The following is a 57671-nucleotide window of genomic DNA, read 5'->3' as shown; positions in this document are numbered from 1 at the left end:
GACATTATTCATGGCGGACCCGAAGTTGGGGTAGCAATGAATGGAACCAGGTTACCCGCTGTTCAGAATGTTGGTTTAGCTGATGGAATTATTTATTTATCGGGTGCTCGGTTACTCTATAATCAGTTTGATTTTCAGGCGATTGCGCGTAGTGCACTAAGTTATCGTGTCTATGGATCAGCAGGTATATCCTTCATTCAAGTGTTGTTGGGTCGAGCGGTAGGCTACGCGAGTCGTATGAAACCGTGGGACTTTGCTGCTGGTGTGGCGCTGGGCGCTGGTCAAGGATTAACAGCGCGACTTATTGACGGCAGTAATATAAATATGTTATCATCAGGGACAGTTTTATTAGCAACTACACAAGCATTTGCTGACATTCAGTTGATCAGAAATTAGTTGAGCGAAAAGAAACGGGTCGATATTTCGGCTCGTTTTTGTGCGGAAGCGACAAATGAAATCGTTTACAAAGGGCGGACGCCCCAAAAAAGGAGAAATTATTTTGGCAAAGCGGGAAGATATTCGAAACATTGCGATCATTGCCCACGTCGATCACGGTAAGACGACGTTGGTTAACGAATTGTTAAAGCAGTCAGATACTCTTGATCTACGGACCGAGTTGGATGACCGTGCCATGGATACAAATGACTTGGAAAAGGAACGTGGAATCACGATCTTGGCCAAGAACACTGCCGTTAAGGTTGGGGATAAGCAAATTAACATTTTGGATACCCCTGGTCACGCGGACTTTGGTGGTGAAGTTGAGCGAATCATGAACATGGTTGATGGTGTGCTTTTGGTTGTGGATGCCTTTGAAGGTACTATGCCACAAACTCGATTTGTTTTGAAGAAAGCCTTTGAGCAAAATCTTGTACCAATCGTTGTTGTTAACAAGGTTGACCGTCCTGGTGCGCGTCCTTCAGAAGTTGTTGATGAAGTGCTTGACTTGTTTATCGAGTTGGGTGCAGATGAGGAACAACTTGATTTTCCTGTAATCTTTGCTTCAGCAATGAACGGGACATCATCATTGGATCCAGATCTTGCAACACAAGAACACACAATGAAGCCTGTCTTCGATAAGGTTTTTGAAACAATTCCAGCACCAGAAGACAATTCAGATGAGCCATTGCAATTCCAAGTGGCATTGTTGGATTATAACGATTTCGTTGGTCGTATCGGAATCGGACGTGTTTTCCGCGGTAAGATCAAGGTCGGAGACTCAGTTTCAGTGATGAAGGTCGACGGTAAAGCTGAAAACTTCCGTGTAACTAAGTTATTCGGTTACATTGGTTTGGACCGAATTGAGATTAATGAAGCCGTTGCTGGTGACTTGATTGCCTTGGCAGGATTGAACGATTTGTCAGTTGGTGAGACTGTTACAGATGCCGCTCATCCAGATGCCTTGCCAATCTTGCACATTGACGAGCCAACATTGCAAATGACTTTCCGTACGAATGATTCACCTTTCGCTGGTCGCGAAGGTAAGTTCGTTACAAGTCGTCAACTTGAGGATCGTTTGAACCGTGAGCTTCAAACTGATGTCTCATTGCGTGTTCAAAGTACAGATGTAGCTGCTACTTGGCTTGTTTCAGGTCGTGGTGAGTTGCATTTGTCAATCTTGATCGAAACTTTGCGTCGTGAAGGATTCGAGCTACAAGTTTCACGTCCAGAAGTTATCTACAAGGAAATTGATGGCGTATTGTCAGAACCATTTGAAGTAGTTCAAATTGATACTCCTGATGAGTCAACTGGATCAGTAATTGATTCAATTGCTCAACGTAAGGGTGAGATGCGTAACATGGAATCAACTGGTAACGGTACAACTCGTTTGGAGTTCCTTGTACCTTCACGTGGTTTGATTGGTTACTCAACTGAATTCATGTCAATCACACGTGGATATGGTATCTACAACCACACTTATGAGGCATACGGTCCAGTTGTTAAGAACTGGAATCCTGGTCGTCATAATGGAGCGTTGGTTTCAATCAACCAAGGTACGGTTACAACATATGCCATGATGGGTGTCGAAGATCGTGGAACATTGCTTGTGCACCCTGGTGACGAGATTTATGAAGGAATGGTTGTTGGAATCAACAGTCGTGACAACGATATCTCAGTTAACGTTACTAAGGCTAAGAACATGACCAACGTTCGTTCATCAAATAAGGACCAAACTGCGTCTGTTAAGACTCCACGTGACTTTACTTTGGAAGAGTCATTGGAATTCTTGGATGATGATGAATATGCTGAAGTAACGCCAGAAAACGTTCGTATTCGTAAGCAAATTTTGAATACTAGTGAGCGTGAGAAGGCAACTAAGCGTCGTAAGATGTCAACACAAGGTTAATCATTTAATTTGAAACAATCGATGGTATATTTTAAGACGATTGATTGATTTGTTTAAAAAAGCGTTTACTTTCAGTATACTGTGAGTAAACGCTTTTTTGGTGGGATGGAATGATGAATACAAAGACAAAGCAACTATCCTTTTTGGGAATCTTTTTACTGGGAATCAATGCAATTGTTGGTTCTGGAATTTTTTTGCTACCTGGACAGATTTATCACGAGACCGGGATTTTTTCGATTTTAACGATTCTGCTAGCGGGAGTGATGGCGTTTATCATTGCTTTGAATTATGCCGTTATGTCTGCAAAATACTCAGAAGATGGTGGCGCATGGATTTATGCCGACTATGTTTTTGGTCGCTTCGCTGGTTTTGAAGTTGGCTGGTTTGGTTGGTGGCTGGCAGTTATCACACTGAGTGCTGAGATCGTTGCTTTATTAACGGCACTGAGTACCGTCATTCCTGCATTGCACGATAAAGTGATTTTTAACGCCATTGCAGTTGTGATTTTACTGATACTAGGTCTGGTGAATTTCTTTGGCACTGCGTTAATGGAGCGTGTCGATAATATTGCAACAATCGCCAAAATCTTGGTTTTAATTATTTTTATTGGAATTGGTTTCTTTGCTATCAAGGGGAATAACCTGACCTTCAGCGTACCAGCTAACATGCAGACGCCCAGTGGCTTCTCAGGGCAACTCTCAAAGGCGCTCTCAATTATCTTCTATGTTTTCACTGGCTTTAATTTTCTACCAATTGCTGCTCGTGAAATGAAGAATCCGCAGAAGAATCTTCCAAGGGCATTGGTGTTAATCATGCTAACGGTGACATTAATTTATGCGGCAGTTCAAACAGTCGCAATTGGCTTACTAGGTGGAGATTTAGTTAAATCAACGTTGCCGGTTGCCGATGCTTTTGCAATTCTATTTGGTCCAGCTGGAAAATTATTCATCGTTGTTGGAATGAGTATTTCAATCTTGGGAGTCGCGATTGCTGGTTCGTTTAATGCACCAATTGAAATGGCGTCGTTGGCGAATGAAAAGCAGTTGTTGCCGAAAATATTCGGGCGGAAGAATCGCTATGACTCTCCTTGGGTTGCCAATATAGTAACGATAATCATGGCAGCTTTGTTAATTTTAAGTGGTGGTTATATCTTCTTGGTTCAATTAATTGTTTTGGCGTCGTTCGTTCAATATGTTCCGACGATTTTGGCAGTTATTAAAACACGCCATAGTCCATTAGTACCAGGAGCCTTTAAACTACCAGGTGGGATGTTATTACCGATTATTGCATTGTTAGTGATTGGCTATCTATTGACGGCACAATCACCAACCGTGTTATTATGGGGTGTAGGAATTTTCATCATTGGCTTAGTTATCTATATTGTTGATCGAAAGTTTAGTAGATAGCTTGGAGAATCTAAGCAACGAAAATATTTGGGATGTCGAGGGGAAGAAGAGATGCGGAAGTGGTTCAAGCGGTTCAGTTGGTTGCTATTAGTGTTGGTAGGTTTAGCTTTGATTTTTCATAATCAAATCGCCTTTTATACATTGTCAAAGTTTCAGCCAACGGTAACCCAAAAATCCGTAGCAAAAGGTAAGGAAAAGCAAGGTAACTATAAGTGGGAAAAAGTTCAATCACTTTCTGCTCAACAAGTCTTAAAGGCACGGATGGAGGCTGGAAAGATTAACTTTATTGGTTATGTGGCAATCCCAGAAATTGGATTAAATGTGCCAATTTCAAATGGGGTTGATAATATCAATATTGCATTAGGTGCTGGAACACTGAAGGAAAATCAAGTTATGGGGCAGGGAAACTATGCCCTAGCCAGTCATTTCATTCAAGGATCAAGTGGGCGCAACATCTTGTTTTCACCTTTATATTATTCAGGTAAGGTTGGTCAAAAGATTTATTTAACGGACCTGAAGAAAGTTTATGAATACAAGGCAACGGTCTATAAAGTTATCGATCCTCATCAAGTCGAAGTTGTTGATGATGTGCCAGGCAAAAAGATGATTACGCTAGTAACCTGTGATTACACGGCAGAGGCTGGTCGTGTTTTGATGCAAGGGACACTTGAAAAAGAAATGAATTTCAAAGACACACCTAAGTCAGTTTTGGACAAACTGGTGATGGATGACAATCGATGGGTTAAATAATTAAAATGGTTCAGGTAAACAAATGTTGTTGCTTGAACCTTTTTTTGTGCAAATTTAAAAAAGGTATATGTAAGCGCTTACCAAAAGAGTTATAATAAATCTAGAGAGCTCTACAAAGAATAAATAAGGGAGATGGGTATATTTAATTTAAGAAACAGAGAAATGGTTTGAGAAGCTATATGTTGATGATTTAGTAAGGAGAGTACAAAATCATGGATGAGACGATGCAGAACAATCCGAATAAGCGCTGGCTAGTCATTCTTGGGACGGTCTTAGTGCAAATCGGTGTGGGTTCATTTTACGCTTGGTCAGTTTTTAGTGTTGGTATTCAACAAATGACGGGAGCAACTGCTAAGGTTGTTAACGGTGTGCCAACTTTGGTTGGTGGCATTAAGCCCGCTACCATTTCATTTACCTTCACATTGGGTATGTTAAGTTTGGCTTTGGCGACGTTGATTGCGCCGAATCTTATTAAGCGATTTGGCATTCGGAATGTTAATATCGTAATGGGAATTTTATATGGGATAGCAGTTATTGCTCTTACAACAATTCATTCAACGGGACAGTTGGCATTATTATGGTTGTTTGGTGGTGTTCTATTGGGTGCTACAGATGGAATTGCTTATATTACAACTTTATCAAACGCAATTAAGTGGTTCCCTGAGCGGACAGGTTTAATTTCTGGAATCGCAGTTGCCAGTTATGGATTAGGTAGTTTTATTTTTAAGTATATCGATTTGGGTGTTGCAGGATCACTTGGCAAAATCACGGGAACAAACATCACTAAGACTTTAATGGTATGGGGTGTTCTAGCCATGATCATTATCGTAGTTGGTGCATTCTTCCTAAAGGATGCTCCAGAGCATCCGGTTGTTAAGAGCACTGCTAGTGGTTCAAATAACTTCACGACTAAAGAGATGTTGCATACACCACAAGCTTATTTGATTTTCATTTGCTTGACGACTGCTGTTGCGTTTATGGGCTTGTTGGGAGCTGCGGTTACACCGATGGCCTCTAAGTGGCTTGGTGAGCCCGCTACATGGGCTGGAACAGCCGCTGCTGCATCATTCGTGGCGATTGTGGCGATTGCCAATACAATTGGTCGATTTGTCTTAGGCGCCTTGTCAGACGTCATTGGGCGAAAGAGCGTCTTCTTCATTACATTTACGATTCAGTTAATCGCAATCGTAATGCTTTTGCTCAATCAAACGATGAGCGCACTATTGGTTAATTTGGTTATTATTGCAATGGCCTTTAGCTTTGGTGGAAATATTACTGTATTCCCGACTTTTGTGGGAGACTACTTTGGTTTGGAACATCATACACGAAATTACTCATTGATTTATCAAGGGTTTGGTGTAGGTGCAATTTTGGCAGGATTCTTACTTGCCAGTGGTAATCCTTTGAATCCACCTAAGACGATGCCTTTGAATTTCCATCTTACATTGGTAGTGTTGTTAGCAATGGTTATTGTAAGTTTGGTAATCTTGGTATTTATTCGCAAGCCGGTAAAGCATGCTTAATTAGCTTTGATAAATTTGATTTTTAAAAAGACTAGTCGATTATTAATATCGATTAGTCTTTTTTAAATCGGCTACATTTAACAGTGCTATTAGAATTGTTTATTGAAAGCGCTTAAATAAATACTATAATCAAGGTAAACATGGAAGTTAATCGAAGATTGATGGGGGTTAATATGCGATATACAAATGGAAATTATGAAGCTTTTGTTCGACCAGCAAAAAATGCTGGAATTGAAGATAAAACGGCGCATATTGTTGGTGGCGGTTTAGCAGGTTTAGCAACTGCAGTATTTTTGATTCGTGATGCATATATGCCGGCAGATAATATTCACATTTATGAAGAGTTGGATGAATTTGGTGGATCGTTGGATGGTCATTTCATCTCAAATGTCGGTCTTGTAACTCGAGGTGGTCGTGAAATGGAAAACCATTTTGAAACCCTCTGGGATTTATATCGAAGTATTCCATCACTCGAGATACCTGATGCTAGCGTTTTGGACGAATTTTATCGTCTGAATCGAGCCGATCCAAATTCATCCAACTGTCGAATTATTGCCAATCGGGGTGAACGAGTTCCTGATGATGGCGATTTTACACTTAGCAGACAAGCTCAGCAGGAATTATTGGATTTGTTTATGCGTTCTGAAGATCAATTGATTGGCGAGAAAATTGAAGATGTGTTCTCCGACGAATTCTTTGCCTCTAATTTCTGGCTATATTGGAGCACAATGTTTGCTTTTGAAAAATGGCATTCGGCTATTGAAATGCGACGTTATATTCATCGCTTTATTCATCATATTGATGGTCTACCAGATTTTTCAGCATTAAAGTTCACTAAATATAACCAATATGAATCGTTGGTGAAACCGGTACTGGCTTATCTACAGAAGCAGGGTGTGAACTTCCATTATGGGACGCAAGTCGAAAATGTTAGCCTACATGAAGGCACAGAGGAGCTGCAGGCCCAAGCACTTCAAATCAAGGAAGCGGATGGCACGGTAAAGCAGATTACCTTGACGTCAGATGATTTTGTGTTTGTGACAAATGGTTCGATTACAGAAAGCTCAACACAAGGCGACCAGCATACTCCGGCACCGATAACCAAGGAGCCTGGTGGCAGTTGGAAGCTTTGGGAGAAGCTTGCCGCACAATCACCAGCGCTTGGTAATCCAAAGGCCTTTTACCAAAACCTGCCGGCTGAAAGTTGGTATGTTTCAGCGACCTTGACCTTTAAAAATGCGCAGATCGATCCATATATCAAGCGATTGACCAAGCGCGACTTACGGACTGGTAAAGTTGTAACGGGTGGAATCGTTACGGTTAAGGACTCGAATTGGTTAATGAGCTTTGCCATTCATCGGCAACCCCATTTTAAGATGGATCAAAAGACTGACGAAACGGTCATGTGGGTTTATGGACTATTATCAAATACCGCCGGTAATTACATTAATAAGCCAATTGAGCAAGCCAGTGGCGCAGAAATTGCAGAGGAGTTGATGTATCACCTTGGGATGCCTGAGGCTGAGATTCATGACTTTGTTGAAAATGCGGTAAATGCAGTGCCAGTGTACATGCCGTTTATTACCTCTTACTTTATGCTTCGCCAGCCGGGAGATCGGCCAGCGGTGGTGCCAAAGGGCTCAAAGAATTTGGCTTTAATCGGTAATTTTGCTGAGTCGGAACAGCAAGATACAGTCTTTACAACGGAATATTCTGTTAGGACGGCAATGGAGGCGGTTTATACTCTTTTGGATGTTGATCGTGGTGTTCCAGAGGTATTTGATTCAGCATATGACGTCCGTCAATTAGCGAAGGCGATTTATTACTTATCTGATCGTAAGAAACTTGCGGATATGGAATTACCATTTATTGAGAAACGTTTAATTGAGCATGAAATGAAGAAATATACAGGAACATATCTCGGTGAAATTGCCCGAGATGCTAAACTTTTATAGTATATAACATGAAAGCGGATACATGTCTAGATGAGAGAATGTAGATATAGCGCTGTTTGTAAAAAATAATTTATAAATGGTATAGTTGATAAAATGAACATTAAAAAGCGTCTAAGCTGATTCGTTGACTTAGATGTTTTTTATTAGCTAAAATGGTATAGATAATTATTTTTGACAGAAGGTTATACAAAGTGTTTACAATATTTAGAAGAACTTACGGAGAACGTAAGTAAACTGCAAGGTATACTTATTTATAAAATTAAGTATTAAAAAATTTGCAAACAAGTAGGGGAAGTAATTCATGACGAAAGTAAGCATTCAGCATTTAACGAAAATCTTTGGTAAAAAGGTGAAGCCGGCATTAAAGTTGGTGGAATCAGGGGAAGCTAAAGAAGACATCTTAAAGCAAACTGGAGCGACTGTTGGTGTCTATGATGCCAATTTGGATATAGAAGAGGGCGAGATTTTCGTCATTATGGGACTATCCGGCTCGGGTAAATCGACACTGATTCGACTTTTGAATCGGTTAATCGAGCCCACAGCAGGTGAAATCTATCTTGACGGGCAAGATATTTCTAAGCTAAAGAAAGATCAGCTACTTGAAGTTCGTCGTAAGAAAATGAGCATGGTGTTCCAAAGTTTCGGTTTGTTCCCACAGCGGACAATTCTTGAGAATACTGAATACGGCTTGGAAATTCAAGGCGTAGCCAAGGCTGAACGACGTGAACGTGCAGAGAAGGCGCTTGATAATGCCAATCTATTAAGCTTTAAAGATCAATATCCAACACAACTTTCTGGTGGAATGCAACAACGAGTTGGTTTAGCGCGTGCGCTAGCGAATGACCCAGAAATATTATTGATGGATGAAGCCTTCTCGGCTTTGGATCCATTGATTCGGCGTGAGATGCAAGATGAGCTTTTGGACTTACAAGCTAAGTTCCAAAAGACAATCATCTTTATTTCGCACGATCTAAATGAGGCTTTACGGATTGGTGATCGGATTGCCATTATGAAAGATGGTCAAATCATGCAAGTTGGAACTGGTGAGCAGATTTTGACACATCCAGCGAATGATTATGTACGTGCCTTTATTGAGGATGTTGATCGTTCGAAGGTCTTAACGGCTGAGAATATTATGATTCCGCCTTTGACAACTAATATTGATGTTGATGGACCGAATGTTGCATTAAAGAAGATGCACGATGAAGAGGTTTCGGGACTGGTCGCTGTCGATCGCAACCGGCAATTTAAGGGCTTCGTAGCAAGTGAAGACCTTTATGCCGCTCGTCGGGAAAATAAACCACTCGCTGAAGCAGTAACAGAGATGATTACGATTCCTAAGGATACTTTAGTGTCTGAGGTTATGCCATTAATTTATGATTCGCCCACACCTTTGGCAGTTGTAGAAGAAGGTCGTTTATTGGGTGTCATTATTCGTGGTCGCGTGTTGGAAGCCCTAGCTGAGACAGAAATGAATATCAACGAGGGGGAAGCATAATATGATTTTAATGGGGAGTTTAATGAAATTGCCTTTGGCCGATTGGGTCGAAACAATTGTCAATTGGCTGACCAACCACTTAGCTGGTTTTTTTGCTGCCTTGCAATCTGGCGGAACTAGCTTTATGGATGCCATCACGAATGGGTTAACGGCTGTTCCGTTCTGGATATTTGTAATCGTGATGACAATCTTGGCAGCCTTAGTATATGGGAAAAAATGGGGCTTTCCACTCTTTACATTCTTGGGATTGCTATTGATTCAAAACCAAGGTTTGTGGGATGACTTAATGAGCACAGTTACATTGGTGCTAACTGCAAGTTTGATTTCAATCATTATCGGAATTCCACTTGGAATTTGGATGGCGAAGAAAGAAACTGTAGCTAAAATAGTTCAACCAATCTTGGACTTTATGCAGACGATGCCAGGGTTCGTGTATTTAATTCCAGCCGTAGCTTTCTTTGGAATCGGTGTCGTACCAGGGGTCTTTGCATCAATTATCTTTGCATTGCCACCAACAGTTCGATTTACCAATTTGGGAATTCGTCAGGTACCAAAGGATTTGGTTGAAGCGGCTGAGTCATTCGGTTCAACCTCACGACAAAAGCTCTTTAAATTGGAATTGCCTTTAGCTAAGGGAACAATTCTTGCAGGTGTTAATCAGACGATTATGTTGGCCTTGTCAATGGTCGTGATTGCGTCAATGATTGGTGCGCCTGGACTAGGTCGTGGTGTTCTATCAGCTGTCCAAAATGCTGATATTGGTAAGGGATTCGTCAATGGTCTTGCGCTAGTAATCTTGGCAATCATTATTGATCGCTTTACGCAAAAGCTTAACCGACCAATTGAAGAAAAAGTTAACCAGACGAATCGTCCATGGAAAAAGTGGCTTGGTCTGGGATCAGTGATTGTGCTTTTGGCAAGTGGAATCGGCGGCGTGTTGGTTTCTAACCAGGAAAATGCTAAGACTGTTGATTTAGTATACGTTCAGTGGGATTCAGAAGTTGCTTCGACAAATGTATTAGCTGAGGCAATGCGTGAACATGGGTTTAAAGTCAATACGACGCCGCTTGATAATTCAGTCATGTGGCAGTCAGTAGCGACAAATCAAGCTGATGGAATGGTTTCGGCTTGGTTACCGGTAACTCACGCTGCACAATATAAGAAGTACAAGAAGGACCTTGAATTGCTTGGGCCAAATCTTAAGGGTGCTAAGACGGGGCTGGTGGTTCCTGATTATATGAACGTTAATTCAATTGATGAATTAACAAATCAAGCAAATCAGACTGTAACAGGAATTGAACCTGGGGCCGGAGTGATGAACTCAGCTCAAAAGGCACTTGATCAATATGGTCTAACAAGCCAAGGTTGGAAGATTACTCCTGCCTCAACTGGCGCGATGACGGTTGCCTTGAATAAAGCTTATGAGAGCAAGCAAGATATCGTTATTACAGGTTGGTCGCCACATTGGATGTTCCAAAAGTACCATTTGAAGTATTTAAAGGATCCTAAGGGTGTCTTCGGTAAAGAAGAAACGATTAATACTGTAGTTCGTAAAGGACTTAAAACAGATAAGCCTCAGGCATATAAGGTAATGAAGAACTTTAAGTGGACCTCTGACGACATGGAGTCTGTGATGTATGATGTTCAAAATGGTCAGACGCCAGAAGCGGCTGCCAAAAAGTGGATTAAAGCACATCAGAGTCAAGTTGACAGTTGGTTTAAGTAGTAGATTAAAGAGCCTATGACAAGCGAAACATGTCATAGGCTCTTTTTTTTGTTGTGATTAGTTAAGAATCAAGTGTAAAGCATATAGAATCCATAAATGAATTGGATAGAAGAAATAGAAGAAGTACTTCTCAAATGGACGTCCAGTGCCACCGCGTTGATGATTATAGAGATAGATAAATGGCAAAACTGTAATCATCATAAATTCATTGTCGAAGGTTAGATAGGCATACAGACTTTGGTCACCAGTATGACTTTGAACAGCAAGAAACAGTAACGCTAATGTGAAAAGTGTAATCCCAATATAATTAATTTGTGGAAGCTTTGCTTTTCTTGCAGTGTACATAATTAGCGTAATTGGCAACAAGTAGATCCCACCTTCGCTGAACAGTAACAGAAAGGCCATGACTAGAATGCCAAGTAGTCCGAGCAATCTACCTATTAATTTTGCTTCTTTAAAGTTTTCGAAGAGCATTAGTAAAGCAAAAATCAATGTTAAGGTGAGAAAGATATTTTGAGGACCTAAAAAATTGAAGTAATTTATCTGTTGGTCATACGGATTGATGTATGACTTACTGATTAGATTATAAACGATATTCCCGATTGCCATAACTCCGGTTGCAAGCAAAAGTCGTCTTAAATAACGCCAACGATTGCGAGTGTAAAAGAAGCCCTCAATCAATAAATATACAAATAGCGGAGCGACAAAGCGACCGAGCCAGGCAACCCAAAGTGGCAAGTGCAGGCTTTGCCCAAGATAGGTATTGATATGATCAATTAGCATGAAAACAATCGCAATCATTTTCAAGGAATAACTTGATAAGCCATATTTTTTTTGCACGATTTAATTCCCCCTAAGAAGTAAGTTCGCAATGGTAAAGAATGATTTTGCCTTAGCGGCTGTGCCTCCCGTAAGCAAGTGTAATTGATTTGAAGTCGAAAGCGGGGCTCCTTTAGAAAAAATTGAAAATCATCTATGAGTTGATTGTTCAGAAAAATGGTAACTAGTGGTATTATTGTTTATAATTTATGAAGAAAGTGTGAATTTGAATTAATCAGCTAACTTTTGGTTGATTGATTAATATGATAGAAAGTAGTTGAGGGACCATATGGCAATTATCAGAAACCCATGGACAAAAATCCTAATCGCAATCATCTTCGAAGATGGCTGGGTTGTTGGGATTAAGCATGCGAACAGTTTGTTAACTTGGGGGCTAACGCTGTTAGCACTTGGTATTTCTTTTTTGCTGTTTATGACAGCTAGTGCTCAGTTGCCAGTTGGAACGGTATATGCCGTTTTCGTTGGTCTTGGAACGGGTGCAACGGTGATCACGGGATGGCTCCTTTTTGGAGATCATTTGAGTTGGTCGGAAATTTTCTTCTTACTTGTGCTATTGACAGGTGTGATTGGTTTGAAGTTTATTACGGAGGAACAATAGTATGGCTTGGATCATCTTAGTATTAGCCGGACTAATGGAAGTTTCTGGAGTCATCATGATTAATGAATGGCATAAGAAACGTAAATGGTGGGCAGCTTTAGGCATGGTAGTAGGCGGAAGTCTTAGCTTAGGATTGCTAACGCTTGCGATTCGATCAATCCCGATGGGAACGGCTTATGCAATTTGGACTGGTATTGGTGCTGCTGGTGGGACGATTGCTGGGATGTTTTTGTATCATGAGTCCCGTGATTTAAAAAGAATTTTGTTTATTATTTTGATCATCGTTGGTGCAGTTGGTTTAAAGGCAACTACTGGTGGTGCTTAAATTTAAAAATAGTCTTGGAAATATTCCAAGGCTATTTTTTTGCTTAGACCATTATGATCATGGATGATATGAAATAAAATTTGACTTCATAAATAGCACATTGTTATCGAGGCATGGTGATTGCAACTTTTAGGGATTTTGAAGAAGAATCAAACAATCTCATTGCAATAACAATCACTTTTTAGTGAACTTCGCATAAAAAACGATAAACAGTCAAAAACGGCATAGTTCTGACATAAACTGTTCGATTATTTAAAAGAGCTATCCGAAATCTCTCTGATATATATTGATAATATAATCTTTGCCTTGTTACTAGTCGGTAAAAAAACAAACAACATGTTTGCTAATTAAAAACCAATGTTTAAAGTGTGACAAGAAATTATTAATCGGATAGACTGTAGACATTGAAAGCGGTTTACATACTGTCATTAGGTATACGTATGACTTTTAAATTGTACGTGTATTTTAGTCTTGGGATGACGGTTCCGCGAGCTTAAAAATATTGTCTGTTTTAGATTATACGGAGGGACACGGAATGAAGAATACTAAGAACCAGGGAAATGCATCGAAGTGGCCAAAGGCTGATGCAAAAAAATATCGCGTAAGTCAGGCGAATAAAGTACAAGTAGGCGCAAAAGCAGCTCAAAACCCGAAAATCTTGAAGTTGAAGCATTTGGCTTTGGCGGGAAGTTTGGTTTTGGTTGGTGCAACCGTCGCAAATCTTGAGCCTGTCTTTTCAGATCGTAATTCAGCATCAGCGGCAGTTCTGGACATCGATATTCTTGGAAATATGACTGCTAGCAACAATAGTGGTACAACATCGAAAAACCGGATGGCGGCCGGAACGCAACGTGATGTTACTTTTACCATTAATGGAACAAGTCCAGTCGGAGTATCAGTATTGAATGGTAACCGTTATGCGGTTGTTACAATTCCGGAGGAACTACGTGGGTACGTGGCGGCCAATGGTAATACTATGACGACTACTAATATGACGATTGACTTTAACAAGGTTGGTTCATTAACAGAATTAATTTCATTAACTGATACGCTTGCGACAACCATTACTGAAATTCTTGATGGTAGCCTAGGTGCGTTGACCGGTGTTAATTTTGATACAACAGAGTTTTATAATACCTTGGACCTATTAAAGAATGTGCAAGATGTTGGTGGTGGGACATTCGCATCTACGACAACGGTTGATCCAAGTGGCGATTTCGTTTCGAGTGAACTTGATGACGGGATGGGCAGTATCTTAAGAGAAAACTTGATTGAGATCTTGAATTCCCTTGAAGACGCTATTAATGGGCTAGAGGCGACTCCTCAGAATTCGTTAAATCCAGTCCAAGTTGCGTTAGCAAACTTGATCAATACGACCTTGAGCCTACCAAAGGCGGCAGTTAGCACGGCAATTGAAGGACTCTTGGTTCCATTGACTGAAGGTGCAGGAGATATTACAAATGAATTGTTAGACGCCTCGGTTTTGGGTGATACTTCAATTGCGATCCCAACAACGATTACGGCACCCGACAATCTAGCGACTGATCTGGATGGACGTTTCGTAGCGGCGGCGGTTCAAACAAATCTCTTGAATGTGGATATTTTGAACACGTCTGATAGTGCAACGACTGTCTACTTCGGGAAAGCAGTTTTGCCAGAGCAACCAGCGGCACCAGTTATTAGTAGTGTTACTGGAAATTCAACTGACGGCTATGTTGTAAATGGAACTGCAGAAGCAAATTCGACAGTTAAGATTTATGATTCAAGCAATAATGTGATTGGAACAACCACAGCTGGTGGGGATGGCTCATTTACGATTAATCTACCAGGTAGCGTAGGCGAAAATGCTAACCTTACGGCAACGGCAACGAATGCAGCTGATCTAGAAAGTGATCCAACGGCATTTGTTACACCACCTGACGTTGATGTAACAGCGCCGGACGCTCCAACAGCAACGGCGACAGGAAACTCAACTGACGGTTACACGGTAACGGGAATGGCTGAGCCGAACTCAACTGTGAATATCTATGATAGTGAAGGCAATGTGATCGGAACTGGTACAGCTGGAGGCGATGGCTCATACAGCATTAACTTACCAGGTAGTGTCGGCGAAAACGCTAACTTAACGGCAACTGCAACAGATGCAGCGGGTAATGAAAGTGATGCAACCCCATTCACAACGCCAGCTGACGTTGACGTAACCGCGCCGGACGCTCCAACAGCAATGGCGACAGGAAATTCAACTGATGGATATACGGTAACGGGAATGGCCGAGCCGAACTCAACTGTGAATATCTATGATAGTGAAGGTAATGTGATTGGAACTGGCACAGCTGGAGGCGATGGCTCATACAGCATTAACTTACCAGGTAGTGTCGGCGAAAACGCTAACTTAACGGCAACCGCAACAGATGCGGCGGGTAATGAAAGTGATGCAACCCCATTCACAACGCCAGCTGACGTTGACGTAACCGCGCCGGACGCTCCAACAGCAATGGCGACAGGAAACTCAACTGATGGATATACGGTAACGGGAATGGCTGAGCCGAACTCAACTGTGAATATCTATGATAGTGAAGGTAATGTGATCGGAACTGGTACAGCTGGAGGCGATGGCTCATACAGCATCAACTTGCCAGGTAGTGTTGGAGAGAACGCAGACCTAACAGCAACCGCAACAGATGCAGCGGGTAATGAAAGTGATGCAACCCCATTCACAACGCCAGCTGACGTTGACGTAACCGCGCCAGACGCTCCAACAGCAATGGCGACAGGAAACTCAACTGACGGTTACACGGTAACAGGAATGGCCGAGCCGAACTCAACTGTGAATATCTATGATAGTGAAGGTAATGTGATCGGAACTGGTACAGCTGGAGGCGATGGCTCATACAGCATTAACTTACCAGGTAGTGTCGGCGAAAACGCTAACTTAACGGCAACCGCAACAGATGCGGCAGGTAATGAAAGTGATGCAACTCCATTCACAACACCAGCTGACGTTGACGTAACCGCACCGGACGCTCCAACGGCAACGGCGACAGGAAACTCAACTGACGGTTATACGGTAACGGGAATGGCTGAGCCGAACTCAACCGTGAACATCTATGACAGCGAAGGTAACGTGATCGGAACTGGTACAGCTGGAGGTGATGGCTCATACAGCATCAACTTACCAGGTAGTGTCGGAGAGAACGCAGACCTAACAGCAACCGCAACAGATGCAGCAGGTAACGAAAGTGATGCAACTCCATTCACAACACCAGCTGACGTTGACGTAACCGCGCCAGATGCTCCAACAGCAATGGCGACAGGAAACTCAACTGATGGTTATACGGTAACGGGAATGGCTGAGCCGAACTCAACTGTGAATATCTATGACAGCGAAGGTAACGTGATTGGAACTGGCACAGCTGGCGAAGATGGCTCATACAGCATTAACTTACCAGGTAGTGTCGGAGAGAACGCTAACTTAACGGCAACCGCAACAGATGCGGCCGGTAATGAAAGTGACGCCACCCCATTCACAACGCCAGCTGACGTTGATGTAACCGCGCCAGACGCTCCAACAGCAATGGCGACAGGAAACTCAACTGACGGTTACACGGTAACGGGAATGGCCGAGCCAGGCTCAACAGTTACTATATACGATAACAATGGCAATGTAATCGGAACTGGCACAGCTGGCGAAGATGGCTCATATAGCATCAACTTACCAGGTAGTGTTGGCGAAAATGCTAACTTAACGGCAACCGCAACAGATGCGGCAGGTAACGAAAGTGATGCAACCCCATTCACAACACCAGCTGACGTTGATGTAACCGCGCCAGATGCCCCAACGGCAACTGTAACCGGAAATTCAACTGACGGTTACACGGTAACGGGAACAGCCGAACCTGGTTCGACAGTCACTGTTTATGATAATAACGGTAACGTGATCGGAACTGGTACTGCTGGCGAAGATGGTTCATACACAATTACCTTGCCAGGTAGCGTAGGCGAAAATGCACATCTGACTGTAACGGCAACAGATGCAGCTGGTAATGAAAGTGGACCAACATCAGTTACGACTCCAGCAGATCCAACTAACCCCGGCGGTGGAACAAACCCTGGTGGTGGTAATGGAGGCAATAACGGCGGTAACGGTGGTGGCAACAACGGTGCCGGTAATGGTTCAGGAACAGGCAATAATGGCGGAACAGCTGGCATGAACAACAATGGCCTCGGTAATAACAACGGTCGTGGTTCAGGACGGACAAGTGCCAGTAACCAGAATTTGATGGGACAAGGCAACATGAGTGGTATTAGTAACACGGCAATGACAAATGCCGATGGTACCAGTGGTGAGCTACCAAAGACTGATTACAATCAAGGATCAATCTTTGCTCAAATCGGTGCAATCCTATTAGGAATCTTGACTTTGGGATTGTTCTCAATGAAGCGAACAAAGAAAAATCAAGATGATTAATCAAGTTCTTTGACAATCTTGAAAGAGAAAATAAACATAAGAAAAGCTTGGGGTAGTCTTACTATCCCAAGCTTTTTTGTGTTTAATAGATTAGACTAATTAGCAAAATTGCGGCAAGGACTTGGAAGGTAATTGTTACCAATCCGTAACCCATAAATTTAACGCCGGATGCCTTGATTGTTTGCCATTTTAGATTAAGACCAATTCCAGCTAGATTCACAACCCCGAAGAAACCAGTAACGCTTTTAGCGCCAAGAACGACTGAGTGTGGTAGTGCAACAATTGTGCTGAAAGCTAATAGACCTAAGAAAGCGTAAATGAACCAGGGCACCAATTTGTGAATTTGGATGTGTTTAGCGGCTTGAGCTTCGTGGTTACCGGGCTCATTCTGGCGCATTTTACGAGCTGAATTTGACATTGCTAGCACCACAACTGAAAGTAGAATAACACGTAACATCTTGAACAAAGTGGCGTAATCAATAACCGCCGGGTTGACCAGTGAGGCTGTACCAATAACTTGTCCAACTGATTGAACCGTACCACCAATCAGAGCACCGATTAGAAGATTATTGCCATGATAGATGGAGGGGCCAAGAATTGGTAGGATGAAGAGCAGAAGAACGCCTGAAAGTGAGACGGTTGCAACAGCGGTTCGACGTTGGTCATCTGTCGCATCAATTTCAGGTGCAACTGCGGCAATTGCACTGGAACCACAGACGGCGTTACCGGCACCCATTAACATCGCTGATTGAGCGCTGACCTTGAAAAGCCGACCACCAATGAATAATACGAAGAAAATGGTAGCGGTCATTTGGATTAAGATAAAAACAATTCCTTGCCAACCAAGTGATTCGATGGTGGTTAAAGTTACCTCTACGCCAAGTAGTGCGATACCAATCTCAATTGGATATTTCTCAGCCCATTTGACGCCCGGTTCCCAGCGTTTGTTTGTTAAAATCGTGTTTCCTAGGAGCATCCCTAGGATTAGGGCAAGCGCCTCAGCACCGATATTAGGAATGTAGTGGCTAAGGAAGTCTGAAAAAACTGCTAGGCCTAAGGTTAACAAGATCCCAACAAGCATTTTCTTAGTGATTTTCATAATAGTACCTCTTTCTATATAAATAAATATAAAACCCTTTGATTAATTAGTAAAATAAATTATCATTATGTAATTAATTACTTTTTTTAATGAGGTCAATATGTTTACTTTGTTTGAAACTTTTTTGGCGGTGTATGAGACGAAGAGTTTTACTCGGGCTGCCGATCATTTGTATGTGTCGCAACCAACAATTACCGTTAGAATAAAAAAATTAGAGTTAGAATTAAAAGCGAAGCTGTTCATCCGTGGTCAAAACCAAGAAGTGACCCCGACAGAGGCAGCAAATATCTTTTATGGGCAGGCAACTCAATACCTTGAGGATTGGGAGACGTTGCAGGCCAAGATCAGACAATCTGATGAGGCGCGACATTCTTTTAAAATCGCCGTCTCACATAGTGCGGCGACAACGATTATGCCAATTATTTTTGAATCCTTTGTTGCCGACCTCAAGCAGCTCGATGTTGAAGTGTCTTTGCACAATTCAGAGGAAGTTTTCGATTTGGTCAAGAACCATGAGATCCACTTCGGAATTATTGAAAAACCGATTATGGGCGACCAATTAATTAGTTTCCCGTTGTTCAAAGATGAACTAGTATTAGCGGGCGATGTTTCAACTGGTGTATTTTTTATCCGCGAAACTGGTTCAGGGGTTAGCCACTATACACAGAAATATTTAAAGGATCAGCAACTTATTCCAGAGAATCTAATTCGAATGAATAACAACGATATGATCTTGGCCCATATTAAAGCTGGGTTAGGTGCCTCGCTGATGTCAAAGCGCTTTATGACAGATGAGATTACTTATCAGACAATTGGTCAAGGTTATCAGCGCCATTTTTATGGCCTAGGATATGCTGACGAGCATGATCCACTGATTAAAAGACTTGTGGCTCAAATCAGAAAGATGACGGAGCTAGCTTGATTCTTTGTATCAAGAATTTAGATGTGATAAAATCTTAGGATAGTTTAATATTGTCTTTCCACCGGGGAAGACGTTAAAGGTAACCCCATACTTCGTAGGTCTTAGCAGAAGTATGGGGCTACCTTTTTTATTTTAAGGAGGAAATTATGACGTGGCTATACTTATTTTTGGCAGGGATTTTTGAGGTTGTTTGGGCATCAACTATGAAGCTTAGTCAGGGGTTTAGTAATTTAAAATTTACTGGATTAACCATCTTAGGAATGTTACTAAGTTTTGGCTTTTTGTCGTTGTCACTAAAGAATTTACCTTTGGGAATTGCGTATCCGATTTGGACCGGAATTGGGGCGGTCGGCTCAATTGTGGTCGGAGTGCTTATTTTTCAAGATCGAGTATCGGGACCAACGTGGATTTTCGTAGGATTTTTACTGATTGGTATTATTGGAATTAAAATTACCAGTGGGCATTAACAGCAAAAAAGACGATTGCGGATAAAATCTCGCAATCGTCTTTTTTAGCGCCAATTCGTTTGAAAGCCTGTGAAAATACCTGAACTAAGCGAAATGAGTAAAATTAGTACGAAAATTATTAAATGAAGTCGCTTGTGTTGCATTAAGATGGCAATATACTCTCGCAGAATTGCTGAGGGTACAAAGTATTTACGGGTTTTGGCACCAAGACCGTTAATGTTCAGACCGGCAAAGAGGGCATAGCCCGTTGCGCGATAGACATGGTAGTCACTTGTTGCGAATAAGCCTTTGCGTAAGTCCCATCCATGATCTTGAACAATTTGCTTGGAAAATTGCATATTTTCAAGGGTGTTTAAAGATTTAGTCTCGGCAATTAAATAACTTGGATTGTACAAGCCCTCGTTAATAATGAATTCTTTCATGGCTTGTCCTTCAGGTAAGCTTTCATCGGAACCTTGCCCACCGGAAAGAATTATATAAGGGATTTTGTTTTTGATTGAAATTTGTTTCTCAGCAAAAGCAATGGCCCGCTTGATTCGTGAAGCAAGCAAATTTGAAACCGTTTTTCCATTGATTAAGCCGGCTCCGAGAACTATTAAATAGTCCTTATCATATTTTGGCCGAATTAATCGTAGGATTATAAATGAAAAAATAAAGGCAATGAAATTAAGTAGTAGGTAGGCCCAACTTAGATTCTCAATAGTGTTTAGTAAGGTAATTAGCCAATTTGGCAGAATTTTGGATAGCCACCCAATAATCATTGGGTAGATTACTAGGCCAGCACCTAAGATCAAGGTCAAGCTGTTAGCAAGATTTCTCGACTCGCGACGCCACATAATAATACCGTTGATGATTAGAAACAACCATAGGAAAATAGAGATCAATAAGACGCCTAAACCTAGGACCGAAATTAAGGCCAACCAGATAACTATTAATATCTCGTTAGCGGTCATGATGATTAAAGTAGTTAATAGTAAAATTAATACTCCGACAGATAGGCTGAGAAGATAGCCATTCAACAATCGAACACGATTTGATCGATAAGAGCGATAAAGTGCGTAAATAGCGAGCAACAGCATCAGGGTCAGTGATAGAGCTATAACACTGAGCATGTCATTTTGGACGTAATTTGATATTTCTTGTTCTAACATGATAACCTCCTAAGCATCACTTAAATATACCATAGGTTAGGAGCGTGTTAATGACAATCATAATAATGATAAATTTTAACTTTTAAACGATCGGATCGACCAAGGTTAAAGGTGTTCGAGGATGCTTGCTAATTTGGATAGGTCATTTTACTATTATATAGTAGAGAAATAGATTAATAGTAAATATAAAGATACGAGGATGAGGGGCAAATGGAGCGAATTTTTATTGTTGGTGCAAAGCGTACTCCGATTGGCAAGTTTGGTGGGGGTCTAGCATCAGTCTCGGCATCTGATTTAGGTGCAACCGCGATTAGAGCAGTTGTAGAGCAGGCAAATATAGATCCAAAGCAGGTTGATCAGGTCTTGATGGGAAACGTTATCCAGGCTGGGCAAGGACAAAATCCAGCACGGCAAGCGACTTTGAAAGCTGGTCTACCGGTCTCGGTCCCAGCAATTACGATTAATGATGTATGTGGGTCAGGTTTATCGAGTATTAATATGGCTGCGAGTTTAATTCAGACCGGGCAAGCCCAAGTAATTGTTGCAGGTGGAATGGAGAGTATGTCTAAAGCTCCCTTTGTACTGGAAAAGAATCGTTTTAACAAAGATGATCACACAGTAATCGAGAAAGATGCGATGCAGACGGATGCATTAATCGACGCTGCGGGTCAATTCAGTATGGGAATTACGGCAGAAAATGTTGCCGAAAAATATGATATTACTCGGTCAGCAATGGATCATTTCGCCAAGGAAAGCCATGAGAAAGCGGTTCGTGCACAACAACAAGGACTTTTTGACAGCGAAATTGTGCCAGTGATGACGACCGATAGTGCTGGACAGTCGAAAATGATCATGATTGATGAAGGACCGCGAGCAAATAGCACTTTTGAGAAGTTGAGCACGCTAAAGGCCGCTTTCAAAGAGGATGGGATGGTAACAGCTGGCAATGCTTCGGGGCTAAACGATGGTGCCGCCGCTGTATTGCTCATGAATGAATCAAAAATGTTGGAGCTTGGGCTAACGCCACTTGCCGAATGGCAGGGAGCGGCAACAGTTGGGCTAGAACCCGCATTAATGGGGATCGGACCGTATTATGCAATTGAAGAGTTGATGACGAGAGATTCTGAATTAACATTGGATGATATCGACTTGTTTGAATTAAATGAAGCTTTTGCGGCGCAAGCACTGGCAAGTAATCAACTACTTGGAATTAACTCAGAACAAGTTAACATTAACGGTGGTGCCTTGGCTCTAGGGCACCCTGTTGGCGCATCAGGTAGCCGGATTTTGGTGACTTTGATCTATAATTTGATACGCGAAAAGGCCAAAACTGGTGTAGCTGCACTATGTGTGGGTGGCGGTATGGGCGTAGCTGCTTTGATTCAAGCGCATCAAGAATAAAAAAACATCCCCTTAAGGAACGGAGAAATCAGGTCCTTAAGGGGATGTTTTTACTATGAGAGATATTTAAATTCATATTGAAGATTTATGATAAGAAAAAGCAAACGGGTGATTAGCATATAGCAAAGGACTATTAACAATCATGAATAAGAATAGCAAAAGTAACTGCTATTGATTAAAAGTAAGTTAGACAAGTGGAATTGTGGCAGTTATTAAAAATAATTTGCTCGTTTCATTAACTACTTGTAAGTGATGCTTAACGACCGGTCTAGTCGTTTTGCGGTCTAGTATAATCATAAGATGTTCAATACATACCTAAGGTATTGATAAACATAAAATGAATTCCACACAAACTTTTGATAAATAAATCTTAAATTCGATGCTAATTTATAAAATTCAGCGATAAAGCTGAAATTAATCATAAATTTTTCAATTAATAGATAAGCACATCATTCATATATGAAATTGTCGATTATCGGAAAGGATTTGCAGACGACAATGAACGAAGCTCATTGAATGATATGATTTTCCTTGAATAAATCTCGGACATCTCAATCGAAATTGTACATAAAAAGTGAATTTTTTTGGACCAAAACAATTGGAATGCTCAAATCTATATGTTAAAATTCTTATCGAAATATGTTGATATAATATTTCAATGACCAGAGTGACTTACATATTATTTCAATTTAAATATAATAAAGAGAATTGGGAAGTCACATTTAAAAAAAGGATGTCAAAGATAACTTGGGTTATCAAAGCAAGAGGAGGAAGTTGTGATGAAGAAGAGTGTATTGGTAAGTTCAATTGTGTTGGGTGTAATTGGTGTTAGTGGAGTAGTAGGTGGTTCTGTATTTGCTGATGATACGCAAACACAAACGACAAACGCGACAGCAGCACTTACTCAACCAGGTACAACACCTGGTGGATCAGACAATTTGAAGTTGGAAAGCGCGCCTACATTTGATTTTGGTTCACAGGAATTGTCAGGAACTGGTAACACGTTTGATAAAGCTGCAACCGTTACTGGTGATTTGACAGTTAACAATATTGGTAACACAAGTGGCTGGAACGTTACAGTTGCCCGCTCAGAATTTCTTGATGGAAGTACTACATTAAAGGGTGCTGATTTGAAGTTGGAACAAGGAACAGTTTCGGCAACTTCATCTGATAACACATCAACTGCACCAACAACAATGTTGGCAGATTTGAAGAATACTAGTGCAGCACCAGTATTTACTGCAGCTGCTGGTAACGGTATTGGTGAATGGAAGGATGTCTTTGCTGTAAGCAACGCTTCACTTTATGCACCAGCCGGTAATGTTGCTGGTAGCTATACTGCATCATTGACTTGGACATTGACTAACGCACCTGCATAATCTAATAAAAACGACAGGGGGCTGAAGTTACTACTTAATTTATTATGGTGGTCTTTGGCCTTTTGTATTACATAGGACAAAAATCAACAAAGAGGGAGTTGGATAATCTTGAAAAAATGGATAGCAATCGTAGTGGCCTTATTGGGAATCGTTCTTCCAACGGTAACGCATGCAGAAGATTTGAATTTCTCTGTTAACGCGAATTTGCCGGCAAATCAAATTGATAGTAAAAACACTTATTTTGACTTGAAGGTCGAGCCAGGGCAAACACAGAACTTAGAAATAACGATTCACAACAATTATAAAACTGCGCATAAATTCAAAGTTTCGCCAAATCAGGCAGTAACCAATGTAAATGGAATTGTTGATTACAGTAATCATAATCTCAAAAAAGACTCTACGTTAGCGGCACCATTTGAGTCGATGATGGCTGAACCAAAAACGGTCACGGTTGCTGGAAATACTGACCAAACGGTTTCCTTAAAGTTGACTGTACCCGAAAAGGCCTTTCGTGGAACAGTACTTGGTGGGATTCAAGTTCGTGATCTAACTGCAGGTGGGCAAGCTAAAAAGACTAAGGGAATCAGCCTTACCAATAAATATGCTTACGTGATTGGTGTACAGTTACGTGAAGAAACCGACGAATTGATTGAGCCAAATTTAAAACTTAATCAAATTAAAACCAAGCAGACAAACGGATACAACAGTATTGCGGCCAATTTGCAGAATACTGAACCAGTGATTCTACATGACTTTGTTGTTAAGGCACATATCAATAAACGCGGGTCAAGCAAATCGGTTATTACCACTAATAAAAAAGATATGACAATGGCGCCAAACAGTAATTTTGACTTTGAGTTGACGCCAAAAGATAATAAACTTACACCTGGAAAGTATACCCTTTATCTCGATGCGAAGGGTGAGGATGGAAAATATCACTGGAAGTTTAAGCGTGATTTTGTGATCACACAAGCTGAGGCAAGTCGACTAAATCGTTCAATTGTCAACGGTCAAAATTATTTCTGGTGGTTAGTAATTGCAATTGCGTTCATTATTTTGCTGATCCTAGCCTTGATTTACATGATCTGGCGTTTAAGGAAGAATAAAAAGGCACAAGATTAATTAGGACGACTACTTACGGGGAGAGGAGCGGTGCAATGCGTTATCAAAATATACTTCGGCGAAGTGTAATATTCACGGTTGTGATGTCGGTATTCAGCGGGATCGTAATTACACCATTATTGTCAGTGGTTCATGCTGATGATTATTCAACGGCCTTAAGCACAACCCCTCAAGGAATTAAATTAACGAATGTTTTTACACCTGCTTCATTTTCAGGAAATAGTGCACAAGTTGTTGCTGCTACTAATCCGAATGTGACGAATACAGACGTTGTTCGAGTTACTAGCGGACAAGCGAATCAGATGGGGGCAATTTGGGCAACTGATAACAACCTCTTTGACTTGACCAAGTCAGCAACTGTCTCAATGTGGCTAAACTTTGGAAATCAAGGGAAGAACGCGGCGGATGGAATGGCATTGGTCTTTAAGAATGATGACAAAGGTGCTGATTCGATTGGACAAAGTGGTCAAGCATTAGGCGTTTGGGGAACCGATGCACATACTAGTAAAGCTAGTGACGTTTCTGCAAAGGCAATTCAAAATAGCTGGGCAATCGAATTTGATCCATATTTGAATACAGCGAATGATGCAACTAAGGGGGCGGCCTCGTTTGATCTGAATAACGGTCTTAGTGGTGCTCATATTGCATCGAATTATCCAGGTAATAGTAATACTTATCGACAACATTCGTCAGGTTTTATTTTTAAAGATTATTGGTACGACATCGAGCATAAAGGAATTATCGATAATCTAAACTTGTCAAATGGAAATTGGCATCATTTCACTTTGAAATGGAATGCGACAACTAGTGAAATGACCTACACCTTTGACGATAAGGATCCAAATACCAGTGCTGCATTAACCGGCCAGTCACAAACAATTGTGTTAGATAAAACGCAGTTCAAGACGACAACAAATCAAATTCGTTGGGGATTTACGGGTGCAACGGGGCTGTTATTTGAGAACGGGTTGGTAGTTTTCGAACAGGTTCCAGGGTTGGTCAATGCTACCGCTTCGGCTACAATCAAGAATGATACTCGGAATATTGCCGTTAATAGTGGGACGAATATCTATGATGGTGATCAGTTAACTTACACTTATAACTTGAATTATGCGAGTGGAAAACAGAATTGGACGGCTATCGTCGCACAAATGCAGATGGCAACGACTGGAATCGACTATAAAAGTGGTACAATCACTTATGCCAATGGTGGTTCGGAAAATGTCGATCTTTCTTCAATTAAGAATGGAGAGTTTTCGCAAAAGCTTAAGAACGATTTATCAACAGCCAATAACTCGGCAACAATCGTGATCAAAGGTCAGGCTAACAATAAAACTGGCACAACAATCAAAGTTGCGGATGAGACAAGTGATTTTGCTGGGAGTAATTATATGGTGTCGGCCACCACACCAACGTTCAATATTTTACCAAATCCAAATTTAACACTGGCAGTTAATCCAAGTAGTGTGGATGTAACTCCAGGTAACGATGCAACAACGACGGGAACGTTAACTTATGGTGTTGCTGGTAATGTGGTTACGAACAGCCAGATGAATTTGAAGGCAACCTTGAATGGAACTGCAGCCACGATTGGAACTGATGTTAAGATTGCTTGGCAGGGAAGTGCAACATCTGGACAATTTATTGCGACGGTACCAAGTGATAAGCTTGTACTGGGTAATAATTCACTAGTGTTGACAGCGACTGATGCGAATGGATTTTCATCAAATTCGGTTACAGTACCAATCAGAAACGTTGGCGAGTTGAAATTGACTAGTAAGTCGGATAGTAGTTTTAAGTCAACCGTGTTAACAGGTCTTTCAACCTTAATTCAGCGTAATGGTGATTGGGGCCTATCTGTAAGCGATACACGTGGACCTGGAAATAAGTGGCAGTTACAAGCTTCAGCAACGACTTTAAAGACTGCAACTGGAACCCAGCTAGCTGGTGGTTTGGTTTATGTGACGAATAGTAATGTTCAGCAAAATATGACAAATGCAGCCGTGAACATTATGTCACAAACGACCACTTCAACTAATACGAACACCGATGTACTTTCATCATGGAAAAGCAATCAGGGAATTCTGTTGAATGCAAACGCGTCAGCTTTGAATGGAAACTACTCAGGTAAGATTAGTTGGACATTAATGAATGTTCCAACGCCTTAGAAGATTGATAAGTCTAGCACTTCGGTGTTAGGCTTTTTTTGTGTAATTATTTATTGATATCTATTCAATTAGGTAGAGAAATGATATTTTTCGGCTTGTGAAAATGAACGTGTTATAATGAAAGCGTGTTCAGATAAATTTCAGATTTGTTTGTGACAGAGGAATTTTTGGGAGTACGAAGCATTTTGTATGAAAATTTGAGGAGGAAATAACTTATGGCAAATTATGATGATTTTAACAGTATGGACGATATTTTTAACCAGATGATGGGACGTATGAACGGTCTGAATTCTGAGAATTCGCGTTACTTGATTAATGGTCGAGAAGTAACGCCAGAGCAATTTGCGCAATATCGGCAAAGCGGACGGATTCCTCAAAACGACACACAATCAATGCAGGAACTAGCACCTAGTAATCAAGTTCCAAAGCAAGACAGCATGCTCGCCAAGCTAGGACGCAACCTAACTGAAGAGGCTCGGAATGATATGTTAGATCCCGTCATTGGGCGAAACAAGGAAATCCAAGAGACCGCCGAAATTTTAAGTCGGCGAACAAAGAACAATCCCGTATTGGTGGGCGACGCAGGGGTCGGTAAGACGGCTGTTGTGGAAGGCTTGGCGCAAGCAATTATTGCTGGGGATGTACCTGCTTCAATTCGTGATAAAGAGATTATCTCAATCGACTTATCGAGTATCGAAGCAGGAACCCAATACCGCGGTAGCTTTGAAGAAAATGTTCAAAATCTAATCAAGGAAGTCAAAGAAGCCGGCAACATTATCATCTTCTTTGATGAGATTCATCAAATCTTAGGAACTGGTGCGATGGGTGGCGAGAGTGGCTCAAAGGGCCTAGCTGATATTTTGAAGCCAGCTTTGAGTCGTGGTGAATTCACAGTGATCGGTGCAACGACCCAGGATGAATATCGAAACACAATTTTGAAGAACGCTGCATTGGCGCGTCGTTTCAATGAAGTTACCGTGAATGCCCCTAGTGCTGAGGACTCTTTCCATATTTTGATGGGCTTACGTGATCTGTATGCGCAACATCATAATGTTGAAATTCCAGATAGTGTTTTGAAAGCCGCCGTTGATTATTCAATTCAATATATTCCGCAACGCTCATTACCAGACAAGGCGATTGACCTGTTAGATATGACGGCCGCTCATCTAGCAGCCAGCCATCCAATGACTGACGTTGTAAGTCTAGAGGCAGCAATTAAACATGAGCATGAATTACAGGAAGCCGCCGTCGAAAAAGAGGATTTTGAGGGTGCTTTGACCCATAAAAGCAAAATCGATACTTTGCAAAAGCAGATTGATGATGCGGGTGAAGCAAAGAAGGTGACAGCGACGGTCAATGATGTTGCAGAAAGTGTTGAGCGTTTGACAGGGGTGCCTGTATCGCAAATGGGCGCCTCTGACATCGAACACTTGAAGGGGATTAACGAACGACTACGCGGGAAGGTAATCGGTCAGGATGAGGCTGTTGAGGCGGTTTCACGAGCAATTCGACGTAACCGAGCCGGCTTTGATGAAGGTAATCGACCAATTGGATCATTTCTATTCGTTGGGCCAACTGGAACTGGTAAGACGGAGTTAGCCAAGCAGTTGGCTTTGGATATGTTTGGTTCAAAGGAGCATGTGATTCGGTTAGATATGTCCGAATATGCTGACTTAACGGCAGTTTCAAAGTTAATTGGGGCAACTGCCGGTTATGTCGGATATGAGGACAATAGCAACACATTAACCGAACGTGTTCGTCGTCAGCCGTACTCAATTGTACTATTAGATGAAATTGAAAAGGCCAATCCACAAGTTCTGACCTTGCTCCTGCAAGTGATGGATGATGGTCGTCTGACAGATGGGCAAGGAAATACCGTTAATTTCAAAAATACGGTGGTAATTGCAACTTCGAATGCTGGTTTTGGTAATGATGCTAAGGGAGACGAAAAGGCTGAGATGGCCCTGATGGACCGATTAGCGCCCTTCTTTAGACCAGAATTCCTAAATCGTTTCAATGCAATTGTTGAGTTTTCGAATTTGACCAAGGAGAACTTGCAAGAGATTGTTGATTTAATGTTGGATGATGTAAATAAAACTTTGGCCAAGAAGGATATTACACTTGTTGTGACAGACCAGGCTAAGGGTTGGTTAATTGATGAGGGTTATGACGAAGCAATGGGCGCTCGTCCATTACGACGGGTTATCGAACAACAAATTCGTGACCAAGTAACCGATTTTTACCTAGATAATATGGATGCAAAGCATCTACAGGCAGATTTGGTTGATGGTAAGATTGAAATCTCCGCAATTGATGTAGATTAAGTATAAATTGAGAGCAATCAATTCATTAAGATGAGTTGATTGCTTTTTTGTGGTAAATAGATAAAGTTGGTTAGCAATCTGGTGCAGGGCTTGTTATACTCGAAGATAGTTTGTTTTAAGGGGGCATGGGTAGAACTGATGGCAAAAAAAGTTAATACCTTTCAACTATTTTTATTTGGAGTAATTAGTGCATTTGCACCACTAGCAATGGATTTGTACTTACCGGGGCTACCAGAATTGCAAAGGGATTTAAATACAAGTGCGTCATTGGCGCAACTAACAATTACGGCATCGTTAATTGGAATTGGTCTGGGACAGGTTGTGATTGGCCCACTTTCCGATCGAGTGGGGCGGCGAAAGCCTTTGTTAGTTGGGATTCTGGTGTTTACAGTGAGTTCTTTGGCCATTGCAACGACCGATAGCATTGGCGTAATGATTGGGTTACGATTATTGCAGGGACTTGGTGGAGCAACTGGGATTGTACTATCCTTAGCAATGCTGACGGATTTATTTTCAGGTCGGGAACTTACCAAACAAATTTCAATTAATCAAACGATTAATGGTATTTTCCCAGTTTTGGCACCTGTATTTGGTGGTGTGATCGTTGCTATTTCCGATTGGCGAGTAACTTTTGTCCTTTTGGCAGTTTTGGGAATTGTTTTGGGGATCAGTATATTCTTGACGACACCAGAGACTTTGCCAATGGAGGAACGACGAACAGCGGATTTGGGGTCAGATTCCGTGATTGCCGGTTTCAAGCATTTGTTTAAAGAACATAACTTCATGGTGTACACGCTAACGCAGGCGTTCCTGACGGCATCATTATTTGCCTATATTGCTGGTTCAACATTTATGTTGGAAAGTATTTTTGGGCTGTCAACGGTTGCTTTTGGTGGCGTTTATGCAATAAATGGCTTGGGAATCGCAATCACCGCCGGCTTGTCGGGACGGTTAGCGCTTAAATATGGTGAGAAGACAGCTTTGAAAGTATTTATTTATATTGGGCTGTTAGGAAGCATTGCTTTGCTGGGAACTACATTGCTTGAGAAATCAATTTGGCTAGTGTTGCCACCATTATTTTTGATAGTTGCAACAATTGGTGGAATCATTGCAATGACAACCACGCTGGCAATGCAAGATCAGAAAGCACGTGCTGGATCGGCATCTGCTTTACTAGGTTTATTTCGATATACGTTGGGCGGAGTTATGTCGCCATTGGTGGGATTATTCGGAAATGCGACTTACCTACCATTGGCAATCATTATTCTTACTTTACAATTGCTTGGCTTAATTATTTTTACCCAAGTGAAGTCGTCATAGTGTAAGAGAGCTTTTAGGAGGAGCAAATATGCAACTTGAAGAACATCAGCGTTGGTTAGTCGACTTTTATAAAGGTCGGAATTGGTACCGGTTTTCACCGTTAATTCGGTTGAATTTCATGACTGAGGAATTGGGCGAATTATCACGTGCGGTGCGCGCACTTGAGATAGGTCGAGATCATCCTGGTGAGCACATCGAAAAAGCTGGTTGGCAAGACAACTTGGTTGAAGAAATGGCCGATGTGATGGATCAACTGTTAATTCTGGCGGATAAATTTGATATAAAACCAGAACAATTAATGCAACAGAGTGAGCGAAAGTTACAAAAGCGTTTTGAGGAAAAGTAGTTGGTTGCATCATCCATTTGTACATACAAAGGATGGTGCATTTTTTTTATATTATGGAACGATTGGAGAACATTATTGCATATTTTACTAAAAAGGACTTGCTCAGAACTACAAAAAAGTGTTTAATAATAGATGAAGAACTTACTTTTTGTAATTACAGGAGATTAGCAAATGTCTAAATACGGAATTATTGTTGGATCATTACGGAAGAATTCATTTACTTTAGGGGTAGCTGAGGCGCTTGTAGCAGGCCTTCCAGAAGACTCAGAAGTAACTTTTATTAATATTGCAGATTTGCCTTTATATAATCAGGATTATGATGCTGATTCACCAAAGATATATACGGACTTCCGTGAAACAATTGCTAAGCAAGATGCAATTATCTTCGCTACGCCAGAGCATAATCGAAGTGTCCCAGCTGCACTTAAAAATGCGATTGATATTGCTTCACGTCCTTGGGGGGAGAATGTCTGGGCACAGAAGCCCGCATTGGTTGCTTCACAATCAATCGCTGGAATCGGCGGAGCAGTTGCCAACCACGTACTAAGAAACTCATTGGACTTTCTAGATATGATTGTGATGCACCAGCCAGAATTATACATTGGTAATACGCCAAGTTTGTCAGACGAAAATGGTAAGATTACAAACGTTGATACACAAGCTTTCTTGAAGGACGCAGGGATGAAGTTTGCTGATTTTACGAAGCGTGTTCTAGGCTAAAATGATGTTAAAAAAGCACCGATACAAATGTATCGGTGCTTTTTTATATTATTAATTGGTTAGACCGAATAATTTTTGGCAATCTTCACATAATCCAGTGAATTCTAAGCTACTTTGTTCAATTAGATAATGGCTTGCTTCACGGGCAAGTGTTGGGAATTCATGCATATCAATGTTCTCACCATCAACAATTTTGCCACAATTACGACAAACGACATGATAATGTGGATGACCGAAATAGTCGAAATGTTTTTTACCATCTTGACTGCTATCAATAACGTAAACTAAGTCAATGCTAACAAGCACCTCCAGTGTATTATAGACGGTTGTCAAATTCATACCTAAACCTTGAGCAATCGTATCCGCACTTGGATGAATTCGGTTCTGGATCAAATAATCCAAAATACTAACCCGTTGGCTGGTTTTTTTAATGCCATGTTCTTGAAGAGTTTTTAGCGCTGCGTCTAGTTCGGTCATGAAAGCCCCTTTGCAGATTTTAGAAGAGTGTCCCAATTGCATAGTGAATTGCAATTGTAATCAACCCAATTATAACATTTCTGATAATAGATTTTTTCATAAAGGCGTGGCCAAACCGGGCACTCAAAGCACCTGTAAGAGCGACGGCAACCGTTGTGGCTAAAATTGTCATCGCAAATTGAACTTTGACGGGGCTATAGATCAATGCCATGAGTGGGAAAAGGCCACCCAGTGATGCAGAAATGGCTGATGAAATTGCCGCTGACCATGGATTAACATAGTGATTGACTTGAATATTGTATTTAGTTGCGAGAATCGTTTCTAATGGTTGCTTGGCCATTAATTCCGCGGCAATCTTGGTGGCAGTGTCAGGGCTAACACCGCGTTCGAGGTAAAAGTCCATGATGTCTTGTTGGACTGCTTGAGGAGCAATTTTGACACGAATATGCTCATTTTTAACAGCCACTTTCTCAGCATCTGCTTGTGCACTGACAGATGCATATTCGCCCGAGGCCATCGCTAACGCACATGCTAACAAATCGGCAGTTCCAGCAACAATGATTGTAAATTGATTACTTGTAGCGGCCGCAACGGAGAATAATACGCCAACGACAGTCAAGATACCATCATTTGATCCTAAAACACCTGCACGGATTGTATTCAGGCGCTCCTCCATTGTGGCGTTTGAGGAACGATTATGCTTAGTTCGTATTTTAATTTGTTTTAACATGTTTTATCTCCCAATCAAACTACCAATTAAAAATGTGACAACCATTGTAAAGATCCCCGAAATAACATTCCTGAGTGTGGCGCGATAGAGATTAGCACCTGAAAGCTTAGCCGCCGAGTAGCCGGTTATGGCTAACGCAATGGCAACAGCTAAACCAGTCGCAGGGATTTTAATGTTAGCTGGTAACAGTGTAATAGCAAGCATTGGTAAAAGTGAGCCCGTTGGAAATGAAATCATTGATGCAATTGCTGCACCGACTGCTGAAACCTCGTGGTGTAAGGTGAAACCGTGACGTTCCCTAACGGTAGTCCCCAGTGCGTCCTGAGCCATCATCTCGTTGGCCGCCAAGGTGGCCAATTCAAGCGATACACCTTGATTTATGTATTTATCTCGCACAAAACGGTATTCAGTTTGATAGTCGTTCTCGAGCGCATAGCGTTGTTCTGATTCGGCGCGAACTTGAGCATCATTTTGAGAGTGAACGGAAACATATTCACCCATGGCCATTGACACTGTACCGGCTAGTATCCCAGCGAATCCGGCGATGAAGATCGTAAACGAATTGGACGAAGCAGCTGCAACACCGATTACAATGCCAGAAATTGATAAAATTCCGTCATTGGCGCCCATAACCGCTGCACGTACAAGATTGTTTCGCTGTGAAAGATTGAGTTTCTTTTGCTTCGGCATAAAATTAACCTCGTCTAATTTATAATCATTTTAAACTACACAATAAACTTAGCACATTTTTCAAGAATTGAATAGTAAATATTCAAGGTTAATAATTTGAATTAAAAAAGAGCCCTTTATCTAAAAAGGACTCTAATGAATTAAGATTTTGAGCATGTTTTGCTACTTATCGTTGAGATATAAAGTGATCAACTTTTCTAAAAGCAGTGAGAAAGGCCGCTCTTTCAGCAGATGTTAGACCTTCAAAAGCAGCTTCGAGAATTCTTAGGCGTGTTGAACTGATTGCAGAATTTATTTCAAGACCTAAGGGGGATAAGATTATTTTCCTAATTCGTGTATCCACATCATCCTGGAAAGTTTGAATTAAACCACTTTTTTCCAAACGATCGATTTGTCGGCTTAACGTTGAGGGCGGACGATTAAAAAGGCTAACTAAACTACTAACTTGAGTTGGGGCAGTATTTGCAATCGTTACAAATAATGGGAATAGCTTTGGATCAAGGTCAACGCCAGCCTCATTAAGTAAATTTTGGTCCTGTTTGGGATCATCAAGAAAGCAGATTAGCTTAAAGATATGTTGATAAACTTCAGTATAATAGTTATTTTTCATACCATTATTTTAACAAAATAATTTGCATTTTGCACAGATAGTGTTATATTTATTTATGTGCAAAACGCAAATAAAATAAAAAGAGGGAATTTTAAAATGAAAGCAGCAATTATAAAAGGAATTGGACAGGCTCCAACGCTTAGCGAAATATCTGCCCCAGTAAGTGACCAACCATCAGTACTTGTAAATGTGAAGGCAAGTGCCCTTAGTAATGTTACAAAAGCTCGTTCAATGGGAAACCATTATTCAAGCGCAAATGATTTTCCACGCACTGCAGGAATGGATGGAGTTGGAACCCTTGAAAATGGTAAGCGGGTCTATTTTGCAAATTCGATGACAGGATCATTGGCTGAGCAAACGCTTGTTGATCAGAAAATGTTAATTTCATTACCAGACAATCTAAGCGACCATATGGCGGCCGCAATCGCAAATCCAGGGATGAGCTCTTATGCAGCGTTGGTATATCGTGCTCAAATCAAGCCTGGGGATGTAGTCCTGATTAATGGTGCAACTGGGACAGCGGGAGTCCTTGCGGTCGCAATGGCTTACACACTGGGGGCGGAGAAGGTGATTGTAACCGGCCGCGGTTATGAACAATTGAGATCAGTCAATGCTGATGCTTATCTAGCGACTGATTCATTTGATTTAGCAGATCAGGCCGGCCAAACAGCATATATGAATGAACTTGGAAAGCTAACTACAGACGTAACAATTGTCTTAGATTATTTGTTTGGCGACACAGCAACCTTGATTATTAATAGTTTGGCCAAAACAATTGGTGGTGCACATCGAATTCGTTATATCGAAATCGGTGCGATTGCCGGTCAGGATGCCAAAATCTCAGGAGCCGCATTACGTTCTTCTAAGATTGAAATCATGGGTTCTGGTCTCCGTTCTGTTGATATGGCTGATATGTACACTACATTGCAAAATGTGTTTAGGTTAGCAGCCGAGAACCAATGGAGTGTGCCGATAGCAATATTTACTCTTGATCAAATCAGTACGGCTTGGTCAGCACCAAATGCGCCACGACCAGTAATAGCGATTTCTTAACGTGATAATAAAAAAGCGACCTTGCATGAACGGTCGCTTTTTGTGTATGTTCGATTAATTACTGAGTTGCTTGTGTATGATAACGAGTGATTAAATCTTCGGCCGCCGTGATCTGGTCTTCACGGGTAGGCATGTCTGAATAGTAAATCGGTGCCATTCCGGGGTTAGCGGGCTTAATTTGATTGACGCCAAAGGCGATGCTACTTTCAGGGACATCTTTAGTGATGATTGCTCCCGTTCCAATAATTGAATTATCGCCGATAATAATTGGTCCTACGATTTTGGCACCGTCCGCAATTATTACATTTTTACCAATGACAGGATTACCGAGATTTTCCCAGCGCTTAGTTGAACGATTATAGGTCTGGTTGGCCCCAATTGTAACATTCTGAAAGATCACGGTTCCGGCGGAAATTTTAGCTGCGGCAATTGTGCAGCCCTTGCCATTATGAGCAAAAAGGACGGTCTCATCAATTTCAACGGCGTTGATTTCACAATTATATTGTTGCTGCAGAATCTCTGCAGCTAGCATGCGTGCATCTGGATCGCTTGAAAAGGAATTTATTTGGAATAGTTTTTTGAAATTCATGTTTGATACCTGCTTAATTTAATGTGAGATATACACGACCACGACTATGGTGGTCATTGGTATAGTGTTGGGCTTCTTTTGCATCGCTGAAAGCGAAGCGTTTACCAACTGGACCTTTGAGTTCGTCAGTGGATAATTTTTCAATCAATTGTAGATAGACTTGTCGGTTGAATTCTTCGTGAACAAATTGAATTTGTGGATTATCTGTAATTGCGATAGAAATGGCCTGGACATTTGGAATCATTGATGACAAGGATTCTAAAAGGTGTGTATTTCCAGCGATATCGATGATTGTTGCATCAGTCAGTTTGGGTAAGCAATCAATTGTGTAGACTGGTGCTTTTGGTAATCGAGACTGGAAATACTCGACACTGCTAGGATTTACTAAGGGGAAGATCATATGATGATCTAAGGTAAGCAATTGAAGTAGTAATATGCCAATCACAGAGTTTGCGCCGGTGATGATGATATTTTGTGACGAAGCTTTCTTAATGATTGAGGCGAGGAGTTCGGCGGTGCCACCGGCACCAACTAATGTAAGTGCTTGTTCATCTGAGACGTTGTCTGATAATGGGAAAAGCCAATTTGAATTTTTGGATGTAAGATACTCTTGGTAAGCTCCAGTAGGATTAAGCACCAAGACGCGTTGATGCATTAGTGCGGAGTCCCGTTGTTCGCCAACCTGCACTACCTCACCAACTCCGCCAACGCCGATTACCCGCGGAAGGTTAGTTAACTGTTCAGCAGTGGCGTGATCATTAAACTCGCGCTTTATATCTGAAGCGGTAACTGGAAGCGCATGCATTTTGATCAAGACTTCATTCGCTGCAGGCGTTGGGAGATCAACCTCCCTGAAACTAAGATCGTTGATACCTCTAAAGCTATGTTGAATAAGTTGTCGCATAATTTAATCCCTCTTTTATTTACATGTTGTATCTATAATACAAAAAGAATTATAACGCACTGGTTGAATAATACAAGTTTTTATTTACAATTTGTTCTTAAAAATAAAGGATGTTATAATTTAATCAGTTGGAAAGACCAGGAGGGATTCAAGAATGGTAACGAGAGCACCACGCAAATCAGTTGCTGAACTTAACGAGGCAATATTTTCTGCGGTCATTCATCTTCTGGAGACGTCGGGTTATGAGAATGTTACTTTTAACAATGTCGCGAAAGCATCCGGTGTTGGTCGACCAGTCCTTTACCGGCGATTTGCTGATCCATTTACAATGGTATTAGCGGCAGAGCAGTACTATTCAGTCGATGAAGTTCAAAGCTACGATCAAATTGATTTTTCTGGAAAGCGCCTGCGTGAAAATTTAATTGATAGCCTGATGCATTTTAATGGATCACCACCGTTTATGCGGGCTTTTCTAATTGAATTAGGGCGTGGAACTGAGACAGTTAATAACTTCTTTGCTGAATTGAGCAAGCAAAATGAATTAATCATGACTCGAATGTTGGAGCAGGCGATTCTCGACGGTGAACTTAAAAATGATGTGATTAGGGAGGTGAAGTTGATGCCTTTTCGTGCATTGCTTTACCAAGTTCTAGTCGATCAGTCGGCAGTATCATTAGAATTTGTGACTGACTTGGTAGACAATATTGTGATACCAGCAATTCATAATCAACAAAAATAAAAGGTTCACCATATTAAGTATGGTGAACCTTTTTAGCTATGTGCTATTTCTGCCTCGTAGATAGACCTAAGCTCTGGTTGTACGTGGCTTGTACCAGTTTCAAAATTAATTGTTTCAGTTCCAGCTTCCTTTGCTCGTGAGTAATACCACTTCTTCCAGCGCAGGAAGGCCAGTTGAGCTTGGAGATTTTTAATCTCATCTTCAAGGATTGCTTCGTGCTCTTCAATGAAGTCGAAGCGTTGATTTAATGTTGAATCGCCTTCCAAACACCACGTCATAAAGTGGCTGATATCTTTGATTGGTATGCCGGACTGCTTCAGACAATCAATAACCTCGATATAATTCAAGTCATTTTCATTAAAGATTCGACGACCATTGAGATCTCTTTTGGCAAAGGGTAAAAGACCTTGTTTATCATAATATCGAATTGTGGAGGTTGGGACGTGCATAATACTGGCAATATCGCCGATTTGATAGTTTTTCATAGTTTCCTCTTGACTTAAACTTAGGTTCAAGTGATAGTATAACACTTATAATAAATAGAACGGGGAATAATCATGACAAATAAGCCATTAATTGTTATCACAGGAGCAAGTTCTGGATTTGGTGCTGAAATTGCAAAGATTTTTAACGAAGCTGGATTTCCAGAGTTGCTACTAAGTCGTCGTACTCAAAAGATTAAGGAGCTTCCATTAGACTTTTCAAATGTATTAGTTGAGGAAGTTGATGTAACCGATAAGGAACAATTTGAAACAGCTGTTAATAAGGCAGTCGCAAAGTTTGGTCCGGTTGATCTTTTAGTAAATAATGCAGGATTGATGTTACTTGGTAATATACAAAATCAAGATCCTAAGGAATGGCAGACCATGTTAGACACCAATGTGATGGGTGTCTTGAACGGTATGCAAATTGTTTTGAATGAGATGATCGAGCGCCAAAGTGGAACAATCATTAATATGTCCTCACTTGCAGGAAAGAAGACCTTCACAAATCACGCCGCATATGTGGCAAGTAAGTATGGTGTGCATGGCTTAACTGAGACTGTCCGTGAGGAAGTGTCAGGCAAAAATGTGCGTGTTGCTGTAGTTGCACCAGGGGCTGCGGAGACTGAATTGTTGACGCATGTAACTGACGAAGGTGCGCTTGAGAGTTATCAAGAGTGGAAGAATGCAATGGGTGGTGTTGTGCTAGATCCGAAGCATGTGGCTGAAGTAGTTAAGTTTATTTACGATATGCCACAAGATGTTACCATTCGTGAGATTGATATTGCACCAACTCGTCAAGATAGCTAAAGCTTTGATTAAACTGACTTCCAGTATTTTTTGCTGGAAGTTTTTTGCTGTTTGTAGAATTAAAATTTAATGAGTTTTAAAAGAAAGTTGACATTTTAGACGCTTTAAGGTTTAATTAATTTTAATCATTTGTAGAGGGGTTATGAAATGACACATACCAATTACTCACAACTGAATAATGAATTTGGCTTTAGCTTTTTCTTTAGATAGCGTTTGTATTCTAAAACAGGATACGAACGCTTAACACTAAGTGTTCGTATCTAAAAAAGGCTAATGCTTTTCAACGCGAAAAGAGCCAGTTAGATGCGGTAATTATCTAACTGTTTGAGGGCCCAAAACCAGTTAGATGACTATGTCTCTAGCTGGTTTTTTTTATTTTAAAAAATGGAGCAAAATTATGAAAAAAACATTACTCATTACCGCAGGAGTTCTCACAACTTCAGCAATCTTATTGACCGAGACCGTAAATGCGTCAGCACAGAAGACGATTAATATCGGCGTATTACAAGTTGTGCAGCATGGTTCGTTAGATGCTGCTAGGAATGGATTTGAAAAGGAACTAACCAAGGAAGTTAAAGCCTACAATTCAAACTGGACAGTTAAGTATAATTATCAAAACGCTCAAGGAGATCAGGCTAATTTACAGTCGATGAGTAGTCAGATTGTTAAAGGCAAACCAGATTTAATTTTGGCAATTGCGAAGCCTTCGGCGCAAACAATTGCTAAGACAACGAAATCAATTCCGATTTTGACAACGGCGGTGACCGATTTAAAACGCGCGGGGTTGGTAAAGGATAATAACAAACCGGCAACGAATGTTTCTGGTACTAGTGATTTGACACCGGTTGATAAGCAACTGAAGCTATTATCAACATTAACCAAGTCTGAGAAGCCCTTGGGGGTGATTTATAATTCGTCAGAAGAAAATTCTACTTTACAGGTTGATATGGCAAAAAAATATGCGAAGGAGCACCATCTTAAATTGAAGATAGTAAGTGTGACATCGACTAACGACATTCAATCAGCGCTGAATAGTATTGATGGTCAAATTGCTGGACTATACGTTCCTAGTGATAACTTGATGGCCAGCGCAATGCACACAATTGGTCGGGTGACACAAAAGGCAAAGCTTCCTGTTGTGACAGGATCAATTGAGATGGCTGAAGATGGCGGTACAGCGACCTACGGACTAAATTATCAGGATCTTGGTAAGCAGACTGCTAAGATGGCGGCGCAAATTATTCTTGACCATAAGGATGTAAAGCAAATGCCAGTAGAGCAGTCTGACAAACTACATCTATATGTGAATAAAAGCAATTTGAAAAAATCGGTCTTAAAGCCGGTGACATCAAGGAACCTTAATCTAGGAGGAAGCCAGCTATGTTAATTAACAGTATCGGTCAAGGGCTTTTATGGACACCGCTTGTTTTAGGCGTGTATATTACTTTTAGAATTTTGGATATTCCTGATTTGACCACAGAGGGAAGCTTTCCGCTCGGTGCGGCTGTTACCATTAGCGCACAGTTGTCAGGGCAACAAGTCTTGGTTGCTTTATTACTTGGTTTTCTGACAGGCACAATTGCAGGGATTATTACAGGTATTTTAAACACTAAGTTACATATTCCAGCGCTTTTGGCAGGAATTTTAACCTTAACGGGGCTCTATTCAATTAACATGCACATTATGGGACGGGCAAACTTAGCTTTGATCGACCAGAAAACATTGATTGATCTTATTCCTGTAATTGGTAGTGATGATGTCCGAACAATCGTGGTGACACTACCGATCGTATGCGGAGTGCTGGGCTTGTTGTATATCTTTTTCAGCACTAGGCTGGGATTGGACTTGCGGGTAGTCGGAAATAATCGAATTATGAGTGTTACAAATGGGATTCGGGCTGATAGAATGACTATCTTGGGTTATGCAATTTCAAATGGTTTAATTGCTTTATCTGGTGGCTTAATCGCCCAAGGCAATGGTTTTGCGGATATCAACATGGGAGTTGGGACGATTGTAATCGGTCTAGCATCAGTTTTGCTGGGTGAGATCATGGTTGCTTCGCGAAAGATTGTCTGGCAGTTAGTTTCGATGGCGATTGGGGCAATCATATATCGGACGATTCTAGCAGGCGCAATGAATATTGGAATATCGCCAGATGATTTGAAGATCTTCTCAGCGTTGATACTAGTAGTCGTGATTGTGGCGCCAATGATTGGAGAAAAATTGAAACAAAAGTATCGTTTGGCGGCTTATTTAAAGCAACAGAAATGATGGAGAAAAGTTGACATATGATAAAAAATAATCCTGTTCTAGAACTAAAAGGACTTCAAAAAATTTTTTTCCCAGGTACAGTAAATCAGCGCCATATTTTAAAGAACATTGATCTTAAAGTATATCCAGGCGAGTTTATCTCAATTATTGGTAATAATGGTGCAGGTAAGTCGACATTGATCAATGCAATTGCTGGTGCTTTGAAGGTCGACAAAGGCGAAATTGAGATCCTGGGGCAGACGATTACAAAGACCAATATTCGTAAACGAGCTAATTGGATCGCCCGGGTATTTCAAGATCCAAAATTAGGAACAGCAGATCAATTGTCCGTTTATGAGAATATGGTGCTAGCAGACGATAAACAATTATCAGATTACTTCAAAGGCTATGATAATACTAAAAAGAGAACCCAGTTTGCGAGTCGATTGGCGGCTTTGGATATGGGGATTGAAGCACATATTGATACGCCAGTGAAATATTTATCAGGAGGGCAGCGTCAGGCGCTTTCGTTATTGATGGCGATAATAAGAAAGCCACAGCTGCTGTTATTAGATGAACACACAGCGGCCTTGGATCCGAAAACAAGTCAAACGGTTATGGAACTAACGGCACAACTAATTGAACAAGAGCGACTTACCGCATTGATGATTACGCACGACATTGACGACGCATTGGCATATGGTAATCGATTGATCATGGTACAGGATGGTCAGATAAAACTTGATGTGCAAGGAGCAGAGAAGGCACATCTGTTAAAAGCAGATTTAATAAAAATGTTTGCAATATAGTTTATTTATAAAACGTTTGGGCTTGTAGGGAATCACTACAAGCCTTTTTATGTATATATGTTTTATGAAAAGAAACCTGCTAGATTGATTCCTGAGTTAATTTCAAGCAAATTATTTGCATGATACCCAATGAAATTGTACATTTGAGATGTGGAAATATTGCAAGCGTAATCATTTGAATGGAGGGGTACTTATGCATTTAATTTGGGTGTTAATTGTAGGTGCAATTATTGGTGCTATTGCAGGGATGATCACAAAGCGTGGTGGTGCAATGGGTTGGATTAGCAACATAGTTGCAGGTATTGTTGGTTCATGGTTGGGAGAGATGCTCCTAGGATCATGGGGACCATCACTTGCAGGAATGGCGTTAATCCCATCATTGATTGGTGCGATAATTCTGGTACTGATTGTTTCATTTGTACTTAGTCGAATGAAGTAAAGGTGGGTGTCACTATGAGACGATGGCAAAAATTTATATTAGGTTTGCTAATCTTATTATATGTTTTACCGATCGTCGTTATTATTTGGTTCCCAGAGAGTCAAAAGATTGGACATCAAATAGACGCTTGGCTGGTTCAGAATAACTTTGGTGGGGTGGACGTTAATACAATTGTCTATTATTATGCAGTTGTGTTGGCAATTATCTTGCTGGGGGGATTGATTATTCTAATGTTCTGGCCACGTAAGAAGAATGATTTGGTGCTTGAGCAAAGTACTAGCGGAACGTTGTCGCTTGATAATCGCGGGATTACAGCCTTTGTCAATCGAGCGCTTTCGGGTGAGGGCCTTGAGAATATAAATGTCAAGGTCACGAATCATCCTAAGCGGATTTCGCTAACAGTTACGGCGAGCGCACCATATCGTTCGGCGGTGATTGGACAACTTGATAGAATTAAAGCAAAGCTTGATCGGAATTTAGAAGAACTTCTACGTGAAACCAATATTTCTACGATTAAAACAAAAATTGTTGTCGGTCAATCAAGTAAGAATAAAAGTAATACAAGAGTGATATAAGTGGAGGTAGTGGATGAATAATTTTAATTTAGACCCGCCGAAGATTGGGCTATTGATCGGATTATTACTTGCCATACTGCTACTTGCTTTTGGTTTTTGGCAGGCTGTGCTAGTAATCGTATTGGCAGGTATCGGCTGGTTGATCGGCTGGGTTATTAAGGCTTGGAACATCTCATTTGATAAAATTAAGCAAATTTTCAGTAAGTAATTACAGAACAGGAGATTAATTTATGGACGCTACATGGAATAACAACGGTGAACAACACGATAACGCAAAGAACATTAAAGGACAATTGACTTTTGACGATAAGGTTATTCAAAAAATTGTCGGTCATTCAATTGAAAAGGTTGATGGATTACTTGGTGTAGACGCCGGATTCATTGCTAATGTTAAGAATAAGATCGTAAATAGTTCTGACCCAACGGAGGGCGTTGGCGTCGAAGTTGGCAAGGAACAGGTTGCAGTCGACCTTGATATCATTACTGAGTATGGAAAAGACGCCCGCGACGTTTATAGCAAGGTTAAGGAAATCGTCAAAGAGCAGATTGCTAAGATGACAGGACTGGACCTTGTTGAGATGAATGTTAAGGTTGTTGATATTCAAACCGCTAAAGAGTATGACAAAAATCAAACTACTTTGCAGGATCACGCAGTCGATGCTGGGCAAACAATCAAGCAAAAGACAAGCCAAGGTTATGATGCTGTGAAGGAAACTGTTGCAGAAGATGCAGATGATTCCCGCGTAAAGTAATTTTATTAAGAGAGCTGAGAAGCCCTCTTTTTTAAGATAGTGGATGTGAGGGTGGTGATGTTAGTAGATTTCAAAGTGTTAAAGAAACAGCTGAAGAAAATTCTGAAACATTACGATAAGCTTCAAACAATACAGGTTACTATAGACGATGATGGGGCGCATGCTTTGAAATATGTCTTAAATGTTACTGTGATTGAAGGGATTGATTTATCCATTCTATTAAAGGATTTACAAACAATCTTTGCAAACAATGACGATGTGCCACTAATAATCAATGTTGTGGATTTGATTACTAAAAATGGTGCAAAAAAGAAAAAGACGCTTGAATTCATTTTTAACGGGCCAACGGTTAAACTAGTTTATTAGTCATAGGATATGCGGGATTCTTTTACAGGAGGTTGACGAATGGAAAAAGATGGGAAGAAACATACGGGAATTAAAATCGCCATGGTGGTAGCTGGTTTACTATTAAGTAGTGAAACGGTAAGGCAGAAGATTATTGATCAATATGACCACATGCGAACAAAGAAGCCCACTAAACGAACTAAATAGAAGCGGGCAAAAGAGCGACGGAAGATGGTCGCTCTTTTTTAATTTTGTGAGACCATTTGAGGCATGTAAGCATTTACTTTGACAGTGTCCACCTTTACGAATATATTTGCTATATATAGGATAGTTATGATAACTTTCGGAATTCTTTTCCAAAAGTCGAGGGAGGATGTCATGAAGAAGTATTTAGTTGTTTTTAACGGAGCTGCTGGGAAGAGTAACAATCGAGCAATCGCAGAACATTTTAAGAAGATTGCGGAGAGCAGCGAACGAAAGGTAAGATTGGTAGCAACTAAGAGTCGTGAAGATGCACTTAAACAAATCGAACAGCAGGCACATGCGATTGATTACATTATCGTGATCGGAGGTGATGGTTCAATTAATACAGTTTTCTCTGCTTTAAATAGGGTTGGAATTATGGTGCCAGTCGGAATTATTCCGGCAGGGACCGTTAATAATTATGCCAAAGCATTGCACATCCCGTTGGACGTCGATGCGGCAATTCAAGTTATTTTGGCAGAACATAAGCGATCGGTTGATATTGCCAATGATGGGGAACGGGCAATGGTGAGCAGTGCTTTGATCGGCACATTTGCAGATATTGCTAATCATGTCAAGCAATCGGAAAAGAAGAAATTGGGGCCTTTGGCATTTCTGATTCAAGCTTTCAAACAAGGGATTTTCAAAAAACCAGCGAGTTATCGGTTGACGCCGGATGATGGACCTGAGAAAACCATTGCAACTGCCTTAATAATCATTACGTTAACTAATTCATTGGGTGGCTATACGAAGTTTAATTTAGAATCTCAGCCTTCGGACGGGAAGGTATCAGTGGTCATTTTAAAGGAGTTCAATTTATTGAGGCTTCCAAGCTATTTCTCTTATTTAATGCATGGTCGAATCGGTAAAGCACAAGACATCCTTAGTTTCAAAACCAAAGGTCTAAAGATCGAAAGAATTGACCAGCAAGCAACAAAAGTTAGAATTGACGGTGATCGAGCAGAACCACTGCCATTACGACTCCAGGTAAATCAAGTCCAAGCAACTGTATTAGTGCCGGCTCGAGATGATCAATAGTTTGGAGGGGACAATATGTATTTAGCGGTAAAGGAACTCTTATTTTCAAAATGGAAGTATTCTTTAATAATTGGGTTTATCACATTAATTGCGTTTTTGATTTATTTTCTAAGTGGTTTGGCCTTTGGTCTAGCAAACAATAATCGTAGCGCGGTCGATAATTGGCAAGCACAGCAGGTTTATTTGACGAAATATTCCAATAAGAATCTGTTGCTATCTCAAATTAGTCCAGCACAAGTTACCACACCGGCCGACAGTGTACCGTTAAAGGTTAATAATGCGGTAACTGAGATTAACAAGGAAAAGGTTGATAGCACCATCTTCTCAATTGACTCGGACAGCTTTATCAAGCCTGAACTCAGTACGGGAAGATTTATTGATAAATCGGGCGAGGTTGTTGTTGATCGAAGTATTGATCCTGAAAATATTCATGTTGGCCAAAAATTGAAGTTAAATGGACATCAGGAGCAGCTAAAAGTTGTCGGGATCACGGATGATAATCGATATAACACACTACCGGTAATTTATGTTGATAATAGTGACTATTATGCAATTTTTGGAAGTCGCAATATCAATGGTTTTATCACACAGAAGGCAGGAGCGGTTAAAACAGATTCAGAACTTGAACGGATATCGACAAACACCTTAATCAATAATATTCCTGGATATTCAGCACAGGTTCAAACATTTACTTTGATGATTGCATCACTCTTTATAATTGTCGGCTTTATCATTGCTATTTTCATGTACATTCTAACGCTTGAAAAGCTATCAATTTATGGAACGATGCGGGCACAGGGAATTTCAACGCGGCGAATTGTTAGTAGTCTATTATGGCAGGCCTTGATAATCGGTCTAACTGGTGTGGGAATTGCGTTGTTGGCAAATTGGATTACGATGTTATTCTTGCCAGCTACGGTACCATTTGGGGCTAATCCATGGTTGATTTTGATCTTTTCACTGGGATTGATTGGCGCAATAATTTTGGGAACAATTTTCTCGATTATTAAGGTCGTCAAGATTGATCCGTTAGAAGCAGTTGGAGGAAATTAAAATGGCATTGATTAAATTGGAAGATCTAACGAAGTCATTTATAAATGGTAGTACTAAGACTGAGGTTATCCATTCAACAAATTTGGCAGTAGAAGCCGGATCTTTTCTAGCAATGACCGGTCCATCAGGATCTGGGAAAACGACTTTATTAACATTAATGGGTGCCTTGCAAACACCAACAAAAGGAGCCGTTTATTTCAAAGATCAAAATATTGGCGCGCTTGCTGAGAAAGAACGTTCAAAGCTACGGTTAGATGAATTTGGCTTTATCTTACAAGCGTCAAACTTGATTCCTTTTCTAACGGTTAAGGAACAACTAGAACTAGTTGATCGATTGCAAGGCAAGAAACGCATTGAAGAACAGGAGGAGTTATTGAAAAGGCTCGGAATTTGGGAGCAACGAGACCATTACATTAGCGAATTATCAGGCGGTGAACGACAAAGAACAGCCATTGCACGTGCACTCTATGGTGAACCGAAAGTCCTCTTTGCCGATGAGCCAACGGCGAGTCTTGATCGGAAACGGGCACTAGAGGTGATCGAAATGTTCGTTGACCTAGCTCATAATGAGGGGATGGTGATCATTATGGTTACGCATGATGATCGCCTGCTAGAATATGTGGATCAAGTTATCTATATGGTTGATGGAAATCTACAACCCGCTGAATAATAAATAGGCATGCACAAGTGATAATATCGCACTTGTACATGCCTATTTTATTTCTCATTTTCTCGGAAGCCAATAATTTCCAAAACGCCCTTGAGCATAATTGAGTCAATTATTTTAGACACGTCCTCAATATCAATTTCATCACGTTTGAGCCAGTAGCGGAATATGCCCAGTAGACCATTCGTCATAAATTGCAAAGCTAAGTCTTGTTCAAGTGTCGGATGGTCAATGGGTGCACCCAGATAGTACATACCTGCTTTAGCAAAGTCATAGATTTTATTCATTAACTTGTTTTCAAAGGTTAAATCGCCATTTTCGCCAATCATGGCAGTAATGAATAGCGAATGCTTTTTTAAGATTTGCAGAATCTTGACCCGGTAAGCATTGAATTCGCTGTCGAGGGGGCTATTGACTTTCCCTGATAGGACGTCATTGTTTAAAATTGCCTCCAGTTCTTCGAAAATAACAGTTTCGGTTTTCTCAATTAAATCAATCTTGTCATCGAAGTGCCGGTAGAAGGTCCCCCGATTAATATGAGCGACCTTAGTGATGTCATTAATAGTAATTTTTGAAATGTCCTTTTCATGCAATAACTCAATAAAGGCATCTAAGATTTGCTGACGGGTTTGGTTTGTCTTGTGTTCGTACATAATTCCTCCAATATGAAACAATTTAAGGCATCGTGTTGAAAATGCAACAGATTGGTTAAAGTTGACGCTGTCCTCATCATCAAAGACAGAATATACTAATCAATGTCAAAAAGCAACATGATGTTACAAATGAACCAACGTGTATGTTTTACAAATTAAAAATTTGGAGGAGTCATTATGTTTAAGAATAAGTTCCACATTATATCATTAATAGTTGCGTTAGTTATGGGGGTGCTCCTGATCGTTGCGCAAATCCCTAGTACACAGACGGCACCTAAGAATCTGCCAATTGCAATCGTTGATGCGGATCATAGTTCAACTAGTGCGGCAATCGTAAAGCAACTAACAAGTGTTACCTCTACTGGTGGTGAGAATGCAACGACGATCAAATGGTCCAAGGTTGATAGTAAAGCAGCTGTCAAAAAGGCGATGGATCAGCAAAAATATTATGGCGCACTGATTATCGATGCAAATTTTGCCGAGAATGCAATGAGTTTAGCATCGGGTAAGCCAATTAATCCATCAATGAATATCATCATCAATCAGGCAAAGAACCCAACAGTAGCGGCTGCGGTTCAAAATGTGTTAACAATGATGGCTAACAGAGCCGGACAAGGGGTATCAACTCAAGTTCTGACAAAGTTGCAAACCTTGAATATGCCCGTACCAGCTACGACAGCAAAAACGTTATTGAATCCGGTTGAAGTTAAGACTGAGATTGTGCACAACACTACGAATAAAGCGACTGCTAGTTCGAGCTTCTTCCAACCAATTTGGATGGGAGCATTGTTGGGATCGTTGATGATGATGTATGCACAAAAGAGCTTAGACCAATCGGATGCCAATAAGAAATGGCGCAATAAGGTCGTTGAATTGGCAGTTGTCGCAGTGATTGCCTTGATAGCTGGATTTGGCACGACCTTGGCTGCACATACGATTCTGGGTTATGACTATGGACAGTTCATCGAAGTAGCGCTCTTTGCTTCGTTAGCATCATTTGTCTTCCAGCTGTTAATGTTAGGTGTTCAGATGTGGGTTGGGTTCATCGGATTGCCAGTCTTCGCCCTATTAATGTTGTTTGCCGCACCACTCATGGCACTAGCACCTGAAATGTTGACAGCTTTCTATACGAATTGGGTCATGCCTTGGCTACCAATGCGCTTCCTCTTGGATGGAATGCGATCAATCGTTTATTATAACGGAGGTCTTTGGAACGGTAACACGCAAGCATTGATTTGGGTAGGTGTAATTGGCTTAGGATTGATGATTAGCTCAATGTACAAACCACAGAAAGCTAGTATTTAAGAAGACGCTGAACAAATCGGACAGTCAACTTTCCCGAACAGAGTATAATATTATGTAAGTAGCAGTTGAGTTACTTGAAATATGTTAAGGATAATTGGCGAGCTTTGAGAATTTATCGAAGTCGCTAATTGAGGAGGGAAACGTATGGCAATCGAAACAGCAATTTTTGCAGGAGGATGTTTCTGGTGCATGGTTGAGCCTTTTGAGACATTACCAGGTATTCAGAAAGTTCGCTCAGGGTACACAGGGGGCTTCGTTGAGAATCCGACCTATCGACAGGTTGCCTCACATACGACTGGTCACACAGAAGCGGTTAAGGTTTGGTTTGACAACACAGTGGTAACCTATCAACAACTCGTTGAGTTATATTGGCAATTGGCTGATCCAACTGATGCAACTGGACAGTTTGCTGACCGTGGCGACAGTTATCGGCCAGTTATCTTCGTTGCTAATGAAGAGCAACGTAAAATTGCCGAAGAGTCCAAGCAAAATTTGGACAAATCAGGGCGCTTTGATCAGCCGATTGTAACGAAGATCGAAGATGCAAAGCCATTCTATGATGCTGAAGAAGAACATCAGGAATTCTATAAGAAGGATCCTTTACGAGAGCACTTTATGATGATGCCACGAAAGGCATATCAAGCGAAATATTGGAATAATTGATTGACGAGAAATTAAAGAGTTGAGCATGGAAACATGCTCAACTCTTTTTAAATTTAATTTATATGGGTGTGAAGAAATTGTTTGATTAAAAGCTCTTTTTGAATTTTCTTTGAATTTAATACAATTAAAATATATTAAACAGGCAAACGTGAGCTTATCCTTATACAAATGCTTGAGACGGTCTTATAATTAGGGTTATAAAGTAAATCAAAGTCTGATAGGCGAATGATGTTTACTTAAACCGACCACACAGAACCATACAAAATAGGGGGATAAATCATGAAAGCATTAGATATTACAGCATTAATTCTTTTAATTATCGGTGGACTTAATTGGTTGTTGGTAGGATTAATTAAGTTTGATTTGGTGGCAATGATCTTTGGTGGACAGGACTCAATTATGGCGAGAGTCATTTATGTGGTTGTCGGATTGAGCGCGATCTATTGCCTGAAGTTTATTGGAAAAATGGGGATGAAATAAGTTAGGGGGCAAACTATGGCTGAGAAGTTAATTCAATTGCGGATTGATGACGAGATTAGGGATAAGGCAGATGCTGTGTTTAAGCGGCAAGGTCTTTCAACCCAAGGGGCGATTAAAATGTTTTTGACGCAGGTTGCCAATACAGGACATTCGCCATTTGATAATCTGTTCAGCGATCCTAACAAGTAGCAGGTTATGATTAAAAAAGGCTCTCACTGATTGAGAAATGACTGAGTTGATCAGTCAAGTTTCGCAATCGGCGGAGCCTTTTTTTACTTCTGAATAATGGCTAACATCTTACGAGAGAACGGACCAACAAGTAATAATTGTAATGGTAGTGCGACAATAACATTAAACATCCACGTATGAGCATAACCCGCAAACAGATTAGAGCTTTGTAGTGGAGACATAATCATCCCAAACACGGACATGAATGACACCATGCCGAGAACCATAAACAGTGAGATCGTTAGGCCGATGACTTGAATCTTAACGTCTTTAAGTTGTTTGCGCTCGATATAGCCAATGACGGACTTCTTAACAATCGGACCAACAATCAACATATCAAGAACTACGGCGACTAACAGTGCTAGGGGATAACCTGCAAGGCCATCAAGTAGACTAGCAGTGCTAAGCCCGTTGTGCAAGACAACGTTGTAGAGTGTCATACCGAGTACCATTAGGCCGGCCATAAGGGCAGTAAAATAAATTTCTTCTTTAAAATTTTCTGGCATGTGTGCCTCCTCTTTTTTCAAAACTTGATTACTATAACAGAAAAAAATTTTTTTCGTAAGTTTTTTATTTTTGAGGGGAGCGGGTTCTTGATACGAGCTATGATTTTATAATTAGTGAATGTTTATTAATTATAGAATTACCCCTTTTTCGTACAAAAACGACCACTCTGCTCAAACCATGTGAGAAGAATGATCGCTGAAGTTACTTATTGAATTTTTTGATCCTTTTGGTACCAATTATGACGATCGCAAGCATAATTGTGATTAGCGTTAGATTGATGAGATAGACATGTAGGGTCAAGGTACTATATTTATTTGAAAAAAATGCGTATAGGTTAATTTGATTGAAAGCAGCGAAGATGATCAGTACTAGAAAGATTGATGCATAGCTAATTTGGCTACCAAATGATGAAAGATGATACTTTCGGATGATGCCGCCACCCATGCTAAAAGTGTCACCTTGAATATGATGTTGATTTAGGAAGATGTTTAAGTTACCCAAGTATAGTGTTAATGCCAAAATCCCGAATGGATAGGTAATATTAAACGGAATCGCGATCAGAAGCAAGCCAGCATAGAGCAAATAGGTCGGCTTGATCGAGAACTTTTTGACCAATGTCGCCCCCAGCTCGAAACCAAGCAGATATAGGGCGTATGTGAAAAGTGAGGCTCGAGTGCCAAACCAAGCAAAGGTATAGAACGGTGCAAAGAAGAGGATATAGGTCATTAAAATTCCTCTTAGAACTGTTAGATTAAAAATACGGTGATTATCATATTTACGATTAATCATAATAAGTTGAAGGCTTAATAGGATCAACAGGATTGTAAAAATAAAGTCGGGTAAATAGTTTGTTGAGTTACTCTTAGATAGAAAGAATAATACTAGTCGACTAGTAAAAACAATGAAAATAAGAATTAATAACCAATGTGAGCGTGTTGGTAATTTAACCTGGGGCGCATGTTGTTCCTGAATCAAAACGGCTTGGGTCATTTTGATTGCCGCGGGTAGAGCTATGAGACAGACGACAATATAGATAGCAAAATTAAGTTGATAACTATATTTGGGAACAAATATGGTTAAGGCTGCCATTAATGTAACTGCAAGAATAAGAAAGATTAGCCACATATACCGTTTATTAACCGTGTAGCGCCCTTCCAAGTCTGTTTCACCAGCGAGGAATAATGGCCACAGAGTTGAAGAGTGATAACCTAATAGAACTCCTGCGATAATGGCGACGGGTGCATTGAGTTGAAGAAATACTAACATCAACGCGCCAATTAACCCAGTAATCGTCCCCACGAGGATGTTGTTGAGACGCGTAAAGGTTGTGTTTAAGACGATTATACTCATTGAGCGACTTGCGTAAATTACGATCAAGGTTGCCAGTAGTAGCGGATTATGAGAGTAATTATAAGCGTCCAGAATTATGAAGTAGGGCAAAATAATACATATATTTGCAAGAAAATTTAAGAATGAAAAACTAGTTGTCATACAAGGCCTCCTTGTTTTATTAAAGTAGAACTCTTTTTGTTTTGTAGTCAAGATATATTAACTAACCTAGATACAAAATACTTTCGCTCCGTTATTAAAATAAATTTGTTAACTCTTAAAAAGGTTAGCATATTAGTATGGGTTGGCAAAGTCGTCTACCAATCGAAATCGAAATAGGACCAGTAATGTTCAAAGAAAATTCACACTTTCATGTAAATATAAACTAAGTTGATTTAGAATAAAATAAAATGCTGAGCTGTACTTTCTGTAATTTAAAGACTTTGAACTTATTTGATTTGGTATCGAACGATGCCAGGCTATTTGAGGTTTTTAACTTATATTTTGTATAGCTTTTTAGTTTTATTGTAGTAGTATAACTATAAAAACATGGGGAAAATGAGGGGCGAGATGCGTGTAATAAATTTTAATATCGGATTGGGCTGGGCTAGCAGCGGAGTTGAGTATGCTCAAGCTTATCGTGAAAAGATTTTCCGTAATTTGCCAGTTGAAGATTACTATGTGTTCTTAGGAATGACTAAGGAAAACATGGCTAGTATGGCAAAAAACATCGGCATTCCAAGTGAAAAAATTATTTGGGTTTATAATTTCTTTTCAGATATTGCTTTACAGGAAGCTAAGATGAACTTGGCTCAAGTCCTGCTAGAGTATGGTGTGGCAACAGAATTTGTGATGGAGCCACGAAATAAAGATATCCAAGTCGTAAATAATAAAGATCGGAATGAGTATCTAAGAGTATATTTCAAAAAGGATCTTGATTTAGTTGAGCGTGTAGAGCTGGTTTCACATGGAAATTTGATCCGGAAAGATTTTTATACAAGTACACGTTGGATGTCCGAATTCTATGAGCCAGTTGATAAAAAGGCCAAGTTAACACTTCGGGAAGTTTACAATGAAGATCGTGGGATTGCATTAGCAGAAATTGTCAATGTTGCTGATGAAAATCTGAATACATATCTGCTGGATGATCGAATTTACTTTAACAAGGCAGAATTGATTGCGGAGTTTGTTCGACGGCTACAGCCAACTGCATCAGACGTATTAATTCTTGATCGTGCGACTGATATTGCAGAACCAATTTTATTAAATAAGGAGGCTGCCAAAACTGGGTTTGTTGTTCATGCAGAACATTACAGCAAGAATAATACTGATGATGAGCATATTCTTTGGAACAATTATTATGATTATCAATTTACAAATATTGATATATTTGACTTTGTGATTACAGCAACAGAGCTCCAAAAGGTGAAGTTGAGTGAGCAATTGGAAAAATATAATAATAAAATTCCTAAGATATACGCAATTCCCGTGGGAGCCTTGGAACAAATTAAGCCGGTCCAAGAGAGGGCAGAAAATCATTTTGTTACAGCGTCAAGGCTTGCGAGCGAGAAACATATTGATTTGCTAGTTAAAGCGGTTGGCCAGGTACTTAAGGATGGTTATGATGTGAGCTTCGATATTTATGGTGAGGGTTCACAGCGGAAAATGTTAGAAGACTTGATCCGGTCGTTGAACGTAAGTGAGAATGTAAAGTTACTCGGCCATCAGAACATGGCATCGCTATACTCAAAATACGGTCTGTATTTAACTGCATCAAAGAGTGAAGGTTTTGGATTAACTTTGATGGAGGCAGTGGGTGACGGATTGCCAATTATTGGATTAGATGTCCCCTATGGTAATCAAACTTTTGTGGTTGAAGCAGAGAATGGTTATCTGATCCCGTTAAGCGATGATGATGAGCAGGTTGTTAAGCAACTTGCAGGGCGGATCGAGGAATTCCTTGGAATGAACGATAAGACAAGTTTCCATCAGAATTCATACAGGCTTGCTGAGGCGTTTACGGTTGAACAATTGCAGAAGAAATGGCTAGATCTTTTTGAGGAGTTAACGAATGCTGATACTATTTGATTTTTTCAATGCTCAAAACCGTCATTTACATGATGTTTTATTAAAGGCAAATCCAAATGCAGATTATGTGGTCATTAATGATAATGGTTTTCTACCCAAGAATATGGCAAGTATCGTTAATTTCTATACTAAGCATTATGCGGTAAAGAAGGGCTTGCAAAAAGCAATGTACTTTAATGAGTTACCAGTACCTGATTTATATCAGATTGCTGCGAATAATGAGGCCGGTCAGGTTTTCCATATGAATCAGAAGGTTGCCGATATTCATTTTTCTAAACTATATCCAGGTAAGCGATTGATTGAGTCGGTTGATTGGTTGGATAAGGATGCGAAAGTTGTAGTGTCAAACTTTTATAATCGTCTAGGATTCTTATACAAACGTAATCTATATAATGCAGCTCATGAATTAATTCTAACCAGCTATCTCAATGAAGATGGTGTTGAGGTGATTACGATAAATCCAAGAACTAAGGATATTATTGTTAATTTTGCGGGACAAACCAGAGTTTATCATTCATTAACTGAATTCACAGTTGCGACGATTAAATTGATGGGAATTAGTTACGATAAGCTCATCTATGATTCTCTATCAACGCCACTCTTTGTAAACAAGGAATTAAATCAGACTGGCGATTCAATCCTGATCTGGCATGAAGCTTTGCAAAATAAACAAATCCCAGGGAACATGTTGACCTTGGCGGATATGCCAAAGCAACGCGTTCTATTCCAAAATTTGAAAGACTTTAATCAGGTAAGTAAAGAGCTGGCTGAGAAAAAGGTTCGTGCAGGTTTCATCGGAGCGGCTTATCGAGAAATTGCTGATAGCGACTTTAATCGTGACGTTACGATCGTAACAGCTTCAGACTCGTTAGAGGGAATTGAAGAGCTGCTAACAAATTTGGGTGAATATACCTTTAACGTAGTGGCAAAGACCTTAATGTCTAATAAGCTACATTCGTTAGGTGAACGCTACCGTAATCTGAAATTGTTCCCAAGTCAGACGGATAGTAAGATTAGTGAATTCATTAGTAATAGTGGCATTTACTTAGACATCAATAATGGAAACAAGATTCCGGACGTGATCGAACAAGTGCTAGCGAATGGAAAATTGATTTATAGTTTGGACAGTACAGTTGGGGATCAGCAATTGATACCTGTCAAACAGATCTATCCATCCGTAGAGAAATTGTTACAAACACTTTCAGAATTGAATCCAGATGTTTACCAGTTACGAGTTGATCGACAATATCGTGACCTTAAAGATGGGACTTTTGAAGCATATTTTGAAGATAAATTATTTAGTTAATTAAATATATTTAAAAAGGTTAGGTGTTATGTAGACACCTAACCTTTTTAAATTGTGAAGAAAATTAGAACTTTTTAGGAAGAGCAAGTGTGTTTTGTTGCAATAAATCTTATGAATAAGTTATAATTTCAGTTATTGAACGACCGGTCGGTTTTTCAAATCGAAGGAATGTTTACAACCAAAGAGGAGGAACATTATGGAAGTCACAGAGATTAAGAGAATTGTTCAATGGGTATTGGCTGGACTATTAATTATTAGCGCCGTTGCACTTTTCTTCTATACAAGTATTACGTGGATCATCATTGCAACAGTCATTGTAGCGTGCATGTTGGCAGTTGAAGCATGGGATATGTATCAAAATAAACAACGATCAGCGTGGGGCATTTTGATCTTTGCAGTAATGGCTGCTCTATTAGTAGCTCAAATCGTACAACCAAATTTGTTCTCCTATTAAAATTAGGATTCAGATTGTTTTGAAGCCTAATTTTAATAGAATTAGAAAGAAGGAATCATGTTTAATCGAAAAAAACAATTTAATCCTAAAATTGTTAAAGAAAATAAAGAGCATTACAAGTTGTATAAGGCTGGAAAATTTATCCAGACGGCAATGCTTACGGTCTTGGTAGCTGGATCTTTAAGTAGTCCGGTTATACAGTTGATGTCAGCAAAGACGGCAAGTGCTGATATGATACAAACAAGAGGGACCGCTCCAACGGCTGATTACGATGCCGCACCGACCTACAGTAGTGGGTTTCTAACGTTCGGTATGAGGGCAGGAATATCACAACAACCTCAAGGTCTTACGATAAAGAAAGGCTCAAGCTTTAATTTGCAAACTTCTTGGAGCAAAACGTTGGCATTAGGTTCAGCATCGGGATCATTTGCAGACAAGGTTGTTTGGTATCGTTGGGATGCTTCAAATGGTAAATGGGTGGCAGCTACTGGTACGTCAACCGTTACAAAGAGTAATAATACGTGGATATGGCCACTTACAAATTATCAAACAAGTACGTCCACATACACCGACAGTGAGAGTGAAGTTGGAACACAATATTATTATGCAGATTACTATACTTCTCATTTGCTCGCTAGTGATGATCACTATGCTTCGAATGTCGTAAGCGTGAACGTTGTTGAATCTGATTTTGATGCAGAAAGTCTCGACATTAGTGGTAGTAGCTATATGTTGCGAAATTCAACACAGCAGTTGGAGAAGACTGTAAATCCAGGTGATAGTACAGCGACATATACTTGGTCTTCATCTAATGAATCAGTGGTCAAAGTTGACGAATATGGAAACGTTACCTCACAAAGTATCAACGGTACTGCGACAATTACTTTGACTGCTAATAACCCTTTGGGGGCTTCAATAAGTACAACATTCGATATTAATGTTGGTACGGGACTAGAAGATGTATATGTGGACGCCGGTGAAGATGCAGTGTTTAAAATGCAAGGTGTTGATATTACGGATGGTGTTACCATAACGTATAATTGGTACGATGCGGATACGAAACAATTGGTTGGTACTGATTCGACATATGTTGTAAATAAAGTAACTGAAGAGGATGACGGACGTCGTTTTTACCTTGTGTATACAGTAGTTGATGCAGATGGCAATTCTAATACTGCACAAACTGATACAGCTAGTCTGTTCGTTGATACTTCGGCATCAGAGTCAGAATCAATTTCGACTTCTCAGAGTATATCTGAGTCAGAGGCAAACAGCACATCTACATCTGAGAAGGATAGTTTATATAACTCGCAATCGGAGTCGCTAAGCGTTTCTGATTCGGCATCAGAGTCAGAAAGTGCTTCAACGTCAGAAGTAGAATCAACTTCTGAATCAACAAGTTCTTCAGAATCAGAGAGTACGTCAGTATCTGAATCAGCATCAGAAAGCACATCAGTTTCAACGTCAGAGTCACTAGCATCAGAATCAGAGAGTACATCAGTATCTGAATCAGCATCAGAAAGTACATCAGCTTCAACGTCAGAGTCACTG

At 40.5% G+C, this 57671-nt stretch carries 57 protein-coding genes (1 of these 57 running past the window's edge); 44 read left to right on the top strand and 13 right to left on the bottom strand.

The features are described 5' to 3' along the window. The 8 genes from ESZ50_RS09430 to ESZ50_RS09395 form a co-directional block, all read left to right on the top strand. Positions 1 to 396, top strand: partial view of an inositol monophosphatase family protein gene (locus tag ESZ50_RS09430; RefSeq protein ID WP_148623350.1) — the 3' portion only. It extends 381 nt beyond the left edge of the window; 396 of the gene's 777 nt are visible here — the last part of the coding sequence; the start codon falls outside the window, past its left edge; it ends in the stop codon at positions 394 to 396. Between the two features lie 103 nt (positions 397 to 499). Further along, on the top strand, positions 500 to 2344 hold the full coding sequence (gene typA / locus ESZ50_RS09425; protein WP_148623349.1) for a translational GTPase TypA: 1845 nt from the start codon (positions 500 to 502) through the stop codon (positions 2342 to 2344). 110 nt (positions 2345 to 2454) lie between these two features. Further along, on the top strand, positions 2455 to 3750 hold the full coding sequence (locus ESZ50_RS09420) for an APC family permease (protein WP_148623348.1): 1296 nt from the start codon (positions 2455 to 2457) through the stop codon (positions 3748 to 3750). Positions 3751 to 3801: 51 nt separating this feature from the next. Then, positions 3802 to 4500 (top strand): class A sortase, encoded by a 699-nt coding sequence (locus ESZ50_RS09415; protein ID WP_148623346.1) that lies wholly within the window; start codon positions 3802 to 3804, stop codon positions 4498 to 4500. Between the two features lie 212 nt (positions 4501 to 4712). Then, positions 4713 to 6023 (top strand): OFA family MFS transporter, encoded by a 1311-nt coding sequence (locus ESZ50_RS09410; protein WP_148623345.1) that lies wholly within the window; start codon positions 4713 to 4715, stop codon positions 6021 to 6023. Between the two features lie 173 nt (positions 6024 to 6196). Further along, a complete protein-coding gene (locus ESZ50_RS09405; RefSeq protein WP_148623344.1) occupies positions 6197 to 7978 on the top strand; it encodes an oleate hydratase in 1782 nt (593 codons plus the stop codon). 301 nt (positions 7979 to 8279) lie between these two features. Continuing rightward, positions 8280 to 9476: a quaternary amine ABC transporter ATP-binding protein gene (locus ESZ50_RS09400; protein ID WP_148623342.1), complete on the top strand. Its 1197-nt coding sequence runs from the start codon at positions 8280 to 8282 to the stop codon at positions 9474 to 9476. Between the two features lies 1 nt (position 9477). Further along, complete coding sequence (locus ESZ50_RS09395; RefSeq protein ID WP_148623341.1) at positions 9478 to 11202, top strand: ABC transporter permease/substrate binding protein; 1725 nt, start codon at positions 9478 to 9480, stop codon at positions 11200 to 11202. Positions 11203 to 11259: 57 nt separating this feature from the next. On the opposite strand, the gene ESZ50_RS09390 is transcribed toward ESZ50_RS09395, so the two are convergent. Further along, on the bottom strand, positions 11260 to 12042 hold the full coding sequence (locus ESZ50_RS09390) for a TraX family protein (RefSeq protein ID WP_246111540.1): 783 nt from the start codon (positions 12040 to 12042) through the stop codon (positions 11260 to 11262). 268 nt (positions 12043 to 12310) lie between these two features. Between ESZ50_RS09390 and ESZ50_RS09385 the strand changes: the two genes are divergently transcribed. The 3 genes from ESZ50_RS09385 (at position 12311) to ESZ50_RS09375 (ending at position 17433) form a co-directional block, all read left to right on the top strand. Further along, a complete protein-coding gene (locus ESZ50_RS09385) occupies positions 12311 to 12640 on the top strand; it encodes a DMT family transporter (RefSeq protein WP_148623340.1) in 330 nt (109 codons plus the stop codon). Between the two features lies 1 nt (position 12641). Further along, positions 12642 to 12965, top strand: coding sequence for a DMT family transporter (locus ESZ50_RS09380; protein WP_148623338.1), 324 nt, complete (start codon positions 12642 to 12644; stop codon positions 12963 to 12965). A gap of 535 nt (positions 12966 to 13500) precedes the next feature. Beyond that, a complete protein-coding gene (locus ESZ50_RS09375) occupies positions 13501 to 17433 on the top strand; it encodes an Ig-like domain-containing protein (RefSeq protein WP_148623337.1) in 3933 nt (1310 codons plus the stop codon). Between the two features lie 82 nt (positions 17434 to 17515). On the opposite strand, the gene ESZ50_RS09370 is transcribed toward ESZ50_RS09375, so the two are convergent. Beyond that, positions 17516 to 18532: a YeiH family protein gene (locus tag ESZ50_RS09370; protein WP_148623336.1), complete on the bottom strand. Its 1017-nt coding sequence runs from the start codon at positions 18530 to 18532 to the stop codon at positions 17516 to 17518. Between the two features lie 100 nt (positions 18533 to 18632). On the opposite strand from ESZ50_RS09370, the gene ESZ50_RS09365 reads away from it, so the two are divergent. Beyond that, a complete protein-coding gene (locus ESZ50_RS09365; RefSeq protein WP_148623334.1) occupies positions 18633 to 19454 on the top strand; it encodes a LysR family transcriptional regulator in 822 nt (273 codons plus the stop codon). 146 nt (positions 19455 to 19600) lie between these two features. Continuing rightward, complete coding sequence (locus ESZ50_RS09360) at positions 19601 to 19921, top strand: DMT family transporter (protein WP_148623333.1); 321 nt, start codon at positions 19601 to 19603, stop codon at positions 19919 to 19921. Positions 19922 to 19965: 44 nt separating this feature from the next. Here the strand turns inward: ESZ50_RS09360 and ESZ50_RS09355 are convergent, their stop codons facing one another. Further along, complete coding sequence (locus tag ESZ50_RS09355) at positions 19966 to 21072, bottom strand: YdcF family protein (protein ID WP_148623332.1); 1107 nt, start codon at positions 21070 to 21072, stop codon at positions 19966 to 19968. Positions 21073 to 21282: 210 nt separating this feature from the next. On the opposite strand from ESZ50_RS09355, the gene ESZ50_RS09350 reads away from it, so the two are divergent. From ESZ50_RS09350 to ESZ50_RS09315, 8 genes are all read left to right on the top strand, one after another. After that, entirely contained in the window at positions 21283 to 22473 is a 1191-nt protein-coding gene (locus tag ESZ50_RS09350; protein WP_148623330.1) for a thiolase family protein, read from the top strand. A 779-nt stretch (positions 22474 to 23252) separates the two neighbouring features. Further along, positions 23253 to 23852 carry a WxL domain-containing protein gene (locus tag ESZ50_RS09345; RefSeq protein WP_148623328.1) on the top strand — a complete coding sequence of 200 codons (600 nt, stop codon included), beginning with the start codon at positions 23253 to 23255 and terminating at the stop codon, positions 23850 to 23852. Positions 23853 to 23960: 108 nt separating this feature from the next. Next, positions 23961 to 24974 (top strand): WxLIP family cell surface protein, encoded by a 1014-nt coding sequence (locus ESZ50_RS09340; RefSeq protein ID WP_148623326.1) that lies wholly within the window; start codon positions 23961 to 23963, stop codon positions 24972 to 24974. A gap of 35 nt (positions 24975 to 25009) precedes the next feature. Continuing rightward, on the top strand, positions 25010 to 27142 hold the full coding sequence (locus tag ESZ50_RS09335) for an L-type lectin-domain containing protein (RefSeq protein WP_148623324.1): 2133 nt from the start codon (positions 25010 to 25012) through the stop codon (positions 27140 to 27142). Positions 27143 to 27357: 215 nt separating this feature from the next. Further along, complete coding sequence (locus tag ESZ50_RS09330; protein ID WP_148623322.1) at positions 27358 to 29466, top strand: AAA family ATPase; 2109 nt, start codon at positions 27358 to 27360, stop codon at positions 29464 to 29466. A 138-nt stretch (positions 29467 to 29604) separates the two neighbouring features. Next, complete coding sequence (locus ESZ50_RS09325) at positions 29605 to 30786, top strand: multidrug effflux MFS transporter (RefSeq protein ID WP_148623321.1); 1182 nt, start codon at positions 29605 to 29607, stop codon at positions 30784 to 30786. A 28-nt stretch (positions 30787 to 30814) separates the two neighbouring features. Then, entirely contained in the window at positions 30815 to 31132 is a 318-nt protein-coding gene (locus ESZ50_RS09320) for a MazG nucleotide pyrophosphohydrolase domain-containing protein (RefSeq protein ID WP_148623319.1), read from the top strand. A 171-nt stretch (positions 31133 to 31303) separates the two neighbouring features. Continuing rightward, complete coding sequence (locus ESZ50_RS09315) at positions 31304 to 31852, top strand: NADPH-dependent FMN reductase (RefSeq protein ID WP_148623317.1); 549 nt, start codon at positions 31304 to 31306, stop codon at positions 31850 to 31852. 51 nt (positions 31853 to 31903) lie between these two features. On the opposite strand, the gene ESZ50_RS09310 is transcribed toward ESZ50_RS09315, so the two are convergent. From ESZ50_RS09310 to ESZ50_RS09295, 4 genes are all read right to left on the bottom strand, one after another. After that, on the bottom strand, positions 31904 to 32329 hold the full coding sequence (locus ESZ50_RS09310; RefSeq protein ID WP_148623315.1) for a Fur family transcriptional regulator: 426 nt from the start codon (positions 32327 to 32329) through the stop codon (positions 31904 to 31906). Positions 32330 to 32348: 19 nt separating this feature from the next. After that, a complete protein-coding gene (locus ESZ50_RS09305; protein ID WP_148623314.1) occupies positions 32349 to 33059 on the bottom strand; it encodes a VIT1/CCC1 transporter family protein in 711 nt (236 codons plus the stop codon). Between the two features lie 3 nt (positions 33060 to 33062). Next, positions 33063 to 33749, bottom strand: a complete 687-nt coding sequence (locus ESZ50_RS09300; RefSeq protein WP_148623312.1) for a VIT1/CCC1 transporter family protein — start codon at positions 33747 to 33749, stop codon at positions 33063 to 33065. Positions 33750 to 33915: 166 nt separating this feature from the next. Next, positions 33916 to 34359 (bottom strand): MarR family winged helix-turn-helix transcriptional regulator, encoded by a 444-nt coding sequence (locus ESZ50_RS09295; protein WP_148623311.1) that lies wholly within the window; start codon positions 34357 to 34359, stop codon positions 33916 to 33918. Between the two features lie 96 nt (positions 34360 to 34455). Here ESZ50_RS09295 and ESZ50_RS09290 point away from each other — a divergent pair, with 96 nt between their 5' ends. Then, on the top strand, positions 34456 to 35412 hold the full coding sequence (locus ESZ50_RS09290) for a quinone oxidoreductase family protein (protein ID WP_148623310.1): 957 nt from the start codon (positions 34456 to 34458) through the stop codon (positions 35410 to 35412). A 58-nt stretch (positions 35413 to 35470) separates the two neighbouring features. On the opposite strand, the gene ESZ50_RS09285 is transcribed toward ESZ50_RS09290, so the two are convergent. Together ESZ50_RS09285 and ESZ50_RS09280 are read right to left on the bottom strand one after the other, a co-directional pair. Then, the gene (locus ESZ50_RS09285) at positions 35471 to 36001 is read right to left on the bottom strand and encodes a serine O-acetyltransferase (protein ID WP_148623308.1); all 531 of its coding nucleotides are present in this window, start codon (positions 35999 to 36001) and stop codon (positions 35471 to 35473) included. Positions 36002 to 36014: 13 nt separating this feature from the next. Next, positions 36015 to 36905, bottom strand: a complete 891-nt coding sequence (locus ESZ50_RS09280) for an alcohol dehydrogenase catalytic domain-containing protein (protein WP_148623306.1) — start codon at positions 36903 to 36905, stop codon at positions 36015 to 36017. Positions 36906 to 37059: 154 nt separating this feature from the next. Between ESZ50_RS09280 and ESZ50_RS09275 the strand changes: the two genes are divergently transcribed. Beyond that, the gene (locus tag ESZ50_RS09275) at positions 37060 to 37644 is read left to right on the top strand and encodes a TetR/AcrR family transcriptional regulator (protein WP_148623305.1); all 585 of its coding nucleotides are present in this window, start codon (positions 37060 to 37062) and stop codon (positions 37642 to 37644) included. Positions 37645 to 37676: 32 nt separating this feature from the next. On the opposite strand, the gene ESZ50_RS09270 is transcribed toward ESZ50_RS09275, so the two are convergent. Beyond that, positions 37677 to 38129 carry a MerR family transcriptional regulator gene (locus ESZ50_RS09270; protein WP_148623303.1) on the bottom strand — a complete coding sequence of 151 codons (453 nt, stop codon included), beginning with the start codon at positions 38127 to 38129 and terminating at the stop codon, positions 37677 to 37679. Between the two features lie 72 nt (positions 38130 to 38201). Here ESZ50_RS09270 and ESZ50_RS09265 point away from each other — a divergent pair, with 72 nt between their 5' ends. The 13 genes from ESZ50_RS09265 to ESZ50_RS09210 all read left to right on the top strand — a co-directional run bounded on the left by ESZ50_RS09265 (position 38202) and on the right by ESZ50_RS09210 (position 47110). Next, the gene (locus ESZ50_RS09265) at positions 38202 to 38936 is read left to right on the top strand and encodes an SDR family oxidoreductase (RefSeq protein WP_148623301.1); all 735 of its coding nucleotides are present in this window, start codon (positions 38202 to 38204) and stop codon (positions 38934 to 38936) included. Between the two features lie 397 nt (positions 38937 to 39333). Further along, positions 39334 to 40323 carry an ABC transporter substrate-binding protein gene (locus ESZ50_RS09260; protein ID WP_148623300.1) on the top strand — a complete coding sequence of 330 codons (990 nt, stop codon included), beginning with the start codon at positions 39334 to 39336 and terminating at the stop codon, positions 40321 to 40323. Continuing rightward, a complete protein-coding gene (locus ESZ50_RS09255) occupies positions 40317 to 41207 on the top strand; it encodes an ABC transporter permease (protein WP_148623298.1) in 891 nt (296 codons plus the stop codon). The genes ESZ50_RS09260 and ESZ50_RS09255 overlap by 7 nt, the downstream gene beginning before the upstream one ends. Before the next feature lie 17 nt (positions 41208 to 41224). Further along, a complete protein-coding gene (locus ESZ50_RS09250) occupies positions 41225 to 41995 on the top strand; it encodes an ABC transporter ATP-binding protein (protein ID WP_148623296.1) in 771 nt (256 codons plus the stop codon). A gap of 193 nt (positions 41996 to 42188) precedes the next feature. Next, positions 42189 to 42434 (top strand): GlsB/YeaQ/YmgE family stress response membrane protein, encoded by a 246-nt coding sequence (locus ESZ50_RS09245; protein WP_148623294.1) that lies wholly within the window; start codon positions 42189 to 42191, stop codon positions 42432 to 42434. A 14-nt stretch (positions 42435 to 42448) separates the two neighbouring features. Next, positions 42449 to 43009 (top strand): alkaline shock response membrane anchor protein AmaP, encoded by a 561-nt coding sequence (gene amaP, locus ESZ50_RS09240; protein WP_148623293.1) that lies wholly within the window; start codon positions 42449 to 42451, stop codon positions 43007 to 43009. A gap of 13 nt (positions 43010 to 43022) precedes the next feature. Continuing rightward, complete coding sequence (locus ESZ50_RS09235; protein WP_148623291.1) at positions 43023 to 43217, top strand: DUF2273 domain-containing protein; 195 nt, start codon at positions 43023 to 43025, stop codon at positions 43215 to 43217. Between the two features lie 22 nt (positions 43218 to 43239). Next, positions 43240 to 43761 carry an Asp23/Gls24 family envelope stress response protein gene (locus ESZ50_RS09230; RefSeq protein ID WP_148623289.1) on the top strand — a complete coding sequence of 174 codons (522 nt, stop codon included), beginning with the start codon at positions 43240 to 43242 and terminating at the stop codon, positions 43759 to 43761. Between the two features lie 57 nt (positions 43762 to 43818). Further along, positions 43819 to 44127 (top strand): hypothetical protein, encoded by a 309-nt coding sequence (locus tag ESZ50_RS09225; protein WP_148623287.1) that lies wholly within the window; start codon positions 43819 to 43821, stop codon positions 44125 to 44127. A gap of 39 nt (positions 44128 to 44166) precedes the next feature. Further along, positions 44167 to 44313 carry a hypothetical protein gene (locus tag ESZ50_RS11765; protein WP_187387614.1) on the top strand — a complete coding sequence of 49 codons (147 nt, stop codon included), beginning with the start codon at positions 44167 to 44169 and terminating at the stop codon, positions 44311 to 44313. A gap of 171 nt (positions 44314 to 44484) precedes the next feature. Next, positions 44485 to 45387, top strand: coding sequence for a diacylglycerol/lipid kinase family protein (locus ESZ50_RS09220; RefSeq protein ID WP_187387613.1), 903 nt, complete (start codon positions 44485 to 44487; stop codon positions 45385 to 45387). A gap of 15 nt (positions 45388 to 45402) precedes the next feature. Then, positions 45403 to 46440: an ABC transporter permease gene (locus ESZ50_RS09215; RefSeq protein ID WP_148623284.1), complete on the top strand. Its 1038-nt coding sequence runs from the start codon at positions 45403 to 45405 to the stop codon at positions 46438 to 46440. Position 46441: 1 nt separating this feature from the next. After that, on the top strand, positions 46442 to 47110 hold the full coding sequence (locus ESZ50_RS09210; RefSeq protein ID WP_148623282.1) for an ABC transporter ATP-binding protein: 669 nt from the start codon (positions 46442 to 46444) through the stop codon (positions 47108 to 47110). A 47-nt stretch (positions 47111 to 47157) separates the two neighbouring features. On the opposite strand, the gene ESZ50_RS09205 is transcribed toward ESZ50_RS09210, so the two are convergent. Further along, complete coding sequence (locus ESZ50_RS09205) at positions 47158 to 47760, bottom strand: TetR/AcrR family transcriptional regulator (RefSeq protein WP_148623280.1); 603 nt, start codon at positions 47758 to 47760, stop codon at positions 47158 to 47160. Between the two features lie 177 nt (positions 47761 to 47937). On the opposite strand from ESZ50_RS09205, the gene ESZ50_RS09200 reads away from it, so the two are divergent. The 4 genes from ESZ50_RS09200 (at position 47938) to ESZ50_RS09185 (ending at position 50397) form a co-directional block, all read left to right on the top strand. Further along, positions 47938 to 49065 carry a YhgE/Pip domain-containing protein gene (locus ESZ50_RS09200; RefSeq protein ID WP_148623279.1) on the top strand — a complete coding sequence of 376 codons (1128 nt, stop codon included), beginning with the start codon at positions 47938 to 47940 and terminating at the stop codon, positions 49063 to 49065. A gap of 144 nt (positions 49066 to 49209) precedes the next feature. After that, a complete protein-coding gene (gene msrA / locus ESZ50_RS09195; RefSeq protein ID WP_148623277.1) occupies positions 49210 to 49728 on the top strand; it encodes a peptide-methionine (S)-S-oxide reductase MsrA in 519 nt (172 codons plus the stop codon). Positions 49729 to 50007: 279 nt separating this feature from the next. Then, positions 50008 to 50208, top strand: coding sequence for a DUF378 domain-containing protein (locus ESZ50_RS09190; protein WP_148623275.1), 201 nt, complete (start codon positions 50008 to 50010; stop codon positions 50206 to 50208). Positions 50209 to 50223: 15 nt separating this feature from the next. Continuing rightward, positions 50224 to 50397, top strand: a complete 174-nt coding sequence (locus tag ESZ50_RS09185) for a type II toxin-antitoxin system RelB/DinJ family antitoxin (protein WP_148623274.1) — start codon at positions 50224 to 50226, stop codon at positions 50395 to 50397. An 83-nt stretch (positions 50398 to 50480) separates the two neighbouring features. Here the strand turns inward: ESZ50_RS09185 and ESZ50_RS09180 are convergent, their stop codons facing one another. Together ESZ50_RS09180 and ESZ50_RS09175 are read right to left on the bottom strand one after the other, a co-directional pair. Next, entirely contained in the window at positions 50481 to 50942 is a 462-nt protein-coding gene (locus ESZ50_RS09180) for a DUF2798 domain-containing protein (RefSeq protein ID WP_148623272.1), read from the bottom strand. Positions 50943 to 51144: 202 nt separating this feature from the next. Next, on the bottom strand, positions 51145 to 52434 hold the full coding sequence (locus ESZ50_RS09175) for a hypothetical protein (protein WP_148623270.1): 1290 nt from the start codon (positions 52432 to 52434) through the stop codon (positions 51145 to 51147). Between the two features lie 408 nt (positions 52435 to 52842). On the opposite strand from ESZ50_RS09175, the gene ESZ50_RS09170 reads away from it, so the two are divergent. The 4 genes from ESZ50_RS09170 to ESZ50_RS09155 all read left to right on the top strand — a co-directional run. After that, positions 52843 to 54360 (top strand): glycosyltransferase, encoded by a 1518-nt coding sequence (locus tag ESZ50_RS09170; RefSeq protein ID WP_187387612.1) that lies wholly within the window; start codon positions 52843 to 52845, stop codon positions 54358 to 54360. Further along, positions 54344 to 55666 (top strand): hypothetical protein, encoded by a 1323-nt coding sequence (locus ESZ50_RS09165; RefSeq protein WP_148623266.1) that lies wholly within the window; start codon positions 54344 to 54346, stop codon positions 55664 to 55666. The genes ESZ50_RS09170 and ESZ50_RS09165 overlap by 17 nt, the downstream gene beginning before the upstream one ends. A gap of 196 nt (positions 55667 to 55862) precedes the next feature. After that, on the top strand, positions 55863 to 56120 hold the full coding sequence (locus ESZ50_RS09160; RefSeq protein WP_148623265.1) for a hypothetical protein: 258 nt from the start codon (positions 55863 to 55865) through the stop codon (positions 56118 to 56120). 57 nt (positions 56121 to 56177) lie between these two features. Next, the coding region (locus ESZ50_RS09155; RefSeq protein ID WP_187387611.1) for a KxYKxGKxW signal peptide domain-containing protein at positions 56178 to 57671 on the top strand (1494 nt) is incomplete at its 3' end.

The organism is Weissella muntiaci (assembly GCF_008107635.1).
Taxonomy (GTDB): Bacteria; Bacillota; Bacilli; order Lactobacillales; family Lactobacillaceae; genus Weissella; species Weissella muntiaci.
Note: the sequence above shows the minus strand (reverse complement) of the source record. Positions and strands in the feature narration are given on the sequence as shown.

Excerpts from the sequence above, each read along its gene's own strand:
- ESZ50_RS09420 (WP_148623348.1), top strand. The coding sequence starts at position 2,455 with ATGATGAATACAAAGACAAAGCAACTATCCTTTTTGGGAATCTTTTTA.
- ESZ50_RS09415 (WP_148623346.1), top strand. The coding sequence starts at position 3,802 with ATGCGGAAGTGGTTCAAGCGGTTCAGTTGGTTGCTATTAGTGTTGGTA.
- ESZ50_RS09410 (WP_148623345.1), top strand. The coding sequence starts at position 4,713 with ATGGATGAGACGATGCAGAACAATCCGAATAAGCGCTGGCTAGTCATT.
- ESZ50_RS09405 (WP_148623344.1), top strand. The coding sequence starts at position 6,197 with ATGCGATATACAAATGGAAATTATGAAGCTTTTGTTCGACCAGCAAAA.
- ESZ50_RS09400 (WP_148623342.1), top strand. The coding sequence starts at position 8,280 with ATGACGAAAGTAAGCATTCAGCATTTAACGAAAATCTTTGGTAAAAAG.
- ESZ50_RS09395 (WP_148623341.1), top strand. The coding sequence starts at position 9,478 with ATGATTTTAATGGGGAGTTTAATGAAATTGCCTTTGGCCGATTGGGTC.
- ESZ50_RS09385 (WP_148623340.1), top strand. The coding sequence starts at position 12,311 with ATGGCAATTATCAGAAACCCATGGACAAAAATCCTAATCGCAATCATC.
- ESZ50_RS09380 (WP_148623338.1), top strand. The coding sequence starts at position 12,642 with ATGGCTTGGATCATCTTAGTATTAGCCGGACTAATGGAAGTTTCTGGA.
- ESZ50_RS09375 (WP_148623337.1), top strand. The coding sequence starts at position 13,501 with ATGAAGAATACTAAGAACCAGGGAAATGCATCGAAGTGGCCAAAGGCT.
- ESZ50_RS09370 (WP_148623336.1), bottom strand. The coding sequence starts at position 18,532 with ATGAAAATCACTAAGAAAATGCTTGTTGGGATCTTGTTAACCTTAGGC.
- ESZ50_RS09365 (WP_148623334.1), top strand. The coding sequence starts at position 18,633 with ATGTTTACTTTGTTTGAAACTTTTTTGGCGGTGTATGAGACGAAGAGT.
- ESZ50_RS09360 (WP_148623333.1), top strand. The coding sequence starts at position 19,601 with ATGACGTGGCTATACTTATTTTTGGCAGGGATTTTTGAGGTTGTTTGG.
- ESZ50_RS09355 (WP_148623332.1), bottom strand. The coding sequence starts at position 21,072 with ATGTTAGAACAAGAAATATCAAATTACGTCCAAAATGACATGCTCAGT.
- ESZ50_RS09350 (WP_148623330.1), top strand. The coding sequence starts at position 21,283 with ATGGAGCGAATTTTTATTGTTGGTGCAAAGCGTACTCCGATTGGCAAG.
- ESZ50_RS09345 (WP_148623328.1), top strand. The coding sequence starts at position 23,253 with ATGAAGAAGAGTGTATTGGTAAGTTCAATTGTGTTGGGTGTAATTGGT.
- ESZ50_RS09335 (WP_148623324.1), top strand. The coding sequence starts at position 25,010 with ATGCGTTATCAAAATATACTTCGGCGAAGTGTAATATTCACGGTTGTG.
- ESZ50_RS09330 (WP_148623322.1), top strand. The coding sequence starts at position 27,358 with ATGGCAAATTATGATGATTTTAACAGTATGGACGATATTTTTAACCAG.
- ESZ50_RS09325 (WP_148623321.1), top strand. The coding sequence starts at position 29,605 with ATGGCAAAAAAAGTTAATACCTTTCAACTATTTTTATTTGGAGTAATT.
- ESZ50_RS09320 (WP_148623319.1), top strand. The coding sequence starts at position 30,815 with ATGCAACTTGAAGAACATCAGCGTTGGTTAGTCGACTTTTATAAAGGT.
- ESZ50_RS09315 (WP_148623317.1), top strand. The coding sequence starts at position 31,304 with ATGTCTAAATACGGAATTATTGTTGGATCATTACGGAAGAATTCATTT.
- ESZ50_RS09310 (WP_148623315.1), bottom strand. The coding sequence starts at position 32,329 with ATGACCGAACTAGACGCAGCGCTAAAAACTCTTCAAGAACATGGCATT.
- ESZ50_RS09305 (WP_148623314.1), bottom strand. The coding sequence starts at position 33,059 with ATGTTAAAACAAATTAAAATACGAACTAAGCATAATCGTTCCTCAAAC.
- ESZ50_RS09300 (WP_148623312.1), bottom strand. The coding sequence starts at position 33,749 with ATGCCGAAGCAAAAGAAACTCAATCTTTCACAGCGAAACAATCTTGTA.
- ESZ50_RS09295 (WP_148623311.1), bottom strand. The coding sequence starts at position 34,359 with ATGAAAAATAACTATTATACTGAAGTTTATCAACATATCTTTAAGCTA.
- ESZ50_RS09290 (WP_148623310.1), top strand. The coding sequence starts at position 34,456 with ATGAAAGCAGCAATTATAAAAGGAATTGGACAGGCTCCAACGCTTAGC.
- ESZ50_RS09285 (WP_148623308.1), bottom strand. The coding sequence starts at position 36,001 with ATGAATTTCAAAAAACTATTCCAAATAAATTCCTTTTCAAGCGATCCA.
- ESZ50_RS09280 (WP_148623306.1), bottom strand. The coding sequence starts at position 36,905 with ATGCGACAACTTATTCAACATAGCTTTAGAGGTATCAACGATCTTAGT.
- ESZ50_RS09275 (WP_148623305.1), top strand. The coding sequence starts at position 37,060 with ATGGTAACGAGAGCACCACGCAAATCAGTTGCTGAACTTAACGAGGCA.
- ESZ50_RS09270 (WP_148623303.1), bottom strand. The coding sequence starts at position 38,129 with ATGAAAAACTATCAAATCGGCGATATTGCCAGTATTATGCACGTCCCA.
- ESZ50_RS09265 (WP_148623301.1), top strand. The coding sequence starts at position 38,202 with ATGACAAATAAGCCATTAATTGTTATCACAGGAGCAAGTTCTGGATTT.
- ESZ50_RS09260 (WP_148623300.1), top strand. The coding sequence starts at position 39,334 with ATGAAAAAAACATTACTCATTACCGCAGGAGTTCTCACAACTTCAGCA.
- ESZ50_RS09255 (WP_148623298.1), top strand. The coding sequence starts at position 40,317 with ATGTTAATTAACAGTATCGGTCAAGGGCTTTTATGGACACCGCTTGTT.
- ESZ50_RS09250 (WP_148623296.1), top strand. The coding sequence starts at position 41,225 with ATGATAAAAAATAATCCTGTTCTAGAACTAAAAGGACTTCAAAAAATT.
- ESZ50_RS09245 (WP_148623294.1), top strand. The coding sequence starts at position 42,189 with ATGCATTTAATTTGGGTGTTAATTGTAGGTGCAATTATTGGTGCTATT.
- amaP (WP_148623293.1), top strand. The coding sequence starts at position 42,449 with ATGAGACGATGGCAAAAATTTATATTAGGTTTGCTAATCTTATTATAT.
- ESZ50_RS09235 (WP_148623291.1), top strand. The coding sequence starts at position 43,023 with ATGAATAATTTTAATTTAGACCCGCCGAAGATTGGGCTATTGATCGGA.
- ESZ50_RS09230 (WP_148623289.1), top strand. The coding sequence starts at position 43,240 with ATGGACGCTACATGGAATAACAACGGTGAACAACACGATAACGCAAAG.
- ESZ50_RS09225 (WP_148623287.1), top strand. The coding sequence starts at position 43,819 with ATGTTAGTAGATTTCAAAGTGTTAAAGAAACAGCTGAAGAAAATTCTG.
- ESZ50_RS11765 (WP_187387614.1), top strand. The coding sequence starts at position 44,167 with ATGGAAAAAGATGGGAAGAAACATACGGGAATTAAAATCGCCATGGTG.
- ESZ50_RS09220 (WP_187387613.1), top strand. The coding sequence starts at position 44,485 with ATGAAGAAGTATTTAGTTGTTTTTAACGGAGCTGCTGGGAAGAGTAAC.
- ESZ50_RS09215 (WP_148623284.1), top strand. The coding sequence starts at position 45,403 with ATGTATTTAGCGGTAAAGGAACTCTTATTTTCAAAATGGAAGTATTCT.
- ESZ50_RS09210 (WP_148623282.1), top strand. The coding sequence starts at position 46,442 with ATGGCATTGATTAAATTGGAAGATCTAACGAAGTCATTTATAAATGGT.
- ESZ50_RS09205 (WP_148623280.1), bottom strand. The coding sequence starts at position 47,760 with ATGTACGAACACAAGACAAACCAAACCCGTCAGCAAATCTTAGATGCC.
- ESZ50_RS09200 (WP_148623279.1), top strand. The coding sequence starts at position 47,938 with ATGTTTAAGAATAAGTTCCACATTATATCATTAATAGTTGCGTTAGTT.
- msrA (WP_148623277.1), top strand. The coding sequence starts at position 49,210 with ATGGCAATCGAAACAGCAATTTTTGCAGGAGGATGTTTCTGGTGCATG.
- ESZ50_RS09190 (WP_148623275.1), top strand. The coding sequence starts at position 50,008 with ATGAAAGCATTAGATATTACAGCATTAATTCTTTTAATTATCGGTGGA.
- ESZ50_RS09185 (WP_148623274.1), top strand. The coding sequence starts at position 50,224 with ATGGCTGAGAAGTTAATTCAATTGCGGATTGATGACGAGATTAGGGAT.
- ESZ50_RS09180 (WP_148623272.1), bottom strand. The coding sequence starts at position 50,942 with ATGCCAGAAAATTTTAAAGAAGAAATTTATTTTACTGCCCTTATGGCC.
- ESZ50_RS09175 (WP_148623270.1), bottom strand. The coding sequence starts at position 52,434 with ATGACAACTAGTTTTTCATTCTTAAATTTTCTTGCAAATATATGTATT.
- ESZ50_RS09170 (WP_187387612.1), top strand. The coding sequence starts at position 52,843 with ATGCGTGTAATAAATTTTAATATCGGATTGGGCTGGGCTAGCAGCGGA.
- ESZ50_RS09165 (WP_148623266.1), top strand. The coding sequence starts at position 54,344 with ATGCTGATACTATTTGATTTTTTCAATGCTCAAAACCGTCATTTACAT.
- ESZ50_RS09160 (WP_148623265.1), top strand. The coding sequence starts at position 55,863 with ATGGAAGTCACAGAGATTAAGAGAATTGTTCAATGGGTATTGGCTGGA.